Annotated in this window: 52 protein-coding genes and 1 pseudogene (1 of these 53 only partly in view); 29 read left to right on the top strand and 24 right to left on the bottom strand. The window is 74.2% G+C overall.

From position 1 onward, the window contains the following. The first annotated feature begins 80 nt into the window (after positions 1–80). On the top strand, positions 81–1,436 hold the full coding sequence (locus ABD343_RS21670; RefSeq protein WP_344530693.1) for an SLC13 family permease: 1,356 nt from the start codon (positions 81–83) through the stop codon (positions 1,434–1,436). On the opposite strand, the gene ABD343_RS21675 is transcribed toward ABD343_RS21670, so the two are convergent. Further along, the gene (locus tag ABD343_RS21675) at positions 1,390–2,721 is read right to left on the bottom strand and encodes an MFS transporter (RefSeq protein WP_344530695.1); all 1,332 of its coding nucleotides are present in this window, start codon (positions 2,719–2,721) and stop codon (positions 1,390–1,392) included. The two genes, ABD343_RS21670 and ABD343_RS21675, sit on opposite strands and share 47 nt — an antisense overlap. 91 nt (positions 2,722–2,812) lie before the next feature. Between ABD343_RS21675 and ABD343_RS21680 the strand changes: the two genes are divergently transcribed. From ABD343_RS21680 to ABD343_RS21690, 3 genes are all read left to right on the top strand, one after another. Next, positions 2,813–3,385, top strand: a complete 573-nt coding sequence (locus ABD343_RS21680; RefSeq protein WP_344530697.1) for a CGNR zinc finger domain-containing protein — start codon at positions 2,813–2,815, stop codon at positions 3,383–3,385. Between the two features lie 140 nt (positions 3,386–3,525). Next, positions 3,526–3,972 carry an MmpS family transport accessory protein gene (locus ABD343_RS21685; protein ID WP_344530698.1) on the top strand — a complete coding sequence of 149 codons (447 nt, stop codon included), beginning with the start codon at positions 3,526–3,528 and terminating at the stop codon, positions 3,970–3,972. Between the two features lie 2 nt (positions 3,973–3,974). After that, complete coding sequence (locus tag ABD343_RS21690; protein WP_344530700.1) at positions 3,975–4,397, top strand: hypothetical protein; 423 nt, start codon at positions 3,975–3,977, stop codon at positions 4,395–4,397. A 72-nt stretch (positions 4,398–4,469) separates the two neighbouring features. Here the strand turns inward: ABD343_RS21690 and ABD343_RS21695 are convergent, their stop codons facing one another. Continuing rightward, positions 4,470–4,865 (bottom strand): RidA family protein, encoded by a 396-nt coding sequence (locus tag ABD343_RS21695; RefSeq protein ID WP_344530935.1) that lies wholly within the window; start codon positions 4,863–4,865, stop codon positions 4,470–4,472. A 53-nt stretch (positions 4,866–4,918) separates the two neighbouring features. Continuing rightward, positions 4,919–6,085, bottom strand: a complete 1,167-nt coding sequence (locus ABD343_RS21700) for an acyl-CoA dehydrogenase family protein (RefSeq protein WP_344530702.1) — start codon at positions 6,083–6,085, stop codon at positions 4,919–4,921. Between the two features lie 134 nt (positions 6,086–6,219). On the opposite strand from ABD343_RS21700, the gene ABD343_RS21705 reads away from it, so the two are divergent. Genes ABD343_RS21705 through ABD343_RS21715 form a run of 3 tightly spaced genes read left to right on the top strand, consistent with a single transcriptional unit; the run spans position 6,220 to position 8,949 of the window. Beyond that, a complete protein-coding gene (locus tag ABD343_RS21705; RefSeq protein WP_344530704.1) occupies positions 6,220–7,887 on the top strand; it encodes an AMP-binding protein in 1,668 nt (555 codons plus the stop codon). A gap of 5 nt (positions 7,888–7,892) precedes the next feature. Further along, a complete protein-coding gene (locus ABD343_RS21710) occupies positions 7,893–8,735 on the top strand; it encodes a PaaX family transcriptional regulator (protein ID WP_344530706.1) in 843 nt (280 codons plus the stop codon). A 16-nt stretch (positions 8,736–8,751) separates the two neighbouring features. Continuing rightward, positions 8,752–8,949 carry a DUF3099 domain-containing protein gene (locus tag ABD343_RS21715; protein WP_344530708.1) on the top strand — a complete coding sequence of 66 codons (198 nt, stop codon included), beginning with the start codon at positions 8,752–8,754 and terminating at the stop codon, positions 8,947–8,949. Between the two features lie 261 nt (positions 8,950–9,210). Here the strand turns inward: ABD343_RS21715 and ABD343_RS21720 are convergent, their stop codons facing one another. Next, entirely contained in the window at positions 9,211–11,502 is a 2,292-nt protein-coding gene (locus ABD343_RS21720) for a bifunctional salicylyl-CoA 5-hydroxylase/oxidoreductase (RefSeq protein ID WP_344530710.1), read from the bottom strand. After that, positions 11,499–12,326: an enoyl-CoA hydratase family protein gene (locus ABD343_RS21725; RefSeq protein WP_344530712.1), complete on the bottom strand. Its 828-nt coding sequence runs from the start codon at positions 12,324–12,326 to the stop codon at positions 11,499–11,501. Before ABD343_RS21725 ends, ABD343_RS21720 begins: the two co-directional genes overlap by 4 nt. A gap of 244 nt (positions 12,327–12,570) precedes the next feature. On the opposite strand from ABD343_RS21725, the gene ABD343_RS21730 reads away from it, so the two are divergent. The 3 genes from ABD343_RS21730 to ABD343_RS21740 all read left to right on the top strand — a co-directional run bounded on the left by ABD343_RS21730 (position 12,571) and on the right by ABD343_RS21740 (position 14,702). Continuing rightward, a complete protein-coding gene (locus ABD343_RS21730) occupies positions 12,571–13,752 on the top strand; it encodes an AAA family ATPase (RefSeq protein ID WP_344530714.1) in 1,182 nt (393 codons plus the stop codon). Then, complete coding sequence (locus ABD343_RS21735; protein WP_344530716.1) at positions 13,749–14,138, top strand: nucleotide pyrophosphohydrolase; 390 nt, start codon at positions 13,749–13,751, stop codon at positions 14,136–14,138. Before ABD343_RS21730 ends, ABD343_RS21735 begins: the two co-directional genes overlap by 4 nt. A 105-nt stretch (positions 14,139–14,243) precedes the next feature. Beyond that, positions 14,244–14,702: a DUF6099 family protein gene (locus tag ABD343_RS21740; protein ID WP_344530718.1), complete on the top strand. Its 459-nt coding sequence runs from the start codon at positions 14,244–14,246 to the stop codon at positions 14,700–14,702. A 364-nt stretch (positions 14,703–15,066) separates the two neighbouring features. On the opposite strand, the gene ABD343_RS21745 is transcribed toward ABD343_RS21740, so the two are convergent. Continuing rightward, complete coding sequence (locus ABD343_RS21745; RefSeq protein ID WP_344530720.1) at positions 15,067–15,279, bottom strand: hypothetical protein; 213 nt, start codon at positions 15,277–15,279, stop codon at positions 15,067–15,069. Positions 15,280–15,376: 97 nt separating this feature from the next. Between ABD343_RS21745 and ABD343_RS21750 the strand changes: the two genes are divergently transcribed. The 5 genes from ABD343_RS21750 to ABD343_RS21770 all read left to right on the top strand — a co-directional run bounded on the left by ABD343_RS21750 (position 15,377) and on the right by ABD343_RS21770 (position 21,422). Further along, the gene (locus ABD343_RS21750) at positions 15,377–16,300 is read left to right on the top strand and encodes an LLM class F420-dependent oxidoreductase (RefSeq protein WP_344530722.1); all 924 of its coding nucleotides are present in this window, start codon (positions 15,377–15,379) and stop codon (positions 16,298–16,300) included. Then, positions 16,297–17,181, top strand: coding sequence for a homocysteine S-methyltransferase (mmuM, locus tag ABD343_RS21755; RefSeq protein ID WP_344530724.1), 885 nt, complete (start codon positions 16,297–16,299; stop codon positions 17,179–17,181). Before ABD343_RS21750 ends, mmuM begins: the two co-directional genes overlap by 4 nt. A gap of 242 nt (positions 17,182–17,423) precedes the next feature. Beyond that, complete coding sequence (locus tag ABD343_RS21760) at positions 17,424–18,662, top strand: arginine deiminase (protein ID WP_344530726.1); 1,239 nt, start codon at positions 17,424–17,426, stop codon at positions 18,660–18,662. A 112-nt stretch (positions 18,663–18,774) separates the two neighbouring features. Next, the gene (gene argF, locus ABD343_RS21765; RefSeq protein WP_344530728.1) at positions 18,775–19,779 is read left to right on the top strand and encodes an ornithine carbamoyltransferase; all 1,005 of its coding nucleotides are present in this window, start codon (positions 18,775–18,777) and stop codon (positions 19,777–19,779) included. Positions 19,780–19,973: 194 nt separating this feature from the next. After that, positions 19,974–21,422 (top strand): amino acid permease, encoded by a 1,449-nt coding sequence (locus ABD343_RS21770; protein WP_344530730.1) that lies wholly within the window; start codon positions 19,974–19,976, stop codon positions 21,420–21,422. Here the strand turns inward: ABD343_RS21770 and ABD343_RS21775 are convergent. Next, the gene (locus ABD343_RS21775) at positions 21,358–21,858 is read right to left on the bottom strand and encodes an ATP-binding protein (protein ID WP_344530732.1); all 501 of its coding nucleotides are present in this window, start codon (positions 21,856–21,858) and stop codon (positions 21,358–21,360) included. The two genes, ABD343_RS21770 and ABD343_RS21775, sit on opposite strands and share 65 nt — an antisense overlap. A gap of 184 nt (positions 21,859–22,042) precedes the next feature. Here ABD343_RS21775 and ABD343_RS21780 point away from each other — a divergent pair, with 184 nt between their 5' ends. Beyond that, positions 22,043–22,783: an alpha/beta hydrolase gene (locus ABD343_RS21780; RefSeq protein ID WP_344530734.1), complete on the top strand. Its 741-nt coding sequence runs from the start codon at positions 22,043–22,045 to the stop codon at positions 22,781–22,783. 61 nt (positions 22,784–22,844) lie between these two features. Here ABD343_RS21780 and wrbA read toward each other — a convergent pair whose 3' ends face one another. Continuing rightward, positions 22,845–23,453 (bottom strand): NAD(P)H:quinone oxidoreductase, encoded by a 609-nt coding sequence (gene wrbA, locus ABD343_RS21785; protein ID WP_344530736.1) that lies wholly within the window; start codon positions 23,451–23,453, stop codon positions 22,845–22,847. Between the two features lie 210 nt (positions 23,454–23,663). Between wrbA and ABD343_RS21790 the strand changes: the two genes are divergently transcribed. Next, positions 23,664–24,311, top strand: coding sequence for a TetR/AcrR family transcriptional regulator (locus ABD343_RS21790; RefSeq protein ID WP_344530738.1), 648 nt, complete (start codon positions 23,664–23,666; stop codon positions 24,309–24,311). Positions 24,312–24,347: 36 nt separating this feature from the next. On the opposite strand, the gene ABD343_RS21795 is transcribed toward ABD343_RS21790, so the two are convergent. After that, the gene (locus tag ABD343_RS21795; protein WP_344530937.1) at positions 24,348–25,091 is read right to left on the bottom strand and encodes an NPP1 family protein; all 744 of its coding nucleotides are present in this window, start codon (positions 25,089–25,091) and stop codon (positions 24,348–24,350) included. Between the two features lie 189 nt (positions 25,092–25,280). On the opposite strand from ABD343_RS21795, the gene ABD343_RS21800 reads away from it, so the two are divergent. Further along, positions 25,281–26,114 carry an aldo/keto reductase gene (locus tag ABD343_RS21800; RefSeq protein ID WP_344530938.1) on the top strand — a complete coding sequence of 278 codons (834 nt, stop codon included), beginning with the start codon at positions 25,281–25,283 and terminating at the stop codon, positions 26,112–26,114. Between the two features lie 150 nt (positions 26,115–26,264). On the opposite strand, the gene ABD343_RS21805 is transcribed toward ABD343_RS21800, so the two are convergent. Beyond that, a complete protein-coding gene (locus ABD343_RS21805; protein WP_344530740.1) occupies positions 26,265–27,002 on the bottom strand; it encodes an SDR family NAD(P)-dependent oxidoreductase in 738 nt (245 codons plus the stop codon). 127 nt (positions 27,003–27,129) lie between these two features. Here ABD343_RS21805 and ABD343_RS21810 point away from each other — a divergent pair, with 127 nt between their 5' ends. Then, positions 27,130–27,594 (top strand): Rrf2 family transcriptional regulator, encoded by a 465-nt coding sequence (locus ABD343_RS21810; RefSeq protein ID WP_344530742.1) that lies wholly within the window; start codon positions 27,130–27,132, stop codon positions 27,592–27,594. Between the two features lie 480 nt (positions 27,595–28,074). Next, positions 28,075–28,347, top strand: coding sequence for a hypothetical protein (locus tag ABD343_RS21815; protein WP_344530744.1), 273 nt, complete (start codon positions 28,075–28,077; stop codon positions 28,345–28,347). A gap of 150 nt (positions 28,348–28,497) precedes the next feature. Here ABD343_RS21815 and ABD343_RS21820 read toward each other — a convergent pair whose 3' ends face one another. The 8 genes from ABD343_RS21820 to ABD343_RS21855 all read right to left on the bottom strand — a co-directional run bounded on the left by ABD343_RS21820 (position 28,498) and on the right by ABD343_RS21855 (position 37,358). Next, a complete protein-coding gene (locus ABD343_RS21820) occupies positions 28,498–30,456 on the bottom strand; it encodes a tetratricopeptide repeat protein (protein WP_344530745.1) in 1,959 nt (652 codons plus the stop codon). A 133-nt stretch (positions 30,457–30,589) separates the two neighbouring features. Further along, positions 30,590–31,219 (bottom strand): sigma-70 family RNA polymerase sigma factor, encoded by a 630-nt coding sequence (locus ABD343_RS21825; RefSeq protein WP_344530747.1) that lies wholly within the window; start codon positions 31,217–31,219, stop codon positions 30,590–30,592. Positions 31,220–31,320: 101 nt separating this feature from the next. After that, positions 31,321–32,124 carry a hypothetical protein gene (locus ABD343_RS21830; RefSeq protein ID WP_344530940.1) on the bottom strand — a complete coding sequence of 268 codons (804 nt, stop codon included), beginning with the start codon at positions 32,122–32,124 and terminating at the stop codon, positions 31,321–31,323. Positions 32,125–32,232: 108 nt separating this feature from the next. Beyond that, positions 32,233–32,730 carry a copper chaperone PCu(A)C gene (locus ABD343_RS21835; protein WP_344530749.1) on the bottom strand — a complete coding sequence of 166 codons (498 nt, stop codon included), beginning with the start codon at positions 32,728–32,730 and terminating at the stop codon, positions 32,233–32,235. Then, positions 32,727–34,982, bottom strand: coding sequence for a heavy metal translocating P-type ATPase (locus ABD343_RS21840; RefSeq protein WP_344530751.1), 2,256 nt, complete (start codon positions 34,980–34,982; stop codon positions 32,727–32,729). The genes ABD343_RS21835 and ABD343_RS21840 overlap by 4 nt, the downstream gene beginning before the upstream one ends. After that, complete coding sequence (locus ABD343_RS21845) at positions 34,982–35,137, bottom strand: hypothetical protein (RefSeq protein ID WP_344530753.1); 156 nt, start codon at positions 35,135–35,137, stop codon at positions 34,982–34,984. Before ABD343_RS21845 ends, ABD343_RS21840 begins: the two co-directional genes overlap by 1 nt. Positions 35,138–35,199: 62 nt before the next feature. After that, entirely contained in the window at positions 35,200–35,892 is a 693-nt protein-coding gene (locus tag ABD343_RS21850) for a DUF5134 domain-containing protein (protein WP_344530755.1), read from the bottom strand. Continuing rightward, on the bottom strand, positions 35,889–37,358 hold the full coding sequence (locus tag ABD343_RS21855) for a PepSY-associated TM helix domain-containing protein (protein ID WP_344530757.1): 1,470 nt from the start codon (positions 37,356–37,358) through the stop codon (positions 35,889–35,891). The genes ABD343_RS21850 and ABD343_RS21855 overlap by 4 nt, the downstream gene beginning before the upstream one ends. A 289-nt stretch (positions 37,359–37,647) precedes the next feature. On the opposite strand from ABD343_RS21855, the gene ABD343_RS21860 reads away from it, so the two are divergent. From ABD343_RS21860 to ABD343_RS21880, 5 genes are all read left to right on the top strand, one after another. Beyond that, entirely contained in the window at positions 37,648–38,232 is a 585-nt protein-coding gene (locus tag ABD343_RS21860) for a hypothetical protein (protein ID WP_344530759.1), read from the top strand. A gap of 55 nt (positions 38,233–38,287) precedes the next feature. Continuing rightward, positions 38,288–40,315: an SPFH domain-containing protein gene (locus ABD343_RS21865; protein WP_344530761.1), complete on the top strand. Its 2,028-nt coding sequence runs from the start codon at positions 38,288–38,290 to the stop codon at positions 40,313–40,315. A 259-nt stretch (positions 40,316–40,574) separates the two neighbouring features. Beyond that, the gene (locus ABD343_RS21870; protein WP_344530763.1) at positions 40,575–45,482 is read left to right on the top strand and encodes a DNA repair ATPase; all 4,908 of its coding nucleotides are present in this window, start codon (positions 40,575–40,577) and stop codon (positions 45,480–45,482) included. Between the two features lie 49 nt (positions 45,483–45,531). Further along, a complete protein-coding gene (locus ABD343_RS21875) occupies positions 45,532–46,827 on the top strand; it encodes a cytochrome P450 (protein WP_344530765.1) in 1,296 nt (431 codons plus the stop codon). A gap of 36 nt (positions 46,828–46,863) precedes the next feature. Next, positions 46,864–47,676, top strand: coding sequence for a helix-turn-helix domain-containing protein (locus tag ABD343_RS21880; RefSeq protein ID WP_344530767.1), 813 nt, complete (start codon positions 46,864–46,866; stop codon positions 47,674–47,676). Positions 47,677–47,738: 62 nt separating this feature from the next. Here the strand turns inward: ABD343_RS21880 and ABD343_RS21885 are convergent, their stop codons facing one another. Beyond that, positions 47,739–48,338 carry a TetR/AcrR family transcriptional regulator gene (locus tag ABD343_RS21885; protein ID WP_344530942.1) on the bottom strand — a complete coding sequence of 200 codons (600 nt, stop codon included), beginning with the start codon at positions 48,336–48,338 and terminating at the stop codon, positions 47,739–47,741. A 101-nt stretch (positions 48,339–48,439) separates the two neighbouring features. Between ABD343_RS21885 and ABD343_RS21890 the strand changes: the two genes are divergently transcribed. Further along, positions 48,440–48,868, top strand: a complete 429-nt coding sequence (locus tag ABD343_RS21890) for a VOC family protein (protein WP_344530769.1) — start codon at positions 48,440–48,442, stop codon at positions 48,866–48,868. 32 nt (positions 48,869–48,900) lie between these two features. Here ABD343_RS21890 and ABD343_RS21895 read toward each other — a convergent pair whose 3' ends face one another. Beyond that, positions 48,901–49,848, bottom strand: a complete 948-nt coding sequence (locus ABD343_RS21895; RefSeq protein ID WP_344530771.1) for an alpha/beta hydrolase — start codon at positions 49,846–49,848, stop codon at positions 48,901–48,903. Positions 49,849–49,978: 130 nt separating this feature from the next. Here ABD343_RS21895 and ABD343_RS21900 point away from each other — a divergent pair. Further along, positions 49,979–50,944 (top strand): annotated as a pseudogene (locus ABD343_RS21900) (GlxA family transcriptional regulator); the annotation flags it as partial. A gap of 2 nt (positions 50,945–50,946) precedes the next feature. Here the strand turns inward: ABD343_RS21900 and ABD343_RS21905 are convergent. Continuing rightward, positions 50,947–51,342, bottom strand: coding sequence for a RidA family protein (locus ABD343_RS21905; RefSeq protein WP_344530944.1), 396 nt, complete (start codon positions 51,340–51,342; stop codon positions 50,947–50,949). A gap of 114 nt (positions 51,343–51,456) precedes the next feature. Between ABD343_RS21905 and ABD343_RS21910 the strand changes: the two genes are divergently transcribed. Next, entirely contained in the window at positions 51,457–52,440 is a 984-nt protein-coding gene (locus ABD343_RS21910) for a helix-turn-helix transcriptional regulator (protein ID WP_344530773.1), read from the top strand. A gap of 31 nt (positions 52,441–52,471) precedes the next feature. Here the strand turns inward: ABD343_RS21910 and ABD343_RS21915 are convergent, their stop codons facing one another. The 3 genes from ABD343_RS21915 to ABD343_RS21925 all read right to left on the bottom strand — a co-directional run bounded on the left by ABD343_RS21915 (position 52,472) and on the right by ABD343_RS21925 (position 55,280). Beyond that, on the bottom strand, positions 52,472–53,584 hold the full coding sequence (locus tag ABD343_RS21915) for an alkene reductase (protein ID WP_344530775.1): 1,113 nt from the start codon (positions 53,582–53,584) through the stop codon (positions 52,472–52,474). 65 nt (positions 53,585–53,649) lie between these two features. Next, complete coding sequence (locus ABD343_RS21920) at positions 53,650–54,252, bottom strand: NADPH-dependent F420 reductase (protein ID WP_344530777.1); 603 nt, start codon at positions 54,250–54,252, stop codon at positions 53,650–53,652. Then, the gene (locus tag ABD343_RS21925) at positions 54,252–55,280 is read right to left on the bottom strand and encodes a zinc-binding dehydrogenase (RefSeq protein ID WP_344530779.1); all 1,029 of its coding nucleotides are present in this window, start codon (positions 55,278–55,280) and stop codon (positions 54,252–54,254) included. The genes ABD343_RS21920 and ABD343_RS21925 overlap by 1 nt, the downstream gene beginning before the upstream one ends. Positions 55,281–55,390: 110 nt before the next feature. Between ABD343_RS21925 and ABD343_RS21930 the strand changes: the two genes are divergently transcribed. Continuing rightward, on the top strand, positions 55,391–55,858 hold the 5' portion of the coding sequence (locus ABD343_RS21930; protein WP_344530781.1) for a TetR/AcrR family transcriptional regulator. It continues 132 nt past the right edge of the window; only the first 468 of its 600 coding nucleotides appear in the window; its start codon is at positions 55,391–55,393; the stop codon falls past the right edge of the window.

Here is a 55,858-nt window from a genome sequence, read left to right on the forward strand (position 1 = left end):
TCCCTGCTCGAAAGACGTATTCCGCAGGGCGGAATGCGTGATGCCCGCTGCCCACGGCCTAGCTAAGGCGGGGAAGCCTTGTGTCAGACCACGTCATCGCCATCATCGGACTCGCTCTCGTATTCGCCGTCTCCACCACGCTCTCCGTGCACATGGGGGTATTGGCGTTCGTCGCCGCCTTCGTCGTCGGCACGGCCTTCGCCGGACAATCCGCGGACCAGATATTCGCGGGATTCCCGGGAGATCTCTTCGTCGTTCTCGTCGGCGTCACCTTCCTTTTCGCCATCGCCCGTGACAACGGCACCGTGGACTGGCTCGTCCATGTCTGCATGCGTGCCGTCGGCGGCCGAACGGCGCTGATGCCCTGGGTGATGTTCCTGGTCACCGCCCTGCTCGCCGGGGTCGGCGCGGTGACGCCCGCCGCCGTGGGCATCATCGCGCCCATCGGCCTGAGCGTCGCCAGGAGATACGGGATCAACCCGTTCCTCATGGGCGTCTTCATCGCCAACGGCGGCAGCGCGGGCGGTTTCTCGCCCATCGGCGTCTTCGGCACCATCACGAACGGCGTCGTCGAAAGGAACGACATTCCGGGAAGCCCGGCGACGCTTTTCCTCGTCTCGCTCGCCTTCAATCTCGTCCTCAACGCGCTCGCGTTCACGCTGTTCGGCGGGCGCCGGCTGATCGGCCACCGCGTACGGCCGGAGCGGGGCCCGGAGCCGGATACGGGCGGCGCCGCGCCCTCCGTACGCCCCTCGCCCGGGACCGGCGGCACCGGCCCCGCCCCCGTCGCCGTCGTCGAGCCCGAGGAGGAGCAGCTCACCGCCGCCGAACGGCCCGTACGCCTCGACCTCGCCCGCTCCCTCACCCTGCTCGGCATCCTCGGGCTGGTCGTCGGGGCGCTCTTCTTCGACCTCGACGTCGGCCTGATGGCGCTCAGCGTCGCCGCCGTCCTGTCGTTCGTCTCGCCCAAGTCGGCCGAGGGCGCGGCGGAGAAGTGCGCGTGGGGCACCGTGCTGCTGGTCTGCGGGATCGTGACCTACGTGAGCCTGATGGAGCGCCTCGGCACCATCGACTGGCTCGGCGACCGCGTGGCCTCGATCGACGCGCCGCTCCTCGCGGCGCTGCTGATCTGCCTGATCGGGGCCGTGGTCACCGTCTTCGCCTCGACGACCGGCATCCTGGGCGCGCTGATCCCGCTCGCGGTCCCGCTGCTGGCGGACGGCGACGTGAGCGCGATCGGCCTCGTCGCGGCGCTCGCGGTCAGCTCCTCGATCGTGGACGCGTCCCCGTTCTCCACGAGCGGGGCGCTGGTCACGGCCAACACCCCCGCCGAGCAGCGCGACTTCGTCTTCCGCCGCCTGATGGTCTGGGGCTTCACGCTCGTCCCCCTCATCCCGCTGGCGAGCTGGGGCCTCCTGGTCGTGCCCGGCTGGTGACCGGCGGCCGGGCGTCGCTCTCCGGCCGGGCCAGCAACGGCAACAGCCCTGCCGCCGCGAGCTGGAGCGCGGCGATCCCCAGCAGGAGCAGGGTGGGGCTGAGCCCGGCGCACGCCCCGGTGAGCGCGGCGCCCGCGGAGGCCGCCGTGACCTTCAGGCCGGCGCCCAGCGTGAAGACCTGCGTACGCGCTCCGGGCGGCGCGTGGTCGGCGCGGATCCGGAGCGTGGTGGTGAGCAGCGGCCCGTCCCCCACCCCGGCGAGCGCGAACAGCGCCACCGCCCCGGCGAACGACGGTACGAGCGCGGCACCCGCCAGCGCCGCGCCGGTGACCAGCAGGCTGACGGTGGCGAGGCGGGGCGCCGCGAGCGGCGGTTCCCAGCGGGCCAGGGCCAGGGCGCCGCCGAGGGCGCCGACGGCGAACGCCGTCATCAGGACCCCGCCCCCGTCCGCGTCCCCCCGGTGGTCCGCGAGCAGCACGGCGGCGACGGCGAGCCCGCCGAGGCCGAGGAAGGCGAGGGTCGTGGCGCCGGTGATCGCCCGCAGCGGCGGTACGCGCCACAGGGCCGTGAGCCCTTGCCGCAGGAGGCGCGTTCCGCCGCCGGTGCCCGTAGGTTCGGCGCCGGTGCCCGTAGGTTCGGCGTCCGTGCCCGTACGTTCGCCGCCGGTGTCCGTACGTACGGCCCCTGTTCCCGTACGTCCGCCCTCGGGACCGGGCGCCCCGGCCGCCACGGACGCCCGGCCCGCCGCGGGGAGCGTCGCGACGAGCGGCGCCGCGCAGGCGGCGCACGCCGCCATCAGGCCGGTCGCGGCGCCGGGCGAGGCGAGGCCCGCGGTCACGCCGACGGCGGCGGGGCCCACGACCGAGGACGTGGTGTAGGTGGCCGCGTCCAGCGCGTACGCCCGGTTGCGCACGGGCCCCTCCGGCACGAGCCCGGCGACCAGGCTGGAGAGGCCGCCGGTGACGACGGGCCCACAGCAGCCGCCCGCCAGCGCGAGGAGGAGCGCGACGGGCGCCGCCGTACGCCCGACGGTGAGGGCGAGCCCGGCGATGGCGGCGGCGAAGAGCACGAGGGCGCCCGCGTGGAACAGCGCGGGCCTGCGTGCCCGCGCGGCGAGCACCCCGGCGAGCGGCGCGGCCACCGCGTGCGGCGCCATCCAGGCGGTGAGGACGAACGCGCCCTCCGCCGCGCTGCCGGTGCGGTCGAGGGCGAGCAGCGTGACGGCGATCGCCATGCCTTCGTCGGCCAGCCGTGCGAGGAACGCGGTGACCAGGTACGTGCGCATGGCGCCCCCTCCCTGCCGTAACGGCTTACACTCTTAAGGCGTTACAGACGTTACAGGCAGGGGACTTCGGAAGGCAGGGGGCACGGGACGCATGGGCGCGGGGACGACGCACGGATTCCGGCCGGGGCCACGGCTGATCGACCTGGCGAACGCGCTGGGCGAGGACCCCGCGCTGCCGCGCGACGCGCTCGCCGCGCTGCTCGTCGCGCACGGCGAGGCGCCCGGGGACGTGACGGAGGACGGGTTCGACGAGCGGGACGCGGCCGCGCTGCGCGCCGCCGTCGCGCGGCTGCGCGCGCGTGTGCTGGCCGAGCCCGACACCGACCGCGCGGCCCGCGCGCTCAACGCGCTGCTGGAGGAGTGCGGCGCCCGCCCCCGGCTGTCCCGGCACGACGGGCACGCCTGGCACCTGCACGTGGACCGGGCCGACGACGCGGGCTGGGCGGACTGGTTCACGGCCTCCAGCGCGCACGCCCTGGCCCGGCTCCTCAGCGAGCGGGGGCGGGTGGCGTGGGGCGTGTGCGCCGCCGATGGCTGCGCGCGGGTGTTCCTCGACGACGGCCCGGGCACCCGGCGCCGTTACTGTTCGCCCGCCTGCGCCTCGCGCGCCCGCGTCGCGGCCCACAGGCGGCGCCGCCGCGAGCAGCCCCCCGCTGGTTCATAAATCAACAAACTCGCAGGTCAACTGATCGATGGAGCAGCCCACTTATCCTCCGATCATTTTCCCGGTTCCGTGGAGATCGTCCGCACGGATGTGTAAAGCTTCCGCTACCCCCTGCCACCGCCCGAAGAGGCTCCACACCCATGCGTCCACCGCGTCCACGTACCGCTGCGGCAGCCGTCGCCGCGCTCGCCGTCACGCTCGGCGGCTGTTCCCTCGGCCCCCTCGGCGAGGAGGACGAGCCCGAGGTGACGAAGACGTTCCTGGAACCGATGAAGCAGGAGTCCGCCGGCCGCACGGTCGTCTACGAGGTGCGCGGCCCCGGTACGGCCAGCGTGCGCTACGAGGACAGCGCTCCGGGGAAGGGCTCGGACACCACGCTGCGCGACTCGGGCGCGGTCCGGCTGCCCTGGAAGAAGACCGTCAAGGTCCCCGAGGGCACCGAGCGGATCACGCTCACCGCGACGTCCTCCGCCGACCACTCGGCCACGCCCCTGGCGTGCACGGTCCTGGTGGACGGCGAGCTGGCGTCCTCGGACTCGGTGGACTCCTCGCAGGCGAGCTGCACGACGGAACTCCCGGAGAAGTGAAGGTGAGTCAGGTGATCTCCCGCCCCACCCGCGCCGCGGCCACGGCCTCGGTCCTCGTCCTGGCCGCGGTCCCGCTCCTCTCCGGCTGCTCCGGCGACGGCGGCACGCACAAGGTCACGTACGAGGCGACGGGTTCGCAGCTCTTCGAGGTCGCGTACGACAAGCCGGACGCCCACGGCCGCTCCGAGAGCGTCCGCAAGGTGATCCGGCTGTCGGCGGACGGGACCCGGAAGTGGACGAAGACGGTGGAGGTCGAGGACCCGGCCTCGTTCCGGATCAGCGCCGCCGGTTCCGGCCGGTACGCGAGCGTCTCCCGGGTCGCGTGCGCGATCTCGGTCGACGGTGAGCTGAAGCAGAAGACGGTCTCGAAGACCGCCGGCGAGACCGTCTGGTGCAACGCCGACGGCACGACCCGCTCCGACTGAGCCCCCCCGTACGGGGACCGCTCCTACGGGAGTCCGCCCTTACGGCGAGCCCCCTCCCGCCGGGGCCGGTCCCTACGGGAGGACCGCGAGGCCGTCGAGTTCGATCCAGGCGGCCTCGTCCCAGAGGCGGACGACGCCGATGACGGCCATGGCCGGGTAGTCGCGGCCGACCAGGTCGCGCCAGATGCGGCCGAGTTCGGGGGCGTGGCGGCGGTAGGCGGGGACGTCGGTGGTGTAGACGGTCACGCGCGTCAGGTCCGCCGGGGTGCCGCCCGAGGCGGCGAGCGCGACCAGCAGGTTGGAGAGCGCGGCCTCGAACTGGCCGGGGAAGGTGTGCGCCGCGATCCGTCCCTCGCCGTCGAGCGCGGTCTGGCCCGCGAGGAAGACGAGCCGGGAGCCGGTGGCGGTGACGGCGTGCGAGAAGCCGGTGGGCGGCGACAGTTCGGGCGGGTTGACGCGGTCCAGCACCCGGTCGGCGGGCGGCGCGGAGGCGGCGGGGGCGGCAGGGGCGGCGTCTTCGGTCACCTGTAGAGCTCCTTCGCGATGAGGGTGCGCTGCACCTCGCTGGCGCCCTCGTAGATGCGGGGGGCGCGGACCTCACGGTAGAGGTGTTCGAGGAGATGGCCCTGGCGCAGGGCGGCGGCGCCGTGGATCTGGACGGCGGTGTCGACGACGTACTGCGCGGTCTCGGTCGCCATCAGCTTCGCCATGGCGGCGCTGCGCGCGATGCCGTCGTCGTCCCGGTCGTACGCCGCCGCCGCGGCGTAGACGAGCAGCCGGGCCGCCTCGGTGCGGGTCGCCATCTCGGCCAACTGGTGCGAGACGGACTGGAGATCGCGCAGCACCCCGCCGAACGCGCGCCGCTCGGCGGCGTGTTCGAGCGAGGCGTCCAGCGCGGCCTGCGCCATGCCGACGGCGAACGCGCCGACGCTGGGCCGGAAGAGGTTGAGTGTGCGCATCGCGACGCCGAAGCCGCGGCCCTGCTCGCCCAGGAGGTCCTCACGGGTGACGGGGACGCCGTCGAAGGTGAGCGTGCCGATCGGGTGCGGGGAGAGCATCGCGAGGGGCTCGCCGCGCAGCCCGGGGCGGTCGGCGGGGACGAGGAACGCGCTGATGCCGCGCGCGCCGGGCGCCTCGCCCGTGCGCGCGAAGACGGAGTAGAAGTCGGCGTCGGGCGCGTTGGAGATCCAGGTCTTGGTGCCGGTCAGCCGCCAGGCCCCCGCACCCCCTTCACCCCCTGCCGGGTCGGGGTCGGCACGGAGCGTGAGCGCCGCCGCGTCGCTGCCCGCCTCGGGCTCGCTCAGCGCGAAGGCGGCGACGGCCCGCCCGGAGGCGGCCTCCCGCAGCCAGCGCCGCCGCTGCGCCTCGGTGCCCGCCTGGGCCACGGGCCCGGTGCCCAGGCCCTGGAGGGCGAGGGCCGTCTCGGCCTCGGGGCAGGAGTAGGCGAGGGACTCGCGCAGCAGGCACAGCTCCAGGGCGCGCCCTGTCCCGCCCTTGCGGGCCGCGCCGGGCGCGGAGGCGGTGACCGCGCGGGCGAGGAGGCCCAGCTCGCCCATCTCGGCGAGCAGCGCGTGGTTCACCCGTCCGGGCTCACCGCCCTCCGCGAGGGGCCTCAGCCGCTCCCCGGCCAGCGTCCGCAGCCGTGCGCACCACTCCTGCTGCTCGGGGTCGAGCGCGAACGCGGTCATGGCGGCTCCCTCCGTCACACTGCCCTCTGTATATCGCGGTATCTTGACTGTCGTCACCATCACGTTACGCTCGACGGCATATTCGGCGCCCGGATCCACCGCCTTCCCCAAGGCCGCGAGGGGGCAGATCGACCATGCAGCTCAGCCCGTCCGCACATGTCGACACCTTCGCGCGCGACCATCTGCCGCCGCCCGGGCAGTGGCCCGACCTCCTCCTGGAGCGCCCGGAGCTGCGCTACCCCGACCGTCTCAACTGCGGCGCGGAACTGCTCGACGGGACCATCGACCGCCTCGGCCCCGACCGCCCGGCCTTCCACACCGCGGACGGCGCCGAGCCCTGGTCGTACGGGACGCTCCAGAGCACCGTCGACCGCGTCGCGCACGTCCTCACCGGCGAGCTGGGCCTCGTGCCGGGCAACCGGGTGCTGCTGCGCGGCCCCACCACGCCCGCGCTCGCCGCGTGCTGGCTGGCGGTGATGAAGGCGGGCGGCGTCGCCGTGACCGTGCTGGCCGCGCAGCGGGCCCACGAGCTGAGCACCATCTGCCGCCTCGCCCGCGTGACGCACGCGCTGTGCGACGCGGACTCCGCCGAGGAGCTGACGAAGGCCGCCGTGCCGGGCCTGAGGACCGCCTTCTTCGGCCGCGGGGACCCCGACGACCTGCTGACGAGGGCCGCGCGCCAGCCGAACGCGTTCACGGCCGTGCCGACCGCCGCCGACGACGTGGCGCTGATCGCCTTCACCTCCGGGACGACGGGCAGGCCGAAGGGCTGCGTGCACTTCCACCGCGACGTGCTCGCCATCGCGGACACCTTCTCCGCGCACGTGCTGCGCCCGCGCTCCGACGACGTGTTCACCGGCAGCCCGCCGCTGGGCTTCACGTTCGGCCTCGGCGGGCTCGTGATCTTCCCGCTGCGCGCCGGGGCCTCGGCGCTGCTCGACCAGTGGAGCGGCGCGGAGCAGATGCTCAAGGTCGTCGAACGGCACCGGATATCCGTCCTGTTCACCGCGCCGACCGCCTACCGCGGCATGCTCGCGAAGCTGGAGGCGCCCGGCGACGCGGCGGACGGCACCGGCACCGCCGTCAGCGTCGACGCGCTCGCCTCGCTGCGGCGCTGCGTCTCCGCGGGCGAACACCTGCCCGCCGCGACCTGGCGCGCCTGGCACGAGCGCACGGGCCTGCGCATCATCGACGGCATCGGCGCCACCGAGATGCTCCACATCTTCATCTCGGCCTCCGACGACGCGATCCGGCCAGGGCGTACGGGCGTTCCCGTGCCCGGTTTCGAGGCGCGCGTGGTGGCCGCCGACGGCGCGACGCCCGTCCCCGACGGCGAGCCGGGCCTCCTCTCCGTGCGCGGCCCCGTCGGCTGCCGCTACCTCGACGACGAACGGCAGCGCGAGTACGTACGCGACGGCTGGAACCTCACCGGGGACACGTATGTCCGGGAGCCCGACGGCTACTTCCGCTACGTGGCACGCGCGGACGACATGATCATCACCGCCGGGTACAACGTCGCGGGCCCCGAGGTCGAGGAGGTCCTCCTGCGCCATCCCGACGTCGCCGAGGCGGCCGTCGTCGGCCGCCCGGACGAGAAGCGGGGGCAGGTCGTGGTGGCCCACGTGGTGCTCACTCCCGGCACTCCCCCTGGGAGTGACATGGCCGAAACGCTACGCCAGTTCACCACTTCGGAGCTGACTCCCTACAAGTGCCCGCGCGAGATCATCTTTGCTGAATCGCTTCCGCGCACCCCCACGGGCAAACTTCAGCGCTACCGGCTGCGCACGCCCGATCTAGAGTGACGGGCGTGGCAGAGCACTCGTCCCCCTCGCCGCCCCCGGCGGCCCCCCGTCCCTCCCCCGGTTCCCTCATCCTCACGTTCTACGGCGCCTACGGGCGCGGCTTCTCCAGCGAGGGCACCGTGCCCGTCGCGACGCTGATCCGGCTGCTCGGAGCGGTCGGCGTCGACCCGCCCTCCGTCCGCTCGGCCGTCTCCCGGCTCAAGCGGAGGGGCCTGCTCACCGCCGAGCGGCCCGGCAGCAAATCCGCCGGATACGCTCCCTCGCCCGCCGCGCGCCAGCTCCTCGACGACGGCGACCGCCGCATCTACGCCCGCCCCAGGCCGGACGGCAACTGGCTGCTCGCGGTCTTCTCCGTGCCCGAGAGCGAACGCCAGCGACGGCACGTCCTGCGCTCCCGCCTCGCCCGCCTCGGCTTCGGCAACGCCGCACCGGGCATCTGGATCGCGCCCTCGCACCTGGAGGAGGAGACCCGCCACACCCTTGCCCGCCTCGAACTCACCCCGTACGTCGATCTGTTCCGCGGCAGCCACGCGGGCTTCGAGCCGACGGCCGAGGCCGTGGCCCGCTGGTGGGACCTGGACGCCATCGCCGCCCAGCACCGCGCGTTCCTCGCCGCGCACGAGCCGGTGCTGCGCACCTGGTCGCGCCGGCGCCGGGTGCCGCCGGAGGCCGCGTACCGGGACTATCTCCCCGCCCTCGACGCCTGGCGCCGCCTCCCGTACGCCGACCCCGGCCTGCCGGCCTCCCTGCTGCCGGACGACTGGCCCGGCGAACGCTCGGCGAAGGTCTTCTTCGCCCTGCACGGCAAGCTGCGCGACGCGGGGGCAGAGTTCGCCCGCGCCGCGTGAGGCGTACCGTGGAAATGTGCTCGCACGGAGACGCCGCCGCTATTTCGTGCTGATGACCGTGTGTCTGGTGCTGTTCATCAGCGCGTGGGCCTTTGTGCGGCTGTGGTCGGTGCCGGTCGCTGTCGCGATGTGCGTGATCGCCATGGTGATCCCCCCGTGCGCGGCGATCGTCGCGAACCGCCGCGAGCGGGATGACCGCTGGTGGGACGAGTAGGGGTTCCCCTCTGCCACGGGCCGGACACGGGCTGCCCCGTTCGCTGGTGCCATTGCCATGCTGTGCTTGGGAGGTCTGCGCAAGGCGCAGGGCTGGCAAGCGCAGCCCCCTTCGCCGGGCAACCGGTACGCAAGAGCCGGGTACGGGCTGCCCCGCACGCTGATCCGCGGGGTGCGGCTGCGTCGTGGCTGGTCGCGCAGTTCCCCGCGCCCCTGAATGGGGCACCCTCTGCCATTGCCTTGCTGTGCTTGGGCAGCCCCCTCAGAGAACGAGGCGGGGCTTGGGAGCATCGGTCCGGCCCGTCGGCGGCTTGCGGCTGCCTGCCTGGTAGGAGAGGGGCCAGGGCGCGCCCGGCCCCGCATAGCCCTGGTCTGCCGCCGCATGGAGCGTCCAGTGGGGGTCGTACAGGTGCGGGCGGGCCAGCGCGCACAGGTCGGCGCGGCCGGCGAGGACGAGGGAGTTCACGTCGTCCCAGGAGGAGATGGCGCCGACGGCGATGACGGGCACGCCGAGGGCGTTGCGGATGCGGTCCGCGAAGGGCGTCTGGTACGAGCGGCCGTACTCCGGGCGTTCGTCGGGGACGACCTGGCCGGTGGAGACGTCGAGCGCGTCGGCGCCGTGTTCCGCGAACGCGGCGGCGATCCGTACGGCGTCCTCGCCGGTCGTGCCGCCCTCGGCCCAGTCGGTCGCGGAGATGCGGACGGTCATGGGGCGCTCGGCGGGCCAGACCTCGCGCATCGCGTCGAAGACTTCGAGGGGGAAGCGGAGGCGGGCCTCCGGCCCTCCCCCGTAGGCGTCGGTGCGGCGGTTCGTGAGCGGGGAGAGGAAGCTGGAGAGCAGATAGCCGTGCGCGCAGTGGAGTTCGAGGAGGTCGAACCCGGCACGCGCGGCGCGGCGCGTCGCGGACACGAACTCCTCGCGTATCGCCGCGAGTTCGCGCGCGGTCAGCTCGTGCGGGGTCTGGTTGACGCCCGGCCGGTACGGGAGGGCGGAGGGGGCCACCACGGGCCAGTTGCCCGCGTCGAGGGGCTGGTCGATGCCCTCCCACATGAGCTTGGTGGAGCCCTTGCGGCCCGAGTGGCCGAGCTGGAGGCCGATCGCGGCGGTGGGCGACTGGGTGTGGACGAAGTCGGTGACGCGCCGCCAGGACGCCTCCTGCGCGTCGGTCCACAGCCCGGAGCAGCCGGGCGTGATGCGGCCCTGCGGCGAGACGCACACCATCTCCGTCATGACGAGCCCGGCGCCGCCGAGGGCGCGGGCCCCGAGGTGGACGAGGTGGAAGTCGCCGGGGTCGCCGTCCTCCGCGCGGTACATGTCCATGGGGGAGACCACGACGCGGTTGCGCAGGGTCAGACCGCGCAGCCGGTAGGGGGTGAACATGGGCGGCGTACCGGACTCGATCCCGGCCTCGCGCTCGACGCCGGAGACGAAGGAGGCGTCGCGCAGCCGCAGGTTGTCGTGGGTGACGCGGCGGCTGCGGGTGAGCAGGTTGAAGGCGAACTGGCGCGGCGGCTGGTCCACGTATCCGGCCAGCTCCTCGAACCAGGCGAGGCTGGCCCGCGCCGCGCGCTGCGTGGACTCCACGACGGGCCTGCGCTCGGTCTCGTAGGCCTCCAGCGCCTCGGGCAGGCCGGGCTGTTCGCGTACGCACGCGGCGAGGGCCAGCGCGTCCTCGACGGCGAGCTTGGTGCCGGAGCCGATGGAGAAGTGGGCGGTGTGGGCGGCGTCCCCGAGCAGCACGATGTTGCCGTGCGACCAGCGTTCGTTGACCACCGTGCGGAAGGCGATCCACTGCGAGTTGTTGCCGCGCAGGGGACGCCCGCCGAGGGTCTCGGGGAAGAGCTTGGCGCAGTGGTCGGCGGAGGCGCGCTCGTCCAGCCTGTCGAGCCCGGCGGCGCGCCAGACCTCCTCGCGGGCCTCGACGATGACGGTCGAGGAGTCCTCCGCGTAGGGATAGGCGTGGAGTTGCAGCACCCCGTGCTCGGTCTCGGCGATCTCGAAGCGGAAGGCGTCCAGCGCGAAGTCGGCGGCGAGCCAGATGTAGCGGCAGCGGTGGGTGCTGACGGTGGGCCGGAAGACGTCGGCGTGGGCCTCGCGGGTGGCGCTGTGCACGCCGTCGGCGGCGATGACCAGGTCGTGGGTGCGGGCGAGCGCGGCGGCGGGCGGCGCCTCCGTACGGAAGCGGAGGTCCACGCCCAGTTCGCGGCAGCGCTCGTGCAGCACGGCGAGGAGGCGGCGGCGGCCGAGCGCGGCGAAGCCGTGGCCGCCGGAGGTGAGGGTGCGGCCGCGGTGGACGATGTCGATGTCGTCCCAGCGCACCATCTCGGCCTGGAGCGCGGCGTAGACGGCGGGGTCGGCGTGCTCGATGCCGCCGAGGGTCTCGTCGGAGAGGACGACGCCGAAGCCGAAGGTGTCGTCGGGCGCGTTGCGCTCGTAGACGGTGATCTCGCGGGCGGGGTCGAGGCGCTTGAGGAGCGCGGCGGCGTAGAGCCCGCCGGGGCCTCCGCCGATGACGGCGACGCGCCGCAGGGAGGTCGGCCGGGAGGAAGTCATCGGCCCTGCCACTTCGGGGGCCGCTTCTCGGTGAAGGAGGCGTGGAACTCGGCGTAGTCCTCGCTGTGCATGAGCAGCGCCTGGGTCGCGGCGTCCATCTCGACGGACTGGGCGAGTGACATGTCCAGCTCGGCGGTGAGCAGGGCCTTGGTCTGGGCGTGGGCGAGCGCGGGGCCGTCGGCGAGGCGCCGGGCGAGCGCCTGGGCGGCCTCGTCGGCCTTGCCCTCGTCGGTGAGCTGGCTGAGGAGCCCGATCCGCTCGGCCTCGGGCGCCCGTACGGGCTCGCCGAGCATGAGGATGCGGGTGGCGTGGCCGAGACCGACGACGCGCGGCAGGAGATAGGCGGCGCCCATGTCGCCGCCGGAGAGGCCGACCTTGGTGAAGAGGAACGAGAACCGCGCGGTGGGGTCGGCGACCCGGAAGTCGGCGGCGAGCGCGAGGACGGCGCCCGCTCCGGCGGCGGCGCCGTGCACGGCGGCGACGACGGGGAAGGGCGCCTCGCGCAGGGCACGGACGACCTGACCGGTCATCCGGTTGAAGTCGAGGAGCTGGGAGGTGTCCATCTCCAGAGTGGCGCCGATGATCTCGTCCACGTCACCGCCGGAGCAGAAGGCGCGGCCCTCGCCCGCCAGGACGAGCGCGCGGACCCGTTTCTCACGGGCCAGCTCGCCGAGGAGGTCGCGCAGGTCGGCGTACGCCTCGAAGGTGAGCGCGTTCAGCTTGGCGGGGCGCCGCAGGGTGACGGTGACGACGCCTTCCTCGTACCCGACCTCGATGTGCTGCCAGTCGGACGTGCCGTGCGCCGAACCGGTGAACGGGCTCATGACGGGGCCTCCATCGGGGGGAAGTGCCTCGGCCGTGGTCTCGGGGCTCTCAGGGCTTCCGGGGTTCTCGGGCTCTCGGCCAACGCCATGAACGTATCACCGTTTCGTGACTGCCGTCACGAGTACGCGATAGATATGGGACGAGGAGGGCCACCCCGTGCGCACACCCGTCCGTCCCCCGATCGGGCGAGCGCGCCCGGGCCGGAACGGTTCGCCGCACGGCCCGCCCCCTACCGTCCTGACCATGGAATCCCCGCCCTCCCCCGCCCCCTCCGACCTGGGAGAACGCGCGCCCGCCGTGAGCGAGCTGCGCCTCGCCGCCTTCCGCTCCCTGCGCGCCCGCACGGTCCCCGTCGCCCCCGTCACCGTGCTGACGGGCCCCAGCGGAAGCGGCAAGTCCACGGTCCTGGAGGCGTACGAGGCGCTGGCCCGGCTCGGCGGCGGCGAGGCCCTCGGCGAGGTCTTCGGCGGGGCACGCGGCGGCCCCGCCGCCTTCGTCCCGCACCGCTCCCCCGCCGACCGGCAGGGCAGGCGCGGCTTCCGGCTGGGCTGCACCGTGACGGGCCCGGCGGGCGAGGTCCGCTTCGACGTCGCGGTGCAGGCCGAGCCCCGGCTGTGCGTCGCGGGCGAACGGCTGTCCGTCCCCGAGCACGGCACCCTGCTCTCCACCGCGCTGCGCGACCCGGCCCGCCGCGCGGTCCAGGCCGAGTGGCGGACCTCCGGCCCCTCCCGCGTCGTCCGCGCCCCGCTCCCCGACGACCGGCTGGGCACGGCGCTGCTGCCGCTGCGCGTCGCGGGCACCACCGACGGTCAGCGCCGGGTGCTGGCCGCCGCCGAGCAGGTCGTGGTCGCGCTCCGTGCGGCCTTCCCCTGCGACCCGCGCCCCGACACCATGCGCGACCCGGTCGCCCCCGGCGACGGGCTGCTGCGCGGCGGCTGCGACAACCTCGCCGCGGTGCTGCGCCGTACGCGCGTCGAGTGCGCCACCCGCCACGCGGCGCTCGTCACGGCCGTACGGGCGGGCTGCGGGAGCCCGGTGACGGAACTGCGCGCGGAGGGCTGCGAGAACGGCCTGGTGCGGGCCGTCCTCGACCGGGGCGACGGCGCGGGCACGACGCCGCTGGAGCGGCTGGGCGACGGCGAACTGCGGTACGCGGCGCTCTCGCTGGTCCTCCTGACGGGCCCCGGGGTGCTCTCCGTGGACCACGTGGCGGAAGTCCCCGCCGCCCGGCAGGCCCTCGCGGTCCTCGCCGACGGCGTGGACCGCGCCCTGGACGCCCGCCAGTCCCGCCAACTCCTCGACCTGGCCGTACGGATGGGGCGGCGCGGCCACATCCGGCTGCTGGCCTCGGCGGGGGACGCGGGCCCGGTCGCGCGGGAGGCGGCGCGGATGCCGGGGGTCTCCCTGGTAGACCTGGGGGCGTGAACGAATCGACCGGATCCACCGACAGCACCGCGGGCCGCACGGCACCGGCCCGTACCGTCCCCCAACTCCAGCGCAGACTCGTCGAGTTCGCGGCGGCGCGGGACTGGGGGCAGTACCACACCCCGAAGAACCTCTCGGCGGCGCTGAGCGTCGAGGCGGGCGAACTGGTGGAGATCTTCCAGTGGCTGACCCCCGAGGAGTCGGTGGGCGCCATGGGGGACGCGGAGACCGCCGACCGCATCGAGGACGAGGTCGCCGACGTCCTCGCGTACCTCCTCCAGTTCTGCGAAGTGCTGGGCATCGACGCGCTGGCGGCACTGGAAGCGAAGATCGAGAGGAACGAAAAGCGTTTCCCGACCGCCGGAAACGGTCACTCTATGGAGTGAGCAACTTATCCCCACGGGCCCTATTATCCACAGACTTCCGAAATCCCCTGGCGGTACTGGACATTCACAGTCACGCTGGGTAGCGACCAGTGAGGGGGACGGCAGATGGATGCTGTACGGCTCATCGCGGCTACCCGGGACGCCTTGGCGAGGAGCAGCACGGTGCCGGACATCGTCGCGGAGGCGTGGCAGGCCCAGGCTCTCGCCGAGGCGGTCGGCAGCCATCTCGCGATAACCGGCCCGCCCGAGGTGCGGACCGAGGCCCTGGGGCTGAGCGAGGCGGGCAGCAGGGCCCGCGGCTCGCTGCACCACCCCGCGCTCCGCGCGGGCGGCGTGCGCGCCGCCCAGCTCTCCATGATCCAGGACCCACGGGGCGCCCTGCTCGATCTCGGCGGGCTCCTGGGCGAGACGGGCGTGGCCCTCGTCGGGGTCGCGGTCTCCGCGGACGAGGAGGCGCTCTACTGGCAGTGCGTCGAGGCCATCGACGCGGCGGACGAGTCCGGCGACAGGGTCGCGGGCATCCTCCGCAAGCTCGCCCTGCGCGAACGCGGGGGCGTCGCGTAGGCCGGGCCCCGGTGGGCTGTTCGGACTTCGCCATGGTGATCCGGCCGTGCGGGATCACCGCCAACTGTGCTGCTCCGGGCCGAGCCGCCCGGGAGGACGATGTGTGATGTTCACACGCGAGACGACGCACGACGGCGGGCAAGGACGAGGCCGACCCGGTGCCGGCCCAGGGGGAGGCCCCCGGGACGCCTGGGCGAAGGACCGGTGAGCGATGCGCTGACCGTGGGTCTCACAGGTCGCCGATCCGGCGACAGGTCCACACAGTGGTCGACGGGCACGTGTGGCGCTGCCACAGAAAGTCCCGGGGAGCGCACATCCGGGACGCCGCGAGACAGGAGGAGCCGGGGCGGCGGGGCCCCGGAGGTCAGTGCTGAGGCCCGGGCTCTTCAGCCGCCGGGCGGCGTTCGCCCGAGACCGGGAGGTCGGCGGACGAGAGGTCGGCGGACTGGAGATCGGCGTCGAGCTGGGAGAGGTCCGCGGTGAGCGCGGCCATCATCTCCTCCATCTGCTCCAGCAGGCCCTTCGGGGCACCGGGGCCCTCCGGGGCGCCGGGCCCGGGCGCGGCTTCCTGGGACATGGCGTCCTCCTAGGTGAGCCGGTCGGTCCGGCTCCGCCCCCGCCAACGAGGCGGGCGTGTGCCAGGTCACGGGCCCCGAACAGGCAAGATGGAGGGCATGCGACTGCGAATCTTCACCGAGCCCCAGCAGGGGGCGAGCTACGACACACTGCTCACCGTCGCCAAGGCGACCGAGGACCTCGGCTTCGACGCGTTCTACCGCTCGGACCACTATCTCGCCATGGGCGACTCCGACGGGCTGCCCGGCCCGACCGACGCCTGGATCACCCTGGCCGGGCTGGCCCGCGAGACCAGCCGCATCCGGCTGGGCACCCTGATGACCGCGGGCACCTTCCGGCTCCCCGGCCCGCTCGCGATCGCCGTCGCGCAGGTCGACGCGATGTCCGGCGGCCGCGTCGACTTCGGCCTCGGCTCGGGCTGGTTCGAGGAGGAGCACACGGCCTACGGGATCCCGTTCCCGAAGGAGAAGTTCGGGCGCCTGGAGGAGCAGCTCGCGATCGTCACGGGCCTGTGGTCCACGCCGCAGGGCGAATCGTTCAGCTACGACGGGAAGTACTACTCGCTGAAGGACTCCCCCGCCCTCCCCAAGCCCGCGCAGGACCGGATCCCGGTGCTCGTCGGCGGCCTGGGCGCCAAGCGCACCCCGCGCCTCGCCGCGCGCTTCGCGGACGAGTTCAACGTGCCGTTCGCCTCTCTCGCCGACACGGAGACGCAGTTCGCCCGGGTGCGTGCCGCGGCGGAGGAGCACGGCCGTTCCGCCGACGAGCTGGTGTACTCCAACGCGCTGGTGGCCTGCGTCGGCAAGGACGACGCCGAGGTCGCCCGCCGCGCGGCGGCCATCGGCCGCGAGGTCGACGAGCTGAAGGAGAACGGGCTCGCGGGTTCGCCCGCCGAAGTCGTCGACAAGATCGGCCGGTTCGCCGAGGCGGGCGCGTCCCGTATCTACCTCCAGATGCTCGACCTGTCCGACCTGGACCACCTGGAGCTGATCGCCGACCAGGTGCAGTCGAAGCTGTCGTGACGCTCGCGGAGGCCCTGTCCGGCGGGGTGGTCCTGCTGGACGGGGGGCTCTCCAACCAGTTGGAGGCCCAGGGCTGCGATCTCTCCGACGACCTGTGGTCGGCCCGGCTGCTGGCCGACGGTCCCGGGGAGATCGAGGCGGCGCACGCGGCGTACGTACGGGCGGGGGCGCGGGCCCTCATCACGAGCAGCTATCAGGCGTCGTTCGGGGGTTTCGCGCGCCGTGGCGCGGACGTGGCCGGGGCGCGCCGCCTGTTCCGCCGCAGCGTGGAGCTGGCCCGCGCGGCCGGTGGCGGTGCGGCCTGGGTCGCGGGCTCGGTCGGCCCGTACGGGGCGGTGCTCGCGGACGGCAGCGAGTACCGGGGCCGGTACGGGCTGTCGGTCCGCGAGCTGGCCGCCTTCCACCGTCCTCGCGTCGAGGCGCTGGTGGAGGCGGGGCCCGATGTTCTCGCGCTGGAGACGGTGCCGGATGTGGACGAGGCGGAGGCGCTGCTGCGGGCCGTGGAGGGCTGCGGCGTCCCGGTGTGGCTGAGCTACACGGTGGACGGCCCCCGCACCCGCGCGGGCCAGCCCCTGGAGGACGCCTTCGCCCTCGCGGCGGGGAACGGGCAGGTGCTCGCGGTCGGCGTGAACTGCTGTGCCGCGCACGACGTCCTGCCCGCCGTGGAGACGGCCTCGCGGGTGACGTCCGGCAAGCCGGTGGTCGCCTACCCGAACAGTGGTGAGGGCTGGAACGCGGCCCGGCATACGTGGTCGGGCCCCGCGACCTTCGACGCCGGGCTCGCCCCGCGCTGGGCCGAGGCGGGCGCCCGCCTCATCGGCGGCTGCTGCCGCGTGGGCCCCGCCGGGATCGCCGAACTCCACGCTGCCCTGCATTCCTAGTGCCCCGTAGGGGGCGGGGCCCGAGCACAGCAAGCCTCAGCGAGAGCGCCCCGAAGGGGCGCGGGGAACTGCGCGACGAGCCACGACGCACCCGCACCCCGCGACGGGCGCCAAGGGGCTGCCCCTTCCCGTGCACAGCGGACCACAGCCAAGCTGTGGCCGCTCGCGCAGTTCCTCGCGCCCCTTCGGGGCACTTTTGCGCCCGGCAGGGCTGCGCCGGAGGTTGCTGCCAGGATGAGGGGATGGGATTCCATGTCGATTCCGAGACCGGCCCGCTCCGGCGAGTGATCCTGCACCGGCCCGGGCTGGAGCTGAAGCGGCTCACGCCGACCAACAAGGACGACCTCCTCTTCGACGACGTGCTCTGGGTGCGCCGGGCGCGTCAGGAGCACGACGCCTTCGCGGACACCCTGCGCGAACTCGGCGTCGAGGTGCATCTGTTCGGGGACCTGCTGGCGCAGGCCCTCGATGTCCCGGTGGCCCGCACGCTCGTGCTGGACCGGGTCTTCGACGAGAAGGAGTACGGGCCGCTGGCGACGGATCATCTGCGTGCCGCCTTCGACCGGCTGCCGACGCAGGAGCTGGCGGAGGCGCTGATCGGGGGGATGACCAAGCGGGAGTTCCTGGAGCGGAATCCGGAGCCGTCCTCCGTGCGCTTCCATGTGATGGACAGGGACGATTTCCTGCTGGCGCCGCTGCCCAACCACATCTTCACCCGCGACACTTCGGCGTGGGTCTACGACGGGGTGAGCATCAACGCCATGCGCTGGCCCGCGCGCCAGCGCGAGACGGTGCATTTCGAGGCGATCTACCGGCATCACCCCCTCTTCGCCAAGCCCGAGCCCGAGGAGGACGGCTTCCATCTGTGGTCGGAGGGGCAGTCGGCGTACCCGTCGACGATCGAGGGCGGCGACGTGCTGGTGATCGGGAACGGCGCCGTGCTGATCGGGATGAGCGAGCGGACGACGCCGCAGGCCGTGGAGATGCTGGCGCGGGGGCTGTTCGCGCAGGGTTCGGCGCGGACGATCGTCGCGCTGGACATGCCGAAGCGGCGGGCGTTCATGCATCTGGACACGGTGATGACGATGGTGGACGAGGAGACGTTCACGCAGTACGAGGGGCTCGGCATGCTGCGCTCGTACACGATCGAGCCCGGTTCGGCGCCGAGCGAGCTGAAGGTCACCGACCACGCGCCCGACCATATGCACCGGGCCATCGCGGCGGCGCTGGGGCGGGACCGGATCCGGGTGCTGACCCCGAAGCAGGACGTGCACGCGGCGGAGCGCGAGCAGTGGGACGACGGGTGCAACGTGCTGGCGGTCGAGCCGGGCGTGGTCGTGGCGTACGAGCGGAACGCGACGACGAACACGCATCTGCGCAAGCAGGGCATCGAGGTGCTGGAGATCCCGGGCAGTGAGCTGGGCCGGGGGCGGGGCGGGCCGCGCTGCATGAGCTGCCCCGTGGAGCGGGACCCCGTGTAGGCGCCGCACAGGCCCCGCAGGGGCACCCGGTCTCGTATAGAGATTCGGAGTATCGTATATAGTTCCACTCTTACGCAGACGCACAGGAGCACGCAGCGAGCTAGGAGACTCCATGGCGACAGACCTCACGGGCCGCCACTTCCTCAAGGAGCTGGACTTCACGCCCGAGGAGTTCCGGGGGCTGATCGCCCTCGCGGCCGAGCTGAAGGCCGCGAAGCGCGAGGGCACCGAGGAGCGCCGGCTGCGCGGCCGGAACATCGCCCTGATCTTCGAGAAGAGCTCCACCCGCACCCGCTGCTCGTTCGAGGTCGCCGCCGCCGACCAGGGGGCCTTCACCACGTATCTGGACCCCTCGGGCTCGCACATCGGGTACAAGGAGTCGGCGAAGGACACGGCGCGGGTGCTGGGCCGGATGTACGACGGGATCCAGTACCGGGGCAGCGGCCAGGAGGTGGTCGAGGAGCTGGCGGCCCATGCCGGTGTGCCGGTCTTCAACGGCCTCACCGACGAGTGGCACCCGACGCAGATGCTCGCCGATGTGCTCACCATGACCGAGCACGCGCCGGACCGGCCCCTGGAGCAGCTCGCGTATGCCTATCTCGGCGACGCGCGCAGCAACATGGGCAACTCCTACCTGGTCACCGGCGCGCTGCTCGGCATGGACGTGCGGATAGTGGCGCCGCGCGCGCTGTGGCCGGAGGAGTGGGTGGTCGCCGAGGCCCGCGCGCTCGCGGAGCGTACGGGGGCGCGTGTGACGCTGACGGAGGAGGTCTCCGAGGGCGTACGGGGCGCGGATTTCGTCGCGACCGATGTATGGGTGTCCATGGGCGAGCCCAAGGAGGTCTGGGACGAGCGCATCGCGCTGCTGCGGCCGTACGCGGTGACGAGGGACGTGCTGCGGGCCACCGGCAAGCCGGGGGTGAAGTTCCTGCACTGCCTGCCCGCCTTCCACGACCTGGGGACCTCGGTGGCCCGGGAGATCCACGAGCGGCACGGGCTGTCGTCGCTGGAGGTCACGGACGAGGTCTTCGAGTCGCCGGAGCACTCGGTCGTCTTCGACGAGGCGGAGAACCGGATGCACACGATCAAGGCGGTGCTGGTCTCCTCCCTGGGCTAGGGTCGCGCCCCGAAGGGGCGCGGGGAACTGCGCGACCGGCCCGCGACGGGGCCGCGGCCGCCGACGCGGCCCGCGGGGCAGGACAGACGCGCGGACGGGTGTGCGGAACGCCATACATAATTATGCAGCTCCCTGCATAAACGGCGACTACGCTGGAACCGCAAGCCCCCCACCGCTCGAAAGATCACCGCACCATGCGCCGCATCAAGTCCCCCGACCTGCTGGTCGCCGAATCCGGCGCCGACCTTGAGGGTCACGGCCTCAAGCGTTCCATCGGCCCCTTCCAGCTCGTCTGTTTCGGGGTCGGCGCGATCGTCGGCACCGGGATCTTCGTCGGGCTCTCCGACACCGTCGCCGAGGCCGGGCCCGCGGTGATCGTCTCCTTCGTGCTGGCGGCGGTCACCTGCATCTTCACCGCGTTCTCCTTCGCCGAGCTGGGCGGCGCGATCCCGGTCTCCGGCAGCTCGTACTCGTACGCCTACGCCGCGCTCGGCGAGCGCACCGCGTTCCTGGTCGGCTGGTGCCTGCTGCTGGAGTACGGGGTCTCGGTCTCGGCCGTGGCGATCGGCTGGGGGCAGTACCTCAACGAGCTGCTGGAGAACACCGTCGGCCGGCAGATCCCCGCGGCGCTCGCGGACGCGCCGGGCCACGGCGGGGTGGTGAACGTGCCCGCGATCGTCGTGATGGCGCTCGCCGCCGTGCTGCTGGTGCGGGGCGTGCGGGAGAGCGCGCGGGCGACGGCGGCGATGGCCGTCATCAAGATCGGGATCCTGGTGCTGTTCTGCGCGATCGCCTTCACCGCGTTCGACTCGGGGCACCTGTCCCCGTTCACGCCCGAGGGCATCGGCGGGATCGGGGCCGGGGCCTCGCTCGCGTTCTTCTCGTTCATCGGCTTCGACGCGATCTCGACGGCGGGCGAGGAGGTCAAGAACCCCCGGCGGAACATCCCCCTCGCGATCCTGATCACCATCGGCGTCGTCACGCTGATCTACTGCCTGGTGTCGGTGGCCGCGCTGGGCGCGATGCCCTGGGAGCAGGTCGGCGGCAAGCCCGCCGCGCTCTCGCTGATCGTCGACCACGCCACGGGCTCGTCGATCGGCTCCACGGTCATCGCGGTCGGCGCGGTCGTCGCCATCGCCTCGGTGGTGCTCGCGGTGATGTACGGGCAGACGCGGATCCTGATGTCGATGTCCCGGGACGGGCTGATCCCGAAGGTCTTCGAGCGGGTCTCGCCGAAGACGTCCACGCCCGTGGCCAACACCTGGATCGCCTCCGCCGTCTTCGCCGTACCGGCGGCCGTGGTCCCGCTCGACGTGGTGCTCGACATGTCGGTGATCGGCACGCTCGCGATCATGGCGGTGGTCAACATCTGCGTGCTCGCGCTGCGCCGCAGCCACCCCGGGCTGTCCCGGCGCTTCCGGGTGCCCCTCTACCCGGCCGCCCCGCTGCTGGGCGTCGTCTTCAGCCTCTATCTGATGTACGGGCTGCCGCTGGTGACCTGGATCCAGTTCGCGGTCTTCGTCGCGGTGGGCGCGCTGGTCTACGCGCTGTACGGGCGCAAGCGCTCGCGGCTCGCGCTCAGCGGTCCGCCGGAGGCTCCGGAGCCGGGCCGGGAGTCTCCTCGGACTCCGGCCCGAGTGTGAACCAGACGGCCTTGCCGTGCCGCGTCGCGCGGCTGCCGCAGGCCGAGCTGAGCATCTGGATGAGCTGCAGGCCGCGGCCGTCCTCGCGCAGCTCGTCGAGGTCGTCGGGCTCGACGGCGTCATGGACGGCCTGCGCGGCGGCACGGCCCCACTGACCCGCCTCCAGCGGCCTGGGGTCGCGGTCGCGGACCTCGACCAGGACGCCATCGGGCAGCGCGGTCACGCTGAGCGAGACGGCGGCGTCGGTGGCGGTGTGCTCGATCGCGTTGGTGACCAGCTCGCACACCAGCAGCTCGGCCGTCCCGCTGTCCACGGGCGAGTCCAGCTCGATCAGCGCGTTCCGCACCACGGCACGCGCGATGGGCGCCGCGGGCGGCGAGTGCGGCAGCTCGATGTGCCAGGAGGTGTTGTCAGGACTACGGGGCGCGCCATTCACGGCTTCTGTCCGTTCGTGCGGTGATTGAGGCTTTCACCGTACGGTTCCCGTGCGCGCGGATTCAGAGGCGGATGTAAGCACGCACGGGTGACGACCGCCACCCCGCGGCGGGACCTTGGTCCCGAACCCGGCAAGGACCTCCGTGCCGCCCCCACGACCAGCGCGGACATGAGTGAATGGGGCGATGAGCGCACTCCTCCCCCTCACCGGATTCACGCACACGTACGACGGCGAACGGCTCAGCGGCCTGGAGGGCGGCGATCCGGCCGGGGGCGGGGACGGTGCCCCCACCGTCGTCCTCCTGCACGGCGCGGGGAACGGGACCAAGGACCGGCTGATACCCCTGCTCCAGGACTTCCTCGGGCGCGGCCTCCACGGACTCGCGTTCGACTTCTCCGGACACGGCACGAGCACGGGACGGCTCGCCGAGCTGAGCCTGCGCCGCCGGTACGAGCAGGCCGCGTCGGTCGTCGAGGCCCGCGTCCCGGCCGCCTCGCCCCTGATCCTGGCCGGGTTCAGCATGAGCGGGCAGACCCTCGCCGACCTCGCGGACCGCTTCGGCCCCCGCGTCACGGCGCTGGGGCTCTGCGCGCCCGCGGTCTACGCGGCGGAGGCGTGGGACGTGCCGTTCGGCGACGGGGACGGTCGCTTCAGCGAGATCATCCGCCGCCCGGACGGCTGGCGCGGGGCCCCCGCGCTCGCCGCCCTGCGCGCCTTCTCCGGGCGCGCGGTGCTCGCCGTCCCCGGCGCGGACGAGGTGATCCCGCCCGCCGTCACGGAGGCCGTGGCCGAGGCGCTCGGCCAGGGCCCGCGCCCGCCGGCCCGTCTCACCTTCCCCGACGCGGGCCACCGGCTGGGCGACTGGTTCCGCGAGCACCCGGCAGACCGCGCCGCCTTCGTGGACGCGCTGCTCGCGGACGGCTGAGCGGCGGACCGGGGGCGCCCCGGAGGCGGTCAGGCCCGGAGGCGGTCAGGCCCGGACGCGGTCAGCCCAGGAGGCGGGCGGTGATGGTGGCGAGGCGTTCGCCCTGGTAGCGGGCAGCGGCGAGGGTGTCCTCGCCGGGCAGCTCGCCCTGGCCGGAGGCGTGGGCGGTGCCGTAGGGGTTGCCGCCCGCCGCGTAGACGGCCTGGTCGGTGTAGCCGGGCGGGACGATGATCGAGCCCCAGTGGTGCAGCGTGTTGTAGAGCGCGAGCAGCGTGGACTCGTTGCCGCCGTGCTTGTTGGAGGCGCTGACGACGGCGGTGGCGGGCTTGTCGTGGAAGGCGCCCTGGGCCCAGAGGCCGCCCGTGCCGTCGATGAACTGCTTGAGCTGCGAGGCGACGTTGCCGAACCGGGTCGGGGAGCCGAAGGCATAGGCGTCCGCCCAGGTCAGATCGTCGTGCGTGGCGGTCTCGATGTCACGGGTGGCGTCGGCGTGGGCGCGCCAGGCGGGGTTGCCGTCGATCGCGGCGTCGGGGGCCAGCTCGGGGACGCGGCGGAGCCGCACCTCGCCGCCCGCCTTCTCCGCGCCCTCGGCGAGCGCCGCGGCGAGCGCGTGCACGCTGCCGGTCGACGAGTAGTAGATGACAGCGATCTTCGGGGCGACAGCAGACACGGGAGGGCCTTTCCGGAGCGGAGGATCGGTTAAGCGGATTGCTATCCGTTTCGCTGGACGCCAGCTAACCCCACGCGGCGCCGTCTTGGCAAGGGCTAACCGGATAGCTATCCGCTAAGCTCCTACGAGACCGAGGCGCCGCCCGCACGAGCGCCGCCCGGCCCAGGCACCATCCGGCAGCAGCGCCGCCCGGCAGAACGGAGCCCGCCCATGGCCGACCCCACTCCCCCGCCCGCCCGGGGCGAACTGCCGGTCGTCGCGCTCACCCCCGGCGGCACCCCGCCCGCGCGCGCCCCGCGCTCGGACGCGGCCGAGAACCGGCGCAAGATCCTCGACGCCGCCGCCGCGCTCGTCGCGGAGCAGGGCCCCGACGCGCTGACCATGAACGCCGTCGCGCGCGCGTCCGGGACCGGGGTCGGCACGGTCTACCGGCGGTTCGGGGACGTGGGCCAGCTCTTCTCCGCGCTGCTGGACGACCGCGAGGTGCGGTTCCAGGAGGCGTTCCTGGCAGGCCCCCCGCCGCTCGGCCCCGGCGCTCCCCCCGCCGAGCGGCTGCGCGCGTACCTCCACGCGCTGGCGGACCGCTTCATCGACCAGCGCGAACTGCTCCTCGCGGGCGAGACGGCGGCGCCCGTCGCCCGTTACGCGCACGGCTCCCACCTCGGCCGCCACGCGCACATGGCGATGCTGCTGCGCCAGCTCCGGCCCGGGACGGACGCCTCGCTGCTGGCGCACCTGCTGCTCGCCCCGTTCGCCCCCAGCCTCGTCACCCACCTCACCCGCGACCAGGGCTACACGGCCGGGCAGTTCAAGGCCGCGCTGGACACCCTGCTCGCGGGCGTACTGGCGGATGCCTAGACGGCCCTGGGCGGCCCTGGGCGGCCCTGGGCGGCCTCAGGCGTGCGGGTCGAAGGGGATGCCGTCCGGCTTCGCCTTCTCCAGGTGGCCGGCGAACTCGGCGTCCTTGATGCCGAGAAGGGCGCTGCCGAAGTCGGCCTGGCTCAGCCTGTCGCGCAGCCCGTCCGGATAGCCCTCCCAGCCGACGAGCGTGGGGTACTGCCAGGCGCCCTTGTGGTTCTCGGGCGGCTCGTCGCCCCCGTCGTTCTTCGCGGCGCGGAAGGCGTGGGTGCTGATGCCGTCCTTGTGGTAGACGACCTTCGGATGGGTGCCCTCCCAGGGCAGGTCGCCGCGCCCGTGCACGGTGAACCCGCCGTGCGCGGACGTCGAGACGTACGCGGCCTCGTCCTCGCCCTCCGGCACCCACACCACGACGTGCTCCCAGTCGTGCCGGTGCCCGGCGCTGCCGGGGCCGAGCGCGGCCTGGTCCTTCTCGAAGTAGGAGGCGTACATGACGGCGCACCAGCCGTTGTTGCACATCGAGCGGGCGTAGCCGTTGGTGTTCTCCAGGTCGCTCAGGTCCCGGCACTCGCCGTTGACGTCCCCGCCGAGCTTGAGTCCCTCGGCGATGGAGCCGTCCGGGCCGATGGCCGGGGTGGCGTAGCAGCCGTCGGTGTCGTAGTCGTACGCGGGCTGGAACCGCCGCTCCAGGTCGGTGGCGTTGCCGGGGAGCGCCGGGGGCGGCGCCGCGAGCGCGGTCGTGGGGAAGGCGACGACGAGCGCGACGGCTCCGGCGACCACCGCGGGCGCCGTCCTGTACCAGCGCCGCCCGCGCGGCTGCGAGTTGTCCTTCACGTGCTCTCCTCGGGCATGTGGGGGGCCAACCGGTCGTTGGCATGCCCGCATCAGCTTTCCCTGCCGCCTCCTCCGTGCCAAGGGGCACAGGGGCGACCATGAGGAAAACCCTTCGGAAAGGAGCAGGACTTGACGATGCGTACGGTGACACTGCGCTCCGGTACGGCCGTTCCCGCGCTCGGCCAGGGCACCTGGCACATGGGCGACGACCCCTCACGCCGCACGGAGGAGATCGACGCGCTCCGCACCGGGATCGACCTCGGCATGACGCTCCTCGACACGGCGGAGATGTACGGGGACGGCGCCGCGGAGGAGCTGGTCGGGGAGGCCGTGCGGGGCCGCCGCGAGGAGGTGTTCCTCGTGTCCAAGGTCCTCCCCCACCACGCCGACCGGCACGGCACGGCCCGCGCCTGCCACGCGAGCCTGCGCCGCCTGGGCACCGACCACGTGGACCTGTACCTGCTGCACTGGCGCGGCGGCGTACCGCTGGAGGAGACGGTCGAGGCGCTGGAGGACCTCGTGCGCGAGGGCAGCGTCGGCGCGTGGGGCGTCAGCAACCTCGACGTCGAGGACCTCGACGAGCTGGCCGCCCTGCGCGGCGGGCCGGTGCCGGAGACCGACCAGGTGCTGTACAACCTGACGCGGCGCGGTCCCGAGTACGATCTGCTGCCCCGTTGCCGGGAGTTGGGCGTACCGCTCATGGCGTACTCCCCCGTCGAGCAGGGGCGCCTGCTCGGCCACGCGGCACTGCGCGAGGTCGCCGACGCGCACGGGGCGACTCCGGCGCAGGTCGCGCTGGCCTGGGTGCTGCGGCACGACGACGTACTGGCCATCCCCAAGGCGGGGTCACGGGCGCACGTCGAGGAGAACCGCGCCGCGTTGGAGCTGACGCTGACGGGAGAAGACCTCGCGGCCCTCGACGCCGCGTTCCCCCCACCGTCCCGCAAGCACCCCCTCGAAATCCTCTGACGACACGCCCACGCCGCGTCGGGGGTGCCCCGTGCTGTGCATCGCGGGCTGCGGCTGCGCCGTGGCTTGGCGCCCAGTTCCCCGCGCCCCTGAGGGGGCAAGCCCCGACGTGTCGTGACCCGGCGCGGGGGCGCTTGGTTCTGGGGCGCGTTACACCTGGGCGTAGCCGCCGTCTGCGAAGAACTCGGCACCGTTGACGTAACTCGACGCATCCGAGGCGAGAAAAGTCGTCACCGCGGCAATCTCCTCGGGCTCGGCGAGCCGCCCGAGAGGGACCTCGCCCTCGGCCTGCCGGAGAACCTCGGGCGGGACCAGGGCGAGCAGGCCGGGGGTGCGCGTACCGCCCGGGGACACGACGTTGACCCGGAAGCCGTGCGCGCGCGAGCTGAGGGCCCACCCCCGGGCGAGGTTGCGGACCGCGGCCTTCGAGGCCGCCATGACCTCTAGCCCCTGGTTGGGCCGCACCGTGGCGGTCGAGCCCGTGAGGATCACCGACGCGCCGGCGGCGAGCAGCGGCAGCGCCTGCTGCAGGGTGAAGATCGTCCCCTTGACGTTGGTGGCGAACACCGAGTCGACCAGCTCCTCCGTCACCTCGCCGAACGGAGCCGCGGTGCCGATGCCGGCGTTGGCGACCAGCACGTCGATGCGGCCGGCCCGGTCGCGCACGGTGCCGTAGAACGCGTCGAGTTCGGAAGGCACCGAGACGTCGCAGACCACGCCCGTCACGGCAGGCCCCAGCTCGGCGGCCGCGGCGTCGAGCGCGTCCTCGCGGCGGCCGGTGATGAAGACCCTGGCGCCCTCGTCGCGGAACGCGCGTGCGGTCGCGAATCCGATGCCGGTGCTCCCGCCGGTGACCACGGCGACCTTGCCCGTGAGCGACTTGCTCATTCATCTCACCTCGTTGATCGACCCTGCCCGATAGTCGCAACGCTAATTGTTACGACAGCTTGTCGCAACCACCCCTGTTACGACTGGGACCGCCGTAACATGAAACGTTGCGGCCGGAGGAGGGTTCATGAGTGCCAACAGCAGGCTGACCATCGCCGCCCACGCGCTGGCCTGGATCGGCCTCTACCAGCGCCAGGGCCATGAGGTCGCCACCTCCGAGCAGATCGCGGCGAGCGCGAACACCAACCCCGTGGTGATCAGGCGGCTGCTCGGCGAGCTGCGCGGGGCCGGACTCGTGGAGTCCCGGCGGGGCGTGGGCGCGGGCTGGTCGCTGGCGCGCGAGCTGGGGTCGATGACCCTGCGCGACGTGTACGAGGCCGTGGAACCCGGCCCGTTGTTCGCGATGCACCGCGCCACTCCGGACCAGGAGTGCGCGGTGGGCTTCGGCATCCAGCCCGCGATGCGGGAGATCTATGCGGGCGTCGAGGAGACCCTGAGACAGGAGCTGTCCCGCGTCACGCTCGAAGACGTGCTCCGGGACGTCCTCGCCGTACGGCCCGGGCCCACGGGCGAGGTGCCGTCGGGCGGGTGAGCCCTGCCAGGGCGCGGGCACGCACACGGGCACTGCCCGGAGGCCCCGCGTCATGCGCCCGTCCGTACGGCCGTGCGGCGGGCCGCCCGGGCGGCGAAGCCACGGTCCGCGGAGGCCCGCCCACCACGCGGACACCTCCCCGGCGGCGCTCGCCCGGCGCGTCCTCGCTCGCCCCTGCTCGGCCCGCGGCACGGCGTACCGGCCGAGTCTCCCGCCGGGGCGCGGGGAATCCGGCGAGGCGAGGCCGCCGGGCGGGCGCGGGAGAGGACGCGCCACACGGTCGGCGGACGGGCCCTCCCGGTCTGCCGGAGGGTCAGCCCGTCGGGGACCCGTGAGCATGCGCGCGGGGTTGCCGTGCGTCAGCCGGTCGATCAGCGTCCGGTCCAGGCCCCGGGCCGCGAGGAGTTCGGCGAAGACCGTGGACACGAACGTGAAGCCGTTGCCGCCGTGCCGGGTCCACATCTGCTTGAGGAACAGGTCGTGGCTGAGGAGGAGCTGCCCGGCGTGGCCGCCGCGCGCGAGCCGGGCGACCGCGCCGGCGGTCCCGGCGGCCGAGGGGCCGCGCACTCGTGCGGGAAGGTGACGTTCATGCCACACCCCGCGCGCGGCCACCGCGCCCTGCTCCACGGACCCGGCGGCCCCGAACAGGCCCACGCCACCGACGGGACCTGCTCGGTGGCGAAGCCGCACGAGGCCACCGGGGCCTGCCGACGGCTGCTCGCCGCACGGGCCCGGCGGCTAGGGGGTGTCTGACACATGAGCGCGGGAGAAGGAGCGGTGTCTGGTGCGTGCGATCGCAAGGCGCCGGAGCGCCCTCGTAGCGGAGCTACCAGGGCGTTCCGGCAACGCCGCGAGCGTGCGTGCCGGACACCGCGACGCCGCGGGCATTTGTCAGACACCCCCCTAGCCGGAGTGGCCGGAGTTGACCTCGCGGAGCAGCTCGCGGATCTCCTTCAGGGTCATGCCCGTGGAGCCGTCCTTGTCGCGGTCCTCGATCTTCGCGAAGTGCCGCTCGGCGGCCTCCAGGTCGCCCCGGCGGCGGGCGAGCAGACCCGCGCAGCGGTTGCCGGACAGGTGGCCGGGGAACTCCCGGAGGATGTCCTCGACGACCGGCAGCGCCTCCTCGTCGCGCTCCTGCCCGACGAGGAGTTCGGCGAGTTCGGGGCGCGGGTCGGTGCGGCTGAGCGAACCCGCGTCGCGGCCGAAGTCGCCGCGCCGCTCGACCGCGCGGCGCAGCCACTCCTCGGCCTCCGTCGTGCGGCCGAGCGCGCTCATGACCCTGCCGAGGTGGTACGCGGCATCCGGGACGTCCTGCTCCCAGGCCGTGGTGAGCCAGCGCTCGGCCTCCTCGTACCGCCCGTGGCGGGCCATGCTGGCCCCGGCCAGGTAGGCGGGGCGGGCCAGGCCCCGCTCGGCGGCGTGCACGTACCAGCGCTCGGCGAACTGCGGGTCGCCGCCGCGCTGTTCGGAGAGCCAGCCCAGGTGCCAGCCCCCGCGCGCGTGCCCGAGTTCGGCGGCGCGGCGGAACCAGATCTGGGCGGCCCGCGCGTCCTTCCGCTCGTCGTGGATCGAGGCCACGTCGTACGCCGCCTCGGCGCTCCCGGCCTCCGCCGCCCGCTCCAGGTACGGCAGCACGTGCGCGCTCTTGGCGCCGCCGAGGCCCTCCAGCATGACGCCGAGGTCGCGCAGGGCCCGCGGGGTCCCCGAGGCGCGGTACCAGTCGGCGGCCTCGGGCAGCCGGTAGAGCCGTTCGAGCGCGTCGGCGTACGCGAACCGCTCCTCGGGCCCGCCCTCCTCTGCGGCGGCGCGCAGTTCGGGCAGCCGGGCCTCCAGCTCCGGGTCGGGCATCTTCTCCGGGTCCCCGCGCAGCTCGGCGACCCTGCGCAACTGCCGGACGATCCGCTCCTCGTCCTCGTCGAACGGGTCGTGGTCGTCCTCGCTCACCCCGGTCGCGCGGAACCAGCGCTCGGCCTCGTCCATCCGCCGCTGCCGCAGGCACAGCACGCCGAGGTTGAAGCGGGCCCAGACGTGCCCGTCCTCCGGCTCGGCCGCCGTGCGGTACCACTCCTCCGCCTCGCGCAGCTCGCCGCGCTCCTCGTGCCAGACACCGAGCACGTACGCCGCGCCGCCGTACCCGAGTCCGTGCGCGCGGACGGCCAGCTCCCGGGCCTCGTCCCAGCGCGCGGGGTCGCGCGCGACGAGGATCGCCCGGTCCACCAGGGCCTCGCGGCTGCCGACCGCGGCGGCCCGCGCGTACAGCGCCTCGGCCTCGCCGACGGTGGCGGGGTAGGCGTCGTACATCCCGGCGTACTCGGGGTCGTCGAGGTCGGACAGCGCCTCGCGGGCGGCCTCCGGGTCCCCGGCCGCCTCCGCCTCGGCGAGGGCGTCGCTCCAGCGCTCCAGGTCCTCGCGGATGGTCCCGACGAGGTGGCGGCTCCGGGCCGCGACGCGGTCGCCCCGCTCGTACGCCTCGTCGAGCCGCGCCCTCGCCTCGTCCCACTCGCCGTGGCGCGCGGCGCGCAGCACCGCGCCGTTGGTCAGGCACTCGACGCTGCCCAGCTCGGCTCCCCGCGCGTACCACTCCTCGGCTCCGTCGAGGTCGCCCGCCTCCTTCAGCAGCGTCGCCAGCCCGAACGCGCAGCCGCCGTCCCGCCCGGCGGCGGTCCGGTACCACCGCTCGGCCTCGTCGAACTCGCCGCGGTCCTTGTGGCAGATCGCGAGCGTACGGGCGGCGTCGTCGTCGCCCTGGGCCGCCGCGTCGGCCCACCGGACGAGAGCCTCGTCCATCCGCCCGTCCTTCGTGAGGAACTCGGCGTAGGCCCGCGAGGCCCCCTCCCGTCCCTCCTCGACAGCCGCCGCCAACTCGTTCTCCTGACGACGTACTTCACCCCGTGACAGATTCCGCATCGCCAGATCGTCCCAGAGGGGCCCTCCGGACGATCACGAGGGTCCGCCCCCCCGGGGCCGGGATGTGTCCGGCCCCGGGGGTGTCCGGTCAGGCCGCCGCCGCGGTGTCGCGCGGGCATTCCGCCTCGGCCAGGAGCGCGGCCAGGCTCTCGCGGGCGCGGGAGACCCGGGAGCGGATGGTGCCGATGGGGCAGCCCATGCCGAGCGCGGCCTCGTCGTAGGGCAGGCCGAGCATCTGCGTCAGGACGAACGCGTCGCGGCGCTCCTCGGGGAGCGAGGCGAGGAGTTCGGCCAGCGCGATGCCCTCGTCGAAGTTCGGCACGCCACGCGGCTGTGCCTGCTCGGCGAGGGCCTCCCAGTCCTCGCGCCCGGAGAGCGCGGGTCTGGACGCCTGGCGGCGAATGCTGTCGATCACCGTGCGGCGGGCGATGGACAGCAGCCAGGTGCGCGCCGAGGAGCGGCCCTCGAAACGCGGCAGGCTGCGGAAGGCCCGCAGGAACGTGTCCTGCGCGAGATCGTCGGCGGCCTGGGGATCGGCGCTGAGGTGCGCGACGAAGCGCCAGACGTCCCGGTGGAACGCCCGTACGAAGCGCTCCACCGCCTCGGGATCGCCGTCGCGGGCCGCCAGGGCCAGCTCGGTCGCGGCCAGTTCGGCCTCGGCGCTGTGCCGCCGCGGCCGCGTCGGGGGTGGGTCGGAAGTGGTCAGGGCAGGACTCATCGCCTCGTGTCCTTCACGTACTACGGGAACCTCGGCGCCCGGAGGGGCGGCCGGTGACATCGCCGGTCCGCCGCCGGGCGGCGGGACCGGGTGCGCCGCTGTCAGACGACAGCGGTCCCGCAGGGCGGGCCCCGTGAGGTGATGACATGGACGAGGAGGAGGGGGCGCGGGCCCGGGACCTCGTGGTCGCGCCGCGTGCGCCGCGGCGGCGGGTCGGCGGGCGCCGGGGCGTGGACGACGGGCCGGCCGGCGCTCCAGCGCAGCGGCGCGAGCAGCACGCTGCCGCACGCCCGGCCCAGGCGGAAGACGGCCCGCTCGCCATGGGCCAGCCACAGCCCGGCCAGCAGCGCCGCCAGCAGGTGCGCGGCGAGCATGCCGGAGGACGACATGCCGTGGTGCGCGGCGCCGCCCGCCATGTCGGCCGCGCCGGTCATGTCGGCCGTCGCGTGACCGGCGTGCGCACCGTGCCCGCCGAGCCCGCCCGGTGGCGGGCCGTCCAGTTGCCCGCCCAGCCCGGCGCGCGTCACCAGCCGGACCGAACGGCTCTCCGAGAGCGTCGTCCCCGCCTCGCCGCACAGCAGATAGGAGGCCCACTGCTGGGCGAACGAGGGGGAGCCGTGCCCGGCCGTCCCCGGCCCGGGGCCCGCCGTGAGCGCCTGGGACCAGGAGAACGCGGTGTGCAGCGCCGTCTGGACGAGCGTCGCGGCGACGGTCACCGCGCCGACGCCCCGCTCCCTGCCGGTCAGCGGCCAGGTGGCGGCGCCCGTCACGGCGAAGGCGCCGCACAGGACCCACCAGGGCAGCGCGGTCCCGGACATCACGACGTGGCCGACGGCCGCGAGCAGCACACAGACGGCCGCGAACACCGCGGCACGCCCGGCGCGCACGCCCCGGTCCGTCGTCATCACGCCCCCATCGTTCCAGGCCCCTCCCCGACACTTGCCAGATGGTCGTACGGAGAGGGCCCCCGGTTCCCGGGACTCCCGAGGCTTCCGGAACTTCCGGGCGCCCGCTCAGGAGCCGGGCCGTACGACCTTCGCCGTCACGCGGACCGGCGGGCTGTGCGCGAACCGCAGCTCGAACGGCACGGTGTCGCCCGCCCGCCAGGAGCCCGCGTCCGGGGCCGTGAGCATCACGTTCGTCGACGTCGCGGACATCGCCACCGTCGTGCGCGCGGGCAGCGCGAGGGAGCCGGCCGTCTCCATCCGGCCCGCGCCCGACGCGGTGTGCGTGTGGCGGCTGAGCATGACGTGGCGTGCCCGGGGCGAGCGGACCGCCACCAGACGGTCGCCGGAACGGCCCGTGTTCCTGATCCGGAACGTGGCGGAGGTGTCCTCCCGGCCCGCGTACGTCAGGAACACGCGGGCCTCGCTCACGCGCAGCTCCGCCGGGGAGCCCGCACGGCCCGCCGCGGTCCAGGCGGTCAGCCCGAGCACCGTCACGGCGCACGCGGCGACGGGGACGCCGAGGGCCGTCACGGCGTCCGGGACGCCCTTCCTCCGTACGGTCATCGCGGCCTCCTCCTGGGCGCGGGCTCCCACGTGCGCAGCCGCAGGCTGTTGCCGACGACGAGGAGCGAGCTGAGGGACATCGCCAGCGCGGCCACCATCGGGTCGAGCCAGCCGACGGCGGCGAGCGGCAGGGTGACGGCGTTGTAGCCGAACGCCCAGACGAGGTTGGCGCGGATGGTGGCGAGGGTGCGCCGGGCCAGGAGCACGGCGTCGGCGACGGCGTCGGTCCCGGCCCGCACCAGCGTGACGTCGGCGGCGCCGATCGCCGCGTCCGTGCCGCTGCCCATCGCGATGCCGAGGTCGGCGCGGGCGAGCGCGGCGGCGTCGTTCACGCCGTCGCCGATCATCGCGACCCGGCGGCCCCCGGCGCGCAGCGCGCTCACGAGGTCGGCCTTGCCCTCCGGGGAGAGGGCGGCGTGGACCTCGGTGATGCCGAGTTCGGCGGCGACGGCGTGCGCGGTGGCCGCCCGGTCGCCGGTGGCCAGCACCGGCGTGATGCCGAGGCGGCGCAGCCGGTGGACGGCGCGGAAGCTGCCGGGGCGCGGCACGTCGCCCACGGACACGAGGGCCTCGACGGCGCCGTCGACCCGCACGGCCACGACCGTACGGGCGGCGCGTTCGGCCTCGGCGAGCGCCTCCGCGAGCGTCCCGTCGAGGGACGCGGCCAGCTCGGGGCCGACGGAACCGACCTCCACCCGGTGCCCCTCGACCGTTCCGCTCACCCCGGCGCCGGGCGTGGCCCGGAACCCGGTGACCTCGGGCTGCGGCCGTTCCGGCAGCGCCTTGCGCGCGCGGGCCGCGAGGGCCCGCCCCAGGGGGTGCTCGGAGCCCTGTTCGACGGCGCCCGCCAGCCGCAGCGCGGCCTCGGCGCCGATCCCGCCGGGCGCGGGCGTCACGTCCGCGACCGTCATCGTGCCCGTCGTGAGGGTGCCGGTCTTGTCGAGGAGCACGGTGTCCACGTGGCGGAGGGACTCCAGGGCGCGCGGGCCCGAGACCAGGATGCCCAGGCCCGCGCCGCGGCCCGTGGCGGCGAGCAGCGCCGTGGGGGTGGCGAGGCCGAGGGCGCAGGGGCAGGCGACGACGAGGACGGCCACCGACGCCGTGACCGCGACCTCCGCGTCGGCGCCCGCGCCGAGCCAGAAGCCGAGCACGGTGACGGCGACCGCGAGGACGGCGGGCACGAAGTGCCCGGCGACCCGGTCCGCGAGGCGCTGCGCACGGGCCTTGCCCGCCTGGGCCTCGCCGACCAGCCGCGCGATGCGGGCCAGTTTCGTGTCCGCGCCGACGGCCGTGGCCCGTACGGTCAGCAGGCCGCCCGCGTTGACCGCGCCGCCGACGGCCTCGCTGCCGGGCCCGACCTCCACCGGCTCGCTCTCGCCGGTGACCAGGGAGACGTCGAGGGCCGAGGCACCGCGCGCCACGACGCCGTCGGCGGCGACGCGTTCGCCGGGGCGGACGGTGAACTCCTCGCCGGTGCTGAGCCGTTCGAGGGGAACGGTGCGCTCGGCGCCGTCCCGCACCACCGTGACCTCCTTGACGGAGAGCGAGGCCAGCGAGCGCAGCGCGGCCCCCGTCCCGTCCCGCGCCCGGCCCTCCAGGTGCCGCCCGACCAGCACGAACAGCGGTACGCCCACGGCCGCTTCGAGATAGAGGTGCGCGGCGCCGCCGCCCCCGCCCGAGGGCCACAGCGTGAACGGCATCGTCGTCCCCGGTACGCCCGCTCCCCCGAGGAACAGCGCGTAGGAGGACCAGGAGAACGCCGCGACGACGCCGAGCGACACCAGCGTGTCCATGGTCGCGGCGGCGTGCCGCAGCCCGCGCAGGGCCCGCCGGTGCAGGGGCAGGCAGCCCCAGGTGACGACGGGCGCGGAGAGCGCGAAGCACAGCCACTGCCAGTTCCGGAACTGGAGCGCGGGCACCATCGACAGCACCAGGACCGGCACCGCGAGCAGCGCGACGGCCAGCAGCCGCCGCCGGGCTTCCTCCCGGCTCTCCTCCGGGGGCCCGGGGGCGGGCTCCGGTTCGGGCAGCCGGGCGGTGTAGCCCGCGCGTTCGACGGCGGCGACGAGCGCGGCGGGGCCGAGCGCGGCCGGGTGCCGGACGTCGGCGCGGCCGGTCGCGAGGTTCACCGACGCGGTGACGCCCTCCAGCGCGCCCAGCTTCCGCTCGACGCGGCGTACACACGCGGCGCACGTCATCCCGCCGACATCGAGCACGGTACGGGCGGGCTCCGCACGCACGGGCGCGCCCATCAGTGACCGCCCCCGTGCCCGTGCCCGCCGCCGGGCCCGCCCTCGGGCTCCCCCGGCGTGGACGACGGCTGGAGCCCGGGCGCGACGGGCCCGGCGAGCGCCCCGGCCGCGTAGGCGACACCGAACAGCGCGCCGAGCAGCAGAACGAATCCCACAAGTGAACGGACGGACGACATACGGGTGGTGCTCCGATACAGAAAAGGGATGGATACGGGCGTCAGACCATCAGCACGAACATCACCGCCATGCCCAGCGCCATCGCGCCATGACAGAGCAGGTCGTACGCCCGGTGGGGGACGGACGTACGGGAAGGGGCCGTACGGGGGGCGGGCGTACGCCCGTACGGCGTACCGACGGGTGCGGCGCGTGCCTCGTCGAAGCCGCGCGCCAGCCACCACAGCGCCCAGGCGAGGAAGAGCACGGCGAGGAGTCCGGCGGCGGCGCGTGCGCCCGGCGCGGTGAGGGACATCGTCGCCAGGCTGTCCGCGCCGCCGCCGTGGTGGTGGCCGCCCGCGTGCCCGCCGCCTCCCCCGCCGGTGTGGGAGGCGGGGCTCATGCCGTCCATGGCCCGGGCCATCGCGTCGAGCATCCACGCCATGGCCGCCATCGCGGCGGCGTGCGGGAGCGCGCCGCGCAACTCCCGTGCGCGCCCCGCGTCTCCGGGCCACGCGAGCGCGGCGAGCGGGTACCAGAGCGCGGCGGCGGCGAAGAAGGCGGTCTGCGGCCCGGCGGTCAGTTCCATGCCGCGGGGCCACGCCATGACGGCCATGGCCACGGCCATCACCGCGTGCAGCAGGTGCGAGACGCGGTACGGCCACCGTGGCGCCCGTACCGCGCGCCACGTCCCGTGGACGGCGAGCGCGGCGAACGCGAGGGTGAGGATCCAGCGGAGCCCGGTCGCGGCGATCACGCGGCCACCTCCGTACGGTCGCGGCCGCCGTCACCCGCGCGGCGCCGCCGCACCGCGCCCAGGGCGAGGTCCGAGGCGAGAAAGAGGACCAGCGGGATGCCGAACCACGGCAGCCAGTAGGCGAGCAGCGCGACCGCCACCGCGGCCGGGGCGAGCACCTTGCCGGGCACGTGGCGCCAGCCGCCGGGGGCGGGGGCGCGGCCGGGGCGGCGCAGCCACCACATGCGGTAGCCCCAGAGGATCATCGCGATCAGCGCGAGGGCGAGGAGCGCCAGCGCGATCTGGTTGGGCAGTCCGAACAGCAGGCCCATGTGCGCGTCGATGCCCCAGCGGGAGAGCTTCGCGAGGACCGGGTAGTCGTCGAAGCGGAGCGTCGCGGTGACCTTCCCGGTGTCCGGGTCGACGGCGACGGAGTCCTGCCGTACGGGCCAGGAGCGGGTGTCCTCCTTCACCGTGTACGCCGTGCCCTTGCCGGACGGGGGCGTGACCTCCAGCACGCCGCCGAGCCCGGCGCCGCGCGCGGCCCGTACGGCGCCGTCGAACCCGGCGGCATCGGACCCGGCACGCTCGGACCCGGCACGCTCGGACCCGCCGCCGCCGGCGGACCGGCGCTCCGTGCCCGGCAGTTCGGTGGAGACGGCGGGCGTGGCGCTGTCGAAGCGGGAGCGGAGGCTGTCGACGGTGGTGCCCGCGTACGCCGACCAGGTCAGCCCCGTCGCCGACAGGCCCAGCAGTCCCGCGGCGGCCCACAGCCCGACGGCGCCGTGCCAGGAGCGCACGCGCCGCCGCCCCGCCGGGGCGCCCGGTTCGGGCAGCAGCGTGCGGCGCAGCCGCGCGCGGGAGCGGCGGGCGCCGATCCACAGCGCGAGCCCGCCCGCGACCTCGACCCACAGCCAGCTCGCGGCGATCTCGCTGTAGTTGCGGCCGAGGTCGCCGAGGTGGAGGTTGCGGTGCAGGTCGTCGAACCAGGCGCGGACGGGCAGCCACTGGCCGAACGTCTCCAGGGTGCCCAGCACCTCGCGGTCGTAGGGGTTCACGAACGCGGTGCGGGTGTATCCCTCGCGCAGCCCCGGCTCCTCGAAGACGACCCGCGTGCTGTCGTCGGGGCCCGCGCCGGTCCGTACCTCGGTGAGGGTGCCGTCGGGCACGGACTTCTCGGCGGCGGCTATCTGCTCCGCGAGCGGGGCCCGCTCCCGGCCGGATCCGGGATCGACCTTCAACTCGTGCCGGTACACGGCCTGTTCGACCTGCGGCATCACCGTGTAGAGCAGCCCGGTGACGGCGGCGACGAGCAGGAACGGGCCGATGACGACGCCCGCGAAGAAGTGCGCGCGCAGCAGGATCCGCCGCAGCCCGCGCCAGGTCCCGCCGTTGCTCCCGGTGCTCCCGGTCCCGCCGGCGCCGTCCTTCCCCGGGGGCGGAGCCGGGGGCTCCTCCCGCTGTACGCCGGCGAGGGTGCTGGTCATGCTGCTGTCCTTCCGTGCCGCCCGCGGTCGTGGAGCGGGTCCGGGAGAGTCAGTCGGAGGGCGTACGGGGCTGGTTCCGGGCCGTGCCGCCTTTACTCGTTCTTAACGCCGCCCGGCATGCAAGGCCTCGTGAAGATTGCCGGAACACGGCAGTGCGGCGGCCCCGTCACCTCGCCAGAATGCCTGTACGGCAAGCGCGGCGGGACCCGGCAATGCCGGACACCGGCAGCGGTGCGTCGGAGTCGGGGTCCCGGCAAGAGGACAGGGACAGCGATCGGGGGGTGGGGGAATGCGGACGTTCGCCGAGGCGGCACTGGCGTTCCCCACGGTCTGCTTCTCCGCCGCGCTCGCCGTGGTCGTCGTCTTCTGGCTGCTCGTCGCCGTGGGCGCCGCCGAGGGCGAGGGGCCGGGCGGCTGGGTGTGGGGCGGGGTCCCGCTCACCGTCGGGTTCTCGTTCCTGGCCGCGTTCGCCTGGTTCCTGAGCCTGGCCGCCATGGCGCTGCTCGCGCCGCTCGGCCTGTCGGGGACGCCGGGCAGGCTCGCCGGGAGCGCGGTGCTCGTGACGGCCCCGCTGCTCGGGTGGCGCGCCGCCCGGGCGCTCCTCCGGCCGCTCGCCGCGCTCTTCCCCGACGAACCCCCGCCGTCCCGCGCCGACTTCGTGGGCCTGACGTGCGTCATCCGCACCGGGCGCGTGGACGCGGGCTTCGGCCAGGCCGAGGTCAGATCGCGGGACGGCTCCACGGCGCTCGTCCAGGTCCGGCAGTACGGCGACGAGGCCCTGGCGCTCGGCGACACCGGGCTGCTGTACGCGTACGAGGCCGACGGCGAGTTCTTCTGGGTCGCCCGCTTCGACGACGCGCTGCCCGGCGCCTGACTCTCCCCTCCCCCACCGCTCTTCTTCCGCTGTCCGCTTCCACCGAGGACTTCACATGGATGCCATCACCGTGGGCATCGGCGTGCTCGTCGCCGTTGTCCTGCTCATCGTCCTGGCCGCGCTGTTCGTCATGACCCGGCTCTTCCGCAAGGTGGCGCAGGGGCGGGCGCTGATCGTCTCCAAGATGCGGAAGGTCGATGTGACCTTCACCGGGCAGGTGGTGCTGCCCGTGCTGCACAAGGCCGAGGTGATGGACATCTCGGTGAAGACGATCGACATCGCCCGCATGGGCAAGGACGGGCTGATCTGCCGGGACAACATCCGCGCGGACATCCGCATCTCGTTCTTCGTGCGCGTCAACAAGACCGTCGAGGACGTCATCAAGGTCGCGCAGGCGATCGGCACCGAGCGGGCCAGCGACCAGGACACGCTCCAGGCGCTGTTCAACGCGAAGTTCTCCGAGGCGCTCAAGACCGTCGGCAAGCACATGGACTTCGCCGACCTCTACACCAAGCGGGACGAGCTGCGCGACAGCATCATCCGTGTGATCGGCACCGATCTGAACGGCTACAGCCTCGAAGACGCCGCGATCGACTACCTGGAGCAGACGCCGCTCGCCCAGCTCGACCCGTCCAACGTGCTGGACGCGCAGGGCATCCGGAAGATCACCGAGCTGACGGCCGTCGAGCACGTGCGCACCAACGAGTTCCAGCGCGACGAGGAGAAGGAGATCACCCGGCAGAACGTCGACGCGCGCGAGGCCATCCTGGAGCTGGAGCGCCGTCAGGCGGACGCCGAGATCAAGCAGAAGCGCGAGGTCGACACCGTACGCGCCCGCGAGGAGGCCGAGACGGCGCGGGTCGCGGAGGAGGAGCGGCTGCGCGCCCAGGGCGCGTTCCTGCGGACCGAGGAGCAGCTCGGGGTGCAGCGCGAGAACCAGGCGCGCGAGGTCGAGGTCGCGCGCAAGAACCGCGAACGCGTCATCGCCATCGAGAGCGAGCGCATCGAGAAGGACCGCGTCCTGGAGGTCATCGCCCGCGACCGGGAGACGGAGCTGACCCGGATCGCCGCCGAGAAGGAGGTCGAGGCGGAGCGCCGGGACATCGCCGAGGTCATCAGGGAGCGCGTCGCGGTGGACCGTACGGTCGCCGAGCAGGAGGAGTCCATCAAGAAGCTGCGCGCCGTCGAGGAGGCCGAGCGCGAGCGGCAGGCCGTGATCATCGCCGCGGAGGCCGAGGCGCAGGAGCGGCTCGTCAAGGACATCAAGGCCGCCGAGGCCGCCGAGCAGGCCGCCACGCACAAGGCCGCCGAGGAGATCACGCTCTCCGAGGCCCGGCTGAAGTCCGCGGACCTGGACGCGCAGGCCAAGGCCCGGCTCGCGGAGGGCGTCAAGGCCGAGAAGGCCGCCGAGGGCCTCGCCGCGGTCCTGGTCCGGGAGAAGGAGGCCGACGCGATCGAGAGGGCGGGCGAGGCCGAGGCCCGCGCCACGGAGGCCCGGATGCGTGCGGAGGCCGAGGGCACCGAGGCCACCCTCAAGGCCGAGGCGGCGGGCCTGACCGAGAAGGCCGCGGCGATGGCGGCGCTGGACGAGAGCTCCCGCGCGCACGAGGAGTACCGGCTGCGCCTGGAGACGGAGAAGGACATCCGGCTCGCGGGGATCGACGTGCAGCGGCAGGTGGCCGAGGCGCAGGCGACCGTGCTGGCGACGGGCCTGGAGAACGCCGACATCAGCGTCGTCGGCGGCGAGTCGGTCTTCTTCGACCGGCTGATGTCGTCCATCGCGCTCGGCAAGGGCGTCGACGGCTTCGTCCAGCACTCCGAGACCGCGCAGGCCCTGGCCGGGCCGTGGCTGGACGGCACGGCGAGCTTCACCGAGGACCTCACGCGGCTGGTCGGCTCGGTCTCCACGTCCGACGTGCGGAACCTGACGGTGTCGGCACTGCTGATGAAGTTGATGAGCGGCGGTGGCGACCGCTCCCAGCAGTTCGGTGAACTGCTCGACAAGGCCCGGCAGCTCGGCCTCGCCGACATGCCGCTCGCCGAGCTGAACGGAGACGGCAAGGCCTCCGCCGCGCGGAGCTGACCAGGCCGTGTCCTGCGGATCGTGGGTGCCTCGCGTCTCGGGACCGGGCAGGGGCTGCCCCTCCTCTCCGCCGCAGTCCGCGGGTTGGGGTCGGTTGCTCGCGCAGTTCCCCGCGCCCCTGACGGGGCGCTCCGAGGAGCGCCCTCAAGGGGCGCGGGGAACTGCGCGACAAGCCACGACGCAGCCGCGGCCTGCGGGGCACCGCACGGGGCAGCCCCTGCCCAGTAGCCACCACTGACGACCAGGAGGGAACCCACCCATGACCGAGGGGCTCGACACCGGGACCTACGAGGTGCTGCGGGACCGGCTCGTCGCGCGAGCCGGGGATCTGGCCGCGCGCACCGAGGCGCTCAACGCGCGCCGCACCGAGGAGTTCGGCTCGACGCGCCTCGCGCTCGACGGCTCCGCGCGGCTGCGCACCGGGCAGCCCTGCGTGCCGCGCGACCTCGTGGCCGTCGGCCCCCACCTGCTCTTCGGCCGCGACCCGGCCGCCGGGCTCCCCCGCGAGGCCGGGCGCGAGACCGGCCCCGAGGACGTGTTCGGGCTGTACGACGGCGAGCTGGAGCCGCTGCCGTACGACGCCGTGCCCGGGCTGCTCGACGACGCGGACTTCCGGCGGGAGTTCGCGGCCCTGCACCGCTACTACCGGGGCGCGCGGCTGCTGCGGCTGCGGCGCACCGAGGGCAGGCTCCTCGCCGTCTTCCGGACCGGCGAGAAGCCCGGCGACGTGCGCGTGCTGCGCTGGGTCCTCGCGGACGACGGCACGAGCGCCCGGTTCCTCGACGCGCGCGGCGAGCGCGACCACGTCCTCCCGCCGCCCCACGACGTCACCTGGACGGACACGACCCGCGCCGACCACGTCCTCGGCCGGCACCCTCATGTCGCCGTCGGCGAGGGCCTGTTCGTCTCGACGGTCGGCGGCGCCCTCACGCTCAAGACCGAGGACGACACGGAGACCGGCGAGGGCGTCTGGTCCGAGCCCGTCTCCGAGCCGCTCCAGTCGCTCGCGGACGCCGGGATCGCGTACGCCCGCGCGGGCGCCCTCACCCTGCTGCGCGTCCTCCCGTACAAGGAGGAGCACGCCCGCTACCTGGCGTTCAGCCGGCTCACCGGGGCCGTCGTCCGGCTCGACGGCATCGGGCAGGGCTGCCGCAGGCTGCCGGAGGACCAGGGCGTGGTCTTCCCCGGCGGGTACTGCCTGGCGGACGGCACGGCGAAGACGTTCGACGCCGTGGACACGGACGGGCTGGAGTACGAGCGGACGGTGCGCGCGCCCAACGGCGAGGACGTGCTGTTCGCGTTCCACGCCGAGGCGGCCGGGCGCGGCCTGCTGCTGTCGTACAACACCATCCGCGAGGAGTTCGCCGCGCCGCTGGTCTGCCGGGGATACGCGCTCTTCGACGACGGGACGCTGCGCGTGCTGCGCACCGAGCCGGGGACGGGCGAGCCCGCGCGGGTGCACCCGCTGCAGACCTGGACGTCGCCCTACGCCACCGACACCTGGGCCGCCGCGCGCTCCGCGGGCGGCGGTGCCCTCGCCCGGATCGGCAACGCCGACCTGGTCCGGGGCATCGCCGACTGCCTGACCGTCGCGCGCACCGCCACGGAGACCACCCCGACGGCCGAGGTCTACCAGGAGCTGCTCGCCCTCTGCGCGCGGACCGCCGACAGCCACCCCTGGCTCGGCGACGCGGAGACCGGCGGCCTGCTCGCGCCGCTGGAGGAGGTGCGGAGCACGGCGGGCCAGGTGCTGGCCGAGTTCGAGACCGTACGGGAACTGACCCGGCAGGCGGCCGACGCGCTCGACGAGGCCGCGGCGCGGATCGCCTCGGTGGTGCGCGGGCTGCGCGGCCAGGCGCCCCGCACCGCCGTCGGCTGGGTCGAGGGGCTGACCGCGCTCCGCCGGGCGCACGGGCATCTGCTCGCCCTGAAGGAGACGCGGTACGCGGACACCGGCCGTATCGACGCGCTGGCGGCGGACGCCGAGTCCGAGCTGGCCTCCTACGGGCAGCGCGCCGTGAACCACCTCGCCGACGCGGGCGCCTTCGCCGCCTACCACGAGGACGTCGAGGAACTCGTCGCGGAGGCCGGGGCGCTGACCACCGCCGCCGCGGCGGGCCCCGTCGCCGGGCGGATCGACGAGCTGGCCGACGGGCTGCGCACCGTGACCGACGTCGTCTCCGCGCTCGACACCGGCGACGCGACCGTGCGCACCGCCGTCCTGGAGCACATCGCCGCCGTCCTCGGCGCCGTCAACCGGGCCCGCGCCACGCTGGAGGCCCGGCGGCGCGCGCTGCTCGCGGAGGAGGGCCGGGCCGAATTCGGCGCCGAGTTCGCGCTGCTGGGCCAGGCCGTCGCGGGCGCGCTCGCCGCCGCGGACACGCCGGAGGCGTGCGACGAGGAGCTGGCGCGGCTGCTCGTACGGGTGGAGAACCTGGAGTCCCGCTTCGCGGAGGACGACGCGCACCTGGCCGAACTCGACGCCAAGCGCGCCGAGATCCACGAACTCCTCTCCGCGCGCAAGCAGTCCCTCGCCGACGCCCGCTCCCGCCGCGCGGAGCAGCGCGCCGCGGCCGCGTCCCGCGTGCTGCGCACCCTCGCCCGCCGGGCGCGCGAACTGCCCGACGCCGACGCCGTGTCCGCGTTCTTCGCCTCCGACCCGATGGTCGCCAAGGTCCGCCGCACGGCCGAGGAGCTGCGGGAACTCGACGAGCCGGGGCGGGCGCAGGAGCTGGACGACCGGCTCGCCGCGCTCGGCCAGGAGGCCGCGCGCGCCCTGCGCGACCGGGACGACCTCTACTCCGACGGCGGCCGGACCGTACGCCTGGGGCGGCACCGCTTCGCCGTCAACACCCAGCCCCTCGACCTCACGCTCGTCCCGCACGGCGACGGCCTCGCCCTCGCCCTCTCCGGCACCGACTACCGCGCGCCCGTCACCGACCCGGACTTCCTCGCCACGCGCCCGTACTGGGACCGCGCCGTCCCGTCCGAGTCCCCCGCCGTCTACCGGGCCGAGCACCTGGCCGCGCGGCTCCTCGCCGAGCACGGCGCCGAGGCCCTCGCGGCGACGGACGACCTCGCGGGCCTGGTGGAGCGCGCCGCGCGGGACGCCTACGACGAGGGGTACGAGCGCGGCGTCCACGACCACGACGCGGCCCTGATCCTCGCCGCGCTGCTGCGGCTGCGCGAGGGCGCGGGCCCGCTGTGCCACGAACCGGCCGCGCGCGCCGCGGCCCAGCTCTTCTGGGCGCACGGCACGGACGCCGGCCGGCGCACCGCCTGGGCGCGGCGCGCGGCCTCGCTCGCCCGGGCCCGCGACGCCTTCGGGGCGCACGAGGCCGTCGCGGAGCTGAAGGACGAACTGGCGGAGGCGCTGGCGGAGTCGGTGTCGGGGTCCATGGCGGGGTCCTTGCCGGAACCGGAGGAGGCCGACGCGGGACCCCTCTCGTCAGCGGCCGCCGCGTACCTCTTCGACGAACTCACCCTCTCCCCCGAGGGCTTCGTGCTGAGCGCCGCGACGCGCACGCTCCTCGACAAGTTCCGCCGCACCGCCGACGCCGGGGCGTACGAGAGCGACCTCGCCGCGCTCGACCGGCTCGCCGACCGGCGGCAGCTCGCCGAGACGTGGCTCGGCTCGTACGCGCGCGCCGCGGGCGAGCCCCTCGCGCCGGGCGACCTGGCCGAGGCGGTCGCCGCCGAACTCTGCCCCGACCTCCCCCGCTACGCCCTGGAGGCGCCCGTCGAGGAGCGGGTCACCGGGCTGCTCGGCGCCCACCCGCGCGTCGAGGACGGGGCGCTGACGCTGCGGATCGACGAGTTCCTCGCCCGTACGGACGGCTTCCGCGCCCACGACGTGCCCGGGTTCCGCGCGTACCAGCGGCAGCGGACCGCGCTGGTCGCCGCCGAGCGGGAGCGGCTGCGGCTGGAGGACCACCGGCCGCGCGCGCTGTCGTCGTTCGTGCGCGGGCGGCTCGTGGACGAGGTCTGCCTGCCGCTCGTCGGCGACAGCCTGGCCCGCCAGATGGGCACCGCCGACGCGGCGGGCGCGGGAGGCGGCGGCACGGGAGGCCTGCTGCTGCTCGTCTCGCCGCCGGGCTACGGCAAGACGACGCTCATGGAGTACGTCGCGGAGCGGCTCGGCCTCGTCCTGGTCAAGGTCAGCGGCCCGGCGCTGGGCCACGCCGTGACCTCGTTCGACCCCGCCGAGGCGCCCAACGCGATGGCCCGGCAGGAGGTCGAGAAGATCAACTTCGCGCTGGAGGCGGGCTCCAACACCCTCCTGTACCTGGACGACATCCAGCACACCTCCCCCGAGCTGCTCCAGCGCTTCATCCCGCTGTGCGATGCCACGCGCCGCGTCGAGGGCGTGTGGAACGGCCGGGCACGCACGTACGACCTGCGGGGCAAGCGCTTCGCCGTGTGCATGGCGGGCAACCCGTACACCGGCGACGGCAGCCGCTTCCGGGTGCCGGACATGCTCGCCAACCGCGCGGACGTATGGAACCTGGGCGATGTCCTCACCGGCAAGGAGCACCTCTTCGCCCTCAGCTTCGTCGAGAACGCGCTGACCTCGCACCCGCTCCTCGCCCCGCTCGCCGACCGCGTGCGCGACGATCTCGGCGTGCTCGTCCGCCTCGCGGAGCAGGACCCTTCGGCACGCGCCGACCAGCTCGCCCGCCCCCTCCCGGCGGCCGAACTCGACCAGGTCCTCGCGGTGCTGCGCCATCTGCTCACCGCCCGCGCGACGGTCCTCGACGTCAACCGCGCCTATCTCGCGTCCGCCGCGCAGAGCGACGCGACGCGCACGGAGCCGCCGTTCCGGCTCCAGGGCTCGTACCGCGACATGAACAAGATCGCCCGTCGCGTCCAGCCCGTCATGACCGACGCCGAGCTGCACGCGCTCGTCGAGGACCACTACGCCGCCGAGGCCCAGACCCTCACCAGCGGCGCCGAGGCGAACCTCCTCAAGCTCGCCGAGCTGCGCGGCGCCCTCACCCCCGGACAGGCCGCGCGCTGGGAGGAGATCAAGCGCACCTCCGTCCGCGCCCGGGCCCTCGGCGGCGACGAGGCCGACCCGGTGGCACGCGCCGTCGGCGCTCTCGGCCTGCTCGCGGACCGGGTCGCGGCCGTCGAGTCGGCGATCACCCGCGCGACGGACGGGCGTTGACCCGCGTACGCCTGTCACCGGCCGCGACGCCTCCCGTACAGTCCGTACGGTGGAGATCCGAGCAGAGGCCGAAGCCGCGTCCGCCGCGCCCCTCCCCGAGGCCGACCCCGCGCTCGTGGAGCGCTGGGGGGCCGGGGGAGGCGCCCTCGTCGACCTGCTGACCGAGGTGCGCGGGCGGTACGGGGGCGTCGCCGCGTTCCGCCTCGGCCCGGCGCGGACCGTGCTGGTGACCGAGCCGCACGCCGTCCAGCACGTCCTCGCCCGGCGCCCCGAGGTGTACGTCAAGCGCTCGCACCGGGCCCGGCTCCTCGTCGGCGACGGCGTCCTGTCCGCCACGGGCCCGGCGTGGAAGCGCCAACGCCGCCTGCTCCAGCACCAGTTCACCGGCCCGGGGATGCGCCGCCACGAGCGGCGGATCGAGGAGGCGGCGCGGTGCACCGCCGAGCGCTGGGAGGCGTACGCCCGCTCCGGCGAACCCCTCGACGTCGGGCGCGAGATGCACCGCTTCGCCCTGGACACCATCTGGCGCACCCTCACCGGGCGCCCCCTGGACGAGGACACCGAGCACGAGCTGAACGCCGTGCAGGCCGTCGCGGAGGTCCTGCCCACGCTCCCCGCCGACACGGGGGACGCGCGCGAGGCCGTCGCCGACGAGCTGGCCCGTATCGACGCGGTCGCCCACCGCGCCATGGCCGAGGCCCGCGCGGGCGAAACCGGCGACCTGCTGCGCGTCCTGACCGACGCCGCCGAGGAGCACCCCGAGTACACCGACCAGCTCGTCCGCGACGAGCTGGTCACCCTCCTCGCCGCCGGTCACGAGACCACGGCCACCACCCTGACCTGGCTCTACCTCCTCCTCGACCGCCACCCCGAGGCCCGCGAACAGGCCCTGGCGGCGGGCCCGGAGGGCTCTCCGGAGCGCCGCAAGGCCATCCAGGCCCTCGTCCAGGAGACCCTCCGCCTCTACCCGTCGGCCTGGATCCTCCCCCGCCACGCGGCCGAGTCCGACACCCTCGCGGGGTACGCCGTCGAGGCGGGCGCCGACCTCCTGGTCTGCCCCTACCTCACCCACCGCGACCCGGCCCTGTGGCCCGACCCCGAGCGCTTCGACCCCGGCCGCTTCCGCACCCCGGACGCCCGCCCCGCCCACCCGGGCGCCTACTACCCCTTCGGCCTCGGCCCCCGCGCCTGCCTCGGCACCCAGTTCGCCCTCCGCGAGTCCACCTCCCTCCTCGAACGCCTCCTCCCCGCCCATACCCCGGCCTTCCACGCCACCCCCACGACCACGTCCTTCGGCTTCACGGTCCGCCCGAAGGGCCCGACGGAGGCGACGCTGTCCCGCTGAGGGGTGCCGTCCGGCGGGCGGTGCGACCATGGGCGGATGGAAGCAGGGCCGGAGCTGCGTCAGGCGTGCCGGGCGGCCGGGATCGGGGTCGTCGCGGCCAGTGAGCACACGGGGGCACCCCGTGTGCACCGCGCGCTGCCCTCGCTCTCCGCACGGCTCGTCGTCGGGCTCGGGGCGCCCTTCGAGGTGGAGTACGACGGGCGGGCCGAGCGGTTGGGGGCCGTCGTCGCCGGGCTGATGCGGCCCGGGGCGGGCACGGCCGGCCAGGTGCTGCGGCCCGGGCAGCCGATGGTGTACGCCGAACTGTCGCTCCCGGCGATGCGGCGGCTGACCGGGGTGCCGCCCCGCGAGGTGGACGCGGGCGGCGTGCGCGCCGAGGCGCTGCTGCCGTGGGTGGACGAGCTGGCGGAGGAGCTGGCGGGACTGCCACCGGAGCGGCGCGCGGAGGTGATGCGCGTACGGCTGCTGGCGCGGCTGGAACGGGCCCGGCCCGCGGACGTCCCCCGGGACGTCGTGGAGACGATGCGGCTCATCGGCGCCTCCCAGGGGCGCGTGCCCGTGGACGAGCTGGCGCGGCGCGCGCATCTGAGCCCGCGTCAACTGCGGCACGTGATGGGGCGGGAGCTGGGCGTCGGCCCGAAGTTCGCCTCCCGCGTCGCGCGGTTGTCGGCGGCCGTGGAGCGGGCCGGAGCCGGGGCCGGTTCCTGGGCGCGGGTCGCGGCGGAGTGCGCGTACCACGACCAGAGCCATCTCGTACGGGACTTCACCGCCCTCATGCGGACGTCGCCGTCGGCGTGGCTCGCGGAGGAAGGGCGCGACCTCGGGGGCTGGCACCGACCCGTCCCGTAGGCCCCTAGACGGCCGTGGGTCCCGGCGACCGCGACCCCGGCCCCGGCCCCGGCCCCGGGCGGTCAGTCGGCGCGCAGCGACCGGAGCATGCGGTCGAGGGCCGCGGTGGTGTGCGCCAGGTCCCCGGGCCCGGCGGAGGGGGAGGCCAGCCAGAGCGCCGCCTCGTTCATCGCCCCCGACAGCAGGTGGACCAGGGGCGCGACGGGTTGCGGGGTGATGACGCCCGCTTCGGCGAGGGCGGTCAGCGCCTCGGTGAGATGACGGGCCGAGGCGGCCTCGTCCATGGCCCGCCACTCGTTCCAGCCGAGCACGGCAGGGCCGTCCACCAGCATGACGCGCTCGGCCTCCGGCGCCGTGGCGGCGGCGAGGAACTCCCGGCACCCGGCCGTCAGTTGCTCCCACGGGTCCTCCCGCGCCTCGGCCGCGGCGGCCACCCGCAGCGCCACCTCGCGCTGGGCCTCCTCCAGGACCGCCCGGAAGAGGTCCGTCTTGCCGCCGGGGAAGTGGTGGTAGAGCGCGCCCTTGGTGACCCCGGCGGCCCGGACCAGCTCGGCCAGCCCGACGGCCGCGTAGCCGCGCTCCGAGAAGAGCCGCCTGCTCTCCCGCAGCAGCGCCAGCCGGGTCCGCTCCCGCTGCCGCTCCCGTACGCCCTGCTCCGGCACCACATGCCCCTCTCGTTGACATACCAACGGTACGCCGAATAGCGTGCACCCCACCTTGACATACCGATGGTATGCGAAAACGAGAGGGGTTGGGTTCCGCGATGCGACTGACCAGCCTGTACGCGGTGATCTGCACGGCGCGGCTGAAGGAGTCCCGCGACTTCTACACCGGCCTGCTGGGCTTCACGACGACTTTCGAGGCGGACTGGTACGTCAGCCTCCGGCACCCCGGAGGCCCGGGCGCCCCCGCAGAGGCGGGGTACGAGCTGGCCCTCCTCGACCACACCCACCCGACCCTCCCGGAGGACCGTCGCGCCACCGCCCGGGGGCTGCTGCTCAACTTCGAGGTCGAGGACGTGGACGCGGAGTGGCAGCGGCTCGTCGTCCGCGAGGGGCTGGAGCCCGTTCTCGGCCTGCGCAGCGAGGAGTTCGGGCAGCGGCACTTCATCGTGGCCGACCCCGACGGCGTCCTGATCGACGTCATCACCCCCATCGCCCCCACCGGGGAGTACGCCGCCCAGTACGCGTAGTACGCGCAGCACGCGCAGAGCAGCCAGGGGCCTCAGGAGTGCAGTGCCTCGCGCAGGGCGCGTACCTGGTCGGCGAGGCTGCGCTCGCTGACGCGGGCCTGCGGGAAGAGGAGGTCGAAGCCGTGAACGGCCCCGGGGACCTGGACGAGTTCGGTGGTGACACCGGCGGCGGACAGGCGCGCGGCGTAGTCGCGGCCCTCGTCGCGGAGCGGGTCGATCTCCGCCACGGCGATGTAGGCGGGCGGCAGCCCGCCGAGGTCGGCGGCGCGGATCGGGAAGGCGTACGGGTCGTTGCGGGCGGCGTGGCTGTCCTGCGCGTAGTACCGCACGGCCAGTTCCAGCGCGGCCCGGTTCAGGACCGGGGTGTCGGTGAACTCCCGTGCCGAGCCGGTGGCCAGGCCGGCGTCCACGCCCGGGTAGGTCAGGGACTGGAAGAGCAGGCGCGGGCCTGACCGGTCGCGGGCGCGCAGCACGGTGGAGGCCGCGATGTTCCCCCCGGCGCTGCCGCCGGCCACCGCGATGCGCGCGGGGTCGCCGCCGAGTTCGGCGGCGTGGGCGGCGATCCAGGTCAGGGCCGCGTAGGCGTCGTCGGCCCCGGCGGGGAAGGGGTGTTCGGGGGCGAGGCGGTAGTCGACGGAGACGACGACGGCACGGACGTCGCGGGCGTAGCGCAGGGACCGCCCCTCCTCGGCCTCGGGGGACCCGTAGGTGTAGGCGCCGCCGTGCACGTAGAGGATCATCGGCAGCTCCTCGGCCGTGCGGGGCCGGTAGACCCGCAGCCGCAACTGCCCGCCGGGGCCGGGGATGTGCAGGTCCCGGACCTCGACGCGGTCGTCGGCGGGGGTGTCGGGGAGGTCGCGCAGGAGCGCGTAGCGCTCGGGGTCGGCGAGGACCTCGTCCAGGCCGTGGACGGGGAAGACGCCGGTGTCGGCGGTGTCGAGAAGCGTCTGGATCTCGGGATCGACGGCGGGGACGGACATGGCTGAGGGCCACCTTCCAAGGTGTGGACCGGGGATTCTCCCGGTGCTCGCGTGCGGAACGGCTTCAGTCTCCGCCGGTCCCGGACGGCCCAGAAGTGGCCCGGGGGCCACTATCTGCAACTATTGGGCCATGACTGTCGCGACGCCTCACCACGTGGCCGTTCTCGCCCTCGCACCGGTGGTGGCCTTCGATCTGAGCATCCCGGCCCAGATGCTGGCCGGGGTCGGGACGGGCGCGGGAGACGCGGCCTACGAGGTGCGCACCTGCACCCCGGACGGCTCCCCGGTGCCGACGGTGAACGGGTACGGCGTCACGCCCCAGGGCGACCTGTCCCTGCTGGAGCACGCCGACACGGTGATCGTCGCGGGGACCCGCTGCCCCGCCGTGGTCGAGGACGGCGCGGTGGACCCCCGTGTCGCGGAGGCGCTGCGCGCGGCCCGGCGGCACGCCCGGCTGGTGTCCCTGTGCACCGGCTCGTTCGTCCTCGCCGCCGCCGGTCTGCTGGACGGCGGCCGGGCCGCGACGCACTGGCGCTACGCACGGCAGTTCAGGCGGCTCTTCCCCGCCGTCGATCTCGACACCAATCCGCTGTTCGTCGCCGACCGGGGCATCCTCACCTCGGCCGGCGGCGCCGCGGCCATCGACCTGTGCCTGCACCTGGTCCGGGAGGACCACGGCAGCGCGGTGGCGAACCGCGTGGCCCGCTACAACGTGGTCGCGCCCCTGCGGGACGGCGGGCAGGCCCAGTACGTCGAGCACCCGGTCCGGGAGGACGCGGGGACCTCGACGGCGGGGGCGCGGACGCTGATGACGGAGCACCTGGACCGGCGGCTGTCCCTCGGGGACCTCGCCGCGCACTGCCACATGAGCGTACGGACGTTCACCCGCCGGTTCCGGCAGGAGACCGGGCTCTCCCCCGCCGCCTGGCTCGCCTCCGCGCGGCTGGAGCGCGTGCGCCACCTGCTGGAGTCCACGGAGCTGCCCGTGGACGACATCGCGGCCAGGACCGGGCTCGGCAGCGGGACGAACCTGCGGCAGCGCATGCGGGACGCCCTGGACACCACGCCGTCCGCCTACCGCAGGGCGTTCCGCTCCCGTCAGTCCACGGCGGTCCCCTCCAGCTCGACCATCAGCGGCGGGAGCGCGAGCCGGGGCACCCCGAGCATCGTCGTCGCCGGTGCCGCCCCGGCGGCGCCGAGCCGCGAGGCCAGCACGCCGTAGTGCTGGAAGAGCAGGTCCACGTCCGTGGCGTAGACGTTGAGCCGGACCAGGTGCGCGAGGGACATGCCGGCCTCGCCGAGCACGGCCTCCAGGTTGTCCAGGCTGAGCGCCAACTGCGCCCCCATGTCACCCGCGTGCAGGGGCTCGCCCTCGCCGCTCATCGCGGTCTGCCCCGCGAGGTACAGGGTCCGGGCGGGGCCGGTGACCAGCTCGCCCTGGTTGTACCCCCGTTCCACGGACCACGCCCACGGGTTGACCGCCGTTCTCTCCACAGCCACTTGAGGTCCCTTCGTTCGATCGGCAGTGCGTACGTCACGCACGTCACGCTCGGAGAGCCTGCCAACAGATCACGACACCCTGTGTCACGTATTCGGTAGGGTTTTCGCATGCGCGCCAACCGGTTGGTCTCGCTGGTGCTGCTGCTGCGCCAGCGCGGACGGCTGTCCGCGGCCACGCTCGCCCGCGAGCTGGAGGTGTCCACCCGCACCGTGCTGCGCGACATCGAGGCGCTGTCCGCCGCGGGCGTCCCCGTCTACGCCGAGCGCGGGCGGCACGGCGGGTTCGCGCTGCTGCCCGGCTTCCAGACGCGGCTGACCGGGCTGAGCCAGGACGAGGCGCTCGCCCTGATGGTCGCCGGATCGCGGCGCGGCACCCAGGTGTTCGGCCTCGGCTCGGCGCTCGCCTCGGCCATGCTCAAGGTCGTGGACGCGCTGCCCGACAGCTACCAGGAAACGGCGGCCGACGTCGCCGAGCGGTTGCTCGTCGACCCGGAGACCGACCTCCTCTCGCGCAGGCGGACCGCCGAGGAGATTCCCGACGCGATCGTGACCGAGGTCCGGCGCGCGGTGCTGGCCGGGCGCAAGCTGCGGCTGCGCTACGCGCCCGTGGACCGGGCCCCGGCATGGCGCACGGTGGACCCGCTCGGCCTCGTCACGGTCCGCGACCAGGGCTACCTGCTGGCCACCCGGTCGGGCGCCGACCGCACCTACCGGCTGTCCCGGGTGCGGGCCGCCGAGGCGCTCGACGAGCCCGCCCAGCGGCCCGACCGGATCGACCTGGGCCGGGTCTGGCAGGAACGCGGCACACGCTTCCGGACCGGCGGCGACCAGGTCGCCGTGCACGTACGGGTGGACCCGGGGCGGCGCGAGGAACTGGTGGGCACCGCGCTGGCCGTACGGTCCGAGGAGGCCGAGCCGGACGGCAGACTGCGGATGGAGGTCACCTTCCAGGACGCGCGGCACGCCGAATGGGCGCTGTGGCAGCTCGCCACGTCCGCGGAGGCCCTCGCCCCCGAGTGGCTGCGCGCCTCCCTGCACGACCGCGCCACGGCACTCGCCGCGCACTACGGGGCCTCCGGCGACGGACGCTGACGGCGTTGACGGGCGGCCAGACGAAGCGCCGCTAGGAGGAGCCGGTCACCGTGGGGTAGTCCGTGTATCCCTCCGCGCCACCCGCGAAGTGCGTGTCGCGGTCGTCGGCGGCGAGGGGGTGGCCGTGGGCGAATCGATCGACGAGGTCCGGATTGGCGATGAAGGGGGCGCCGAAGGAGACCGCGTCGGCCAGTTGCCGTTCGAGCAGCTCGTTGCCGCTCGCTTGTGTGAAGCCGAGGCCGGCGATGACGGCGCCGTCGTAGTGGGCGCGGTAGCGGGTGAATGCGGTGAGGGTGTCGGTTCCTGTGCCGGGTTCGGGGCCGAGGAGGTGGAGGTAGGCCAGGTTGCTGTCGCCCAGGCGCTTGAGGAGCTGGTCGTACTCGTCCAGCGTCTCGGCGTCCGCGGTGAAGGCGGGTCCGTGATTCCAGTAGGGCGAGAGTTTGATCCCGATGCGGTCGCTGCCCCACACGCCGGCGACGGTGTCCACGACGTCGAGGAGGAACCGGGCCCGCTTTTCGCTGGTGCCGCCGTAGGCGTCGGTGCGCTGGTTGAGCCGTGGGTTGAGGAACTGGGCCACGAGGTGGGATATCTGCGCGTGGATCTCCAGGCCGTCGAATCCGGCGCGCAGCGCGTTGGCGGCTGCCTGCCGGTAGGCGCCGATCGTGGTGGCGATCTCCGCGGCGCTCAGGGCCCGTGGGGTGAGGGAGTCCTTCGGCCCTTCGGGGGTGTAGGACATCTCGTGGGGATTGATCGCCGAAGGGCCGGCGGGGAGCCTGCCGCCGTGGTGATCCGGGTGGGAGGCGGCGCCGGCGTGGCCGAGTTGCGAGACGATCCTGCCTCCCGCGGAGTGCACAGCTTCGGTGACCTTGGTCCAGCCGGCGGTCTGCGCTTCGGTGTAGATGCCGGGGACGTTGATGAAGCCGATCGCGTCCGTGCTGACCCAGGTCCCTTCGCTGATGATCAGGCCGGCGCCGGCGCGCTGCGTGTAGTAGGTGGCGTGCAGGGCGGTGGGGGCCAGTTCCTCGTTGTCGGCCCGGGAGCGCGTCATGGGAGCCATGACGACGCGGTTGGGCAGCCTGAGCGCGCCCAGTTGAACAGGCCGCAGGAGGGGCTGGGCGCCGGGTGCCGAGGTCGGGTCGGACATGAACATCTCTTTCGTGAGGCGAGGCGCTCCGCGCGGACACGAGGAGCACGAGCGGGTTGGCGGGATCAGTCCTGCTTGAGGGCGTGGAGGGCGGACACGGGACCGCCGAGCTGCATGAGGCGTCCTCCCTCGCGCAGCGTTCCGAGGTCGACGGGGGCGAAGCCGAACTCGGAGGTCAGATCTCTCACGCTGTTCTTGGCATCGGCGTCGTCACCGGCGAGGAACAGCACCTGACGCCCCGCCTCGTGGCGGGGATCGGCTGCGATGAACTGCCCGTAGAGGGCGTTGAACGCCTTGACCACGCGTGCGCCGGGAAGCAGGGAGGCCACGTATTCGCTGCCGGTGAGGTCGCCCAGGTCGGCGATCTCCGGTTCCGGGGAAAGGGTGGCGAACTGGTTGGTGGCGTCGATGACGACGGTTCCGTCCAGGCGGGGGAGCCCGGCGACGGCGTCAGGGATCCGCGGCCAGGGGACCGCGAGCACGACGAGGTCCGCGGCGGCGGCCTCCTCGGGAGTCGCGGCTGCCGCGAGCGTGCCGAGGTCCTCGACCAGCGGGGCCAGGGAGGCGGGTCCTCGGCTGTTGCTGAACACGACCTCGTGGCCGTGACGGATCGCGTGCCGGGCGATGGCCTGGGCGATTTCTCCGGCTCCGAGCATTCCGATCTTCATCAGGCGGCCTCGTTTCCGGAATCGGCCGTCCGCGGTGTGGTGAGCAGGACGGTTCCGCTCTTGGCCGGGCGGCGGGCGTGCTCGATGGCCGCCTTGAAGTCGGCGAGGTCGTAACTGGCCGCGACGTCGAGCAGATCCGGCGTGTTCTGCGCCAGGTCCCGGGCGAAGGCGACATCCTCAGCCCGCTCCCCGGGGGTGCGGCTCGTCCAGTGCAGTATCGACACTCCCCGCACCGTCAGCTCCCGCGCCATGAGCGGCAGCGCCTCCAACGATGTCGTGCCGGAACTCAGATGTCCGTAGGAGATCAGAGTGCCGCCGTCGGCGAGCAGTTCGGCGAGGTCCTGGGTCATGGGGCCGCCGACGCAGTCGAGGACCACCTGGACGCCCCGCTCACCGGCATGGCGGCGGACTTGTTCCCGCCAGTCGTCGTCGCACGTCGCGATCGTGGGCTGGGAGGGGTACAGCGTCCGCGTCTTCTCGGCACCGGAGGTGCTGCGCACGAGGTTGATCAGCCGCAGGTCGTGCCGGACCGCGGCTGCGCCGACCAGCCTGCCGATGGACGATCCGGCGGCGGTCTGGAGAACCGGACCCGTCTGCCCGCGCAGGGCCTTCTCGATCGCGCGGTACAGCATGCGCAGCGTCAGCGGGTTGACCAGCATCAGGGCCGCGGTCTCGTCGCCGACCCCGTCCGGCACCGGCACCGCCAGATCGGCTGGGACCGCGACGAAGTCGCCCCACGTTCCCGGCGCCGGGAAAACCGCCACCCGCTGGCCTGGGCGCAGTGTGCGGACGTCCGCTCCGACGCTCTCGACGACGCCCATCCCCTCCACTCCGGGAGTCCGGGCCCCCGACTGCTGTTCGGGCTGGCCCGGCAGACCCTCCACACCGATCAGGTCCCCCGGATGGATGGGCCGGACCAGCATGCGGACCAGGACCTCTCCGCCGCCGGGAGTCGGCCTGCGGGCCCCCTCCCTCAGCGTCAGTACCCGTGCGGCTTCCCCTTGCCGCGTGTGCTCCACGGTGCGCATAGGCGCCTCCACTCGCTCTTTGATGATGTCCATCATTAAAAAGAATGATGAGAGGTAACATCGAAAACGTCAAACACGTCAAGCACCACTGCCGGCACAGGAGGGCGGCCATGCCGCGGATCACCAGGGAAGACAAGGCCAGGAACCGGCAGAACATCGTCGAGGCAGCCGGGCGCATGTTCCGCTCGCAGGGCGTCGATGCCGTGGGCATCGCCGAACTGATGAAGGAGGCGGGCCTGACCCACGGCGGCTTCTACAACCACTTCGCGTCCAAGGACGATCTGGCCGCCGAGGCGTGCGGCGCCTCGTTCGAAGCCTCCCTGGGCTCCCTGGAGCAGTTCCTGGAGGAAGGCGCCGATCTCAACGGCCCAGCGCTGAAGCGAGTGGTGGACAACTACCTTTCGGCCGCCCACCGCGACGCCTCGGACGGCGGCTGCCCCTCCGCCTCCCTGGTCATCGACGCCGGACGGCACAGCGACACGATCCAGAGCGCCTACGCGGCCGGCGTGGAGGGGTACCTCACCGGCTTCGCCGAGGAGTTCGCCCGCGAGCACGAGGGGGAGCTCACCGCGCAGGAG

Origin of the sequence: Streptomyces albiaxialis (assembly GCF_039530985.1) — a bacterium.
Classification (GTDB): Bacteria; Actinomycetota; Actinomycetes; order Streptomycetales; family Streptomycetaceae; genus Streptomyces; species Streptomyces albiaxialis.

Coding starts and splice junctions, on each gene's coding strand:
- ABD343_RS21835 (WP_344530749.1), bottom strand. CDS start 32,730: ATGACCGTACGGAGGAAGGGCGTCCCGGACGCCGTGACGGCCCTCGGC.
- ABD343_RS21800 (WP_344530938.1), top strand. CDS start 25,281: ATGCGTACGGTGACACTGCGCTCCGGTACGGCCGTTCCCGCGCTCGGC.
- ABD343_RS21810 (WP_344530742.1), top strand. CDS start 27,130: ATGAGTGCCAACAGCAGGCTGACCATCGCCGCCCACGCGCTGGCCTGG.
- ABD343_RS21680 (WP_344530697.1), top strand. CDS start 2,813: ATGGGCGCGGGGACGACGCACGGATTCCGGCCGGGGCCACGGCTGATC.
- ABD343_RS21910 (WP_344530773.1), top strand. CDS start 51,457: ATGCGCGCCAACCGGTTGGTCTCGCTGGTGCTGCTGCTGCGCCAGCGC.
- ABD343_RS21790 (WP_344530738.1), top strand. CDS start 23,664: ATGGCCGACCCCACTCCCCCGCCCGCCCGGGGCGAACTGCCGGTCGTC.
- ABD343_RS21925 (WP_344530779.1), bottom strand. CDS start 55,280: ATGCGCACCGTGGAGCACACGCGGCAAGGGGAAGCCGCACGGGTACTG.
- ABD343_RS21915 (WP_344530775.1), bottom strand. CDS start 53,584: ATGTCCGACCCGACCTCGGCACCCGGCGCCCAGCCCCTCCTGCGGCCT.
- ABD343_RS21750 (WP_344530722.1), top strand. CDS start 15,377: ATGCGACTGCGAATCTTCACCGAGCCCCAGCAGGGGGCGAGCTACGAC.
- ABD343_RS21700 (WP_344530702.1), bottom strand. CDS start 6,085: ATGACCGCGTTCGCGCTCGACCCCGAGCAGCAGGAGTGGTGCGCACGG.
- ABD343_RS21720 (WP_344530710.1), bottom strand. CDS start 11,502: ATGACTTCCTCCCGGCCGACCTCCCTGCGGCGCGTCGCCGTCATCGGC.
- ABD343_RS21740 (WP_344530718.1), top strand. CDS start 14,244: ATGGATGCTGTACGGCTCATCGCGGCTACCCGGGACGCCTTGGCGAGG.
- argF (WP_344530728.1), top strand. CDS start 18,775: ATGGCGACAGACCTCACGGGCCGCCACTTCCTCAAGGAGCTGGACTTC.
- ABD343_RS21890 (WP_344530769.1), top strand. CDS start 48,440: ATGCGACTGACCAGCCTGTACGCGGTGATCTGCACGGCGCGGCTGAAG.
- ABD343_RS21730 (WP_344530714.1), top strand. CDS start 12,571: ATGGAATCCCCGCCCTCCCCCGCCCCCTCCGACCTGGGAGAACGCGCG.
- ABD343_RS21860 (WP_344530759.1), top strand. CDS start 37,648: ATGCGGACGTTCGCCGAGGCGGCACTGGCGTTCCCCACGGTCTGCTTC.
- ABD343_RS21770 (WP_344530730.1), top strand. CDS start 19,974: ATGCGCCGCATCAAGTCCCCCGACCTGCTGGTCGCCGAATCCGGCGCC.
- ABD343_RS21840 (WP_344530751.1), bottom strand. CDS start 34,982: ATGGGCGCGCCCGTGCGTGCGGAGCCCGCCCGTACCGTGCTCGATGTC.
- ABD343_RS21895 (WP_344530771.1), bottom strand. CDS start 49,848: ATGTCCGTCCCCGCCGTCGATCCCGAGATCCAGACGCTTCTCGACACC.
- ABD343_RS21780 (WP_344530734.1), top strand. CDS start 22,043: ATGAGCGCACTCCTCCCCCTCACCGGATTCACGCACACGTACGACGGC.
- ABD343_RS21745 (WP_344530720.1), bottom strand. CDS start 15,279: ATGTCCCAGGAAGCCGCGCCCGGGCCCGGCGCCCCGGAGGGCCCCGGT.
- ABD343_RS21830 (WP_344530940.1), bottom strand. CDS start 32,124: ATGACGACGGACCGGGGCGTGCGCGCCGGGCGTGCCGCGGTGTTCGCG.
- ABD343_RS21760 (WP_344530726.1), top strand. CDS start 17,424: ATGGGATTCCATGTCGATTCCGAGACCGGCCCGCTCCGGCGAGTGATC.
- ABD343_RS21865 (WP_344530761.1), top strand. CDS start 38,288: ATGGATGCCATCACCGTGGGCATCGGCGTGCTCGTCGCCGTTGTCCTG.
- ABD343_RS21675 (WP_344530695.1), bottom strand. CDS start 2,721: ATGCGCACGTACCTGGTCACCGCGTTCCTCGCACGGCTGGCCGACGAA.
- ABD343_RS21855 (WP_344530757.1), bottom strand. CDS start 37,358: ATGACCAGCACCCTCGCCGGCGTACAGCGGGAGGAGCCCCCGGCTCCG.
- ABD343_RS21685 (WP_344530698.1), top strand. CDS start 3,526: ATGCGTCCACCGCGTCCACGTACCGCTGCGGCAGCCGTCGCCGCGCTC.
- ABD343_RS21870 (WP_344530763.1), top strand. CDS start 40,575: ATGACCGAGGGGCTCGACACCGGGACCTACGAGGTGCTGCGGGACCGG.
- ABD343_RS21825 (WP_344530747.1), bottom strand. CDS start 31,219: ATGAGTCCTGCCCTGACCACTTCCGACCCACCCCCGACGCGGCCGCGG.
- ABD343_RS21920 (WP_344530777.1), bottom strand. CDS start 54,252: ATGAAGATCGGAATGCTCGGAGCCGGAGAAATCGCCCAGGCCATCGCC.
- ABD343_RS21880 (WP_344530767.1), top strand. CDS start 46,864: ATGGAAGCAGGGCCGGAGCTGCGTCAGGCGTGCCGGGCGGCCGGGATC.
- ABD343_RS21725 (WP_344530712.1), bottom strand. CDS start 12,326: ATGAGCCCGTTCACCGGTTCGGCGCACGGCACGTCCGACTGGCAGCAC.
- ABD343_RS21805 (WP_344530740.1), bottom strand. CDS start 27,002: ATGAGCAAGTCGCTCACGGGCAAGGTCGCCGTGGTCACCGGCGGGAGC.
- ABD343_RS21705 (WP_344530704.1), top strand. CDS start 6,220: ATGCAGCTCAGCCCGTCCGCACATGTCGACACCTTCGCGCGCGACCAT.